The sequence below is a fragment of the Blautia sp. CAG:237 genome (genome assembly GCF_000436615.1).
Taxonomy (GTDB): Bacteria; Bacillota; Clostridia; order Lachnospirales; family Lachnospiraceae; genus Blautia_A; species Blautia_A intestinihominis.
Genome location: NZ_FR886712.1, coordinates 1 through 45,311 on the forward strand (window position 1 = coordinate 1; position 45,311 = coordinate 45,311).

General features: G+C 45.5%; 40 protein-coding genes and 1 riboswitch. Of the genes, 8 read left to right on the top strand and 32 right to left on the bottom strand.

The genetic code is table 11. The annotated features are described in order from the left end of the window. Positions 1-3: 3 nt before the first annotated feature. Positions 4-1,944: a GGDEF domain-containing protein gene (locus tag QZL69_RS04415; RefSeq protein WP_022214016.1), complete on the bottom strand. Its 1,941-nt coding sequence runs from the start codon at positions 1,942-1,944 to the stop codon at positions 4-6. Positions 1,945-2,205: 261 nt separating this feature from the next. Between QZL69_RS04415 and QZL69_RS04420 the strand changes: the two genes are divergently transcribed. Then, positions 2,206-2,727, top strand: a complete 522-nt coding sequence (locus QZL69_RS04420) for a hypothetical protein (RefSeq protein WP_022214017.1) — start codon at positions 2,206-2,208, stop codon at positions 2,725-2,727. 103 nt (positions 2,728-2,830) lie between these two features. Here the strand turns inward: QZL69_RS04420 and QZL69_RS04425 are convergent, their stop codons facing one another. The 14 genes from QZL69_RS04425 to QZL69_RS04490 form a co-directional block, all read right to left on the bottom strand. Then, complete coding sequence (locus QZL69_RS04425) at positions 2,831-3,667, bottom strand: metal ABC transporter permease (protein ID WP_022214018.1); 837 nt, start codon at positions 3,665-3,667, stop codon at positions 2,831-2,833. A 1-nt stretch (position 3,668) separates the two neighbouring features. Next, on the bottom strand, positions 3,669-4,376 hold the full coding sequence (locus QZL69_RS04430; protein ID WP_022214019.1) for a metal ABC transporter ATP-binding protein: 708 nt from the start codon (positions 4,374-4,376) through the stop codon (positions 3,669-3,671). Between the two features lie 71 nt (positions 4,377-4,447). Continuing rightward, positions 4,448-5,443 (bottom strand): metal ABC transporter substrate-binding protein, encoded by a 996-nt coding sequence (locus tag QZL69_RS04435; RefSeq protein WP_022214020.1) that lies wholly within the window; start codon positions 5,441-5,443, stop codon positions 4,448-4,450. A 35-nt stretch (positions 5,444-5,478) separates the two neighbouring features. Beyond that, a complete protein-coding gene (locus QZL69_RS04440; protein WP_022214021.1) occupies positions 5,479-5,922 on the bottom strand; it encodes a Fur family transcriptional regulator in 444 nt (147 codons plus the stop codon). 228 nt (positions 5,923-6,150) lie between these two features. Beyond that, the gene (gene ptsP / locus QZL69_RS04445) at positions 6,151-7,782 is read right to left on the bottom strand and encodes a phosphoenolpyruvate--protein phosphotransferase (protein ID WP_022214022.1); all 1,632 of its coding nucleotides are present in this window, start codon (positions 7,780-7,782) and stop codon (positions 6,151-6,153) included. 60 nt (positions 7,783-7,842) lie between these two features. Further along, complete coding sequence (locus QZL69_RS04450; protein WP_022214023.1) at positions 7,843-8,100, bottom strand: HPr family phosphocarrier protein; 258 nt, start codon at positions 8,098-8,100, stop codon at positions 7,843-7,845. Between the two features lie 45 nt (positions 8,101-8,145). Then, the gene (locus QZL69_RS04455) at positions 8,146-8,982 is read right to left on the bottom strand and encodes a PRD domain-containing protein (protein WP_022214024.1); all 837 of its coding nucleotides are present in this window, start codon (positions 8,980-8,982) and stop codon (positions 8,146-8,148) included. A 27-nt stretch (positions 8,983-9,009) separates the two neighbouring features. Beyond that, the gene (locus QZL69_RS04460; RefSeq protein ID WP_022214025.1) at positions 9,010-11,178 is read right to left on the bottom strand and encodes a PTS transporter subunit IIABC; all 2,169 of its coding nucleotides are present in this window, start codon (positions 11,176-11,178) and stop codon (positions 9,010-9,012) included. A gap of 231 nt (positions 11,179-11,409) precedes the next feature. After that, positions 11,410-12,015, bottom strand: coding sequence for an NUDIX hydrolase (locus QZL69_RS04465; protein ID WP_022214026.1), 606 nt, complete (start codon positions 12,013-12,015; stop codon positions 11,410-11,412). Between the two features lie 73 nt (positions 12,016-12,088). After that, on the bottom strand, positions 12,089-12,724 hold the full coding sequence (locus tag QZL69_RS04470) for an ECF transporter S component (protein ID WP_022214027.1): 636 nt from the start codon (positions 12,722-12,724) through the stop codon (positions 12,089-12,091). 149 nt (positions 12,725-12,873) lie between these two features. Continuing rightward, a riboswitch (FMN riboswitch) is annotated at positions 12,874-13,030 on the bottom strand. Positions 13,031-13,157: 127 nt separating this feature from the next. Then, positions 13,158-14,138: an ABC transporter permease gene (locus QZL69_RS04475; RefSeq protein WP_022214028.1), complete on the bottom strand. Its 981-nt coding sequence runs from the start codon at positions 14,136-14,138 to the stop codon at positions 13,158-13,160. Between the two features lie 12 nt (positions 14,139-14,150). After that, a complete protein-coding gene (locus QZL69_RS04480; RefSeq protein ID WP_022214029.1) occupies positions 14,151-15,230 on the bottom strand; it encodes an ABC transporter permease in 1,080 nt (359 codons plus the stop codon). Continuing rightward, on the bottom strand, positions 15,223-16,761 hold the full coding sequence (locus QZL69_RS04485; RefSeq protein ID WP_022214030.1) for an ABC transporter ATP-binding protein: 1,539 nt from the start codon (positions 16,759-16,761) through the stop codon (positions 15,223-15,225). Before QZL69_RS04485 ends, QZL69_RS04480 begins: the two co-directional genes overlap by 8 nt. Before the next feature lie 78 nt (positions 16,762-16,839). Beyond that, positions 16,840-17,997, bottom strand: coding sequence for a BMP family ABC transporter substrate-binding protein (locus tag QZL69_RS04490; RefSeq protein ID WP_417192302.1), 1,158 nt, complete (start codon positions 17,995-17,997; stop codon positions 16,840-16,842). 361 nt (positions 17,998-18,358) lie between these two features. On the opposite strand from QZL69_RS04490, the gene QZL69_RS04495 reads away from it, so the two are divergent. The 3 genes from QZL69_RS04495 to QZL69_RS04505 all read left to right on the top strand — a co-directional run bounded on the left by QZL69_RS04495 (position 18,359) and on the right by QZL69_RS04505 (position 21,231). After that, the gene (locus QZL69_RS04495) at positions 18,359-19,423 is read left to right on the top strand and encodes an ABC transporter substrate-binding protein (RefSeq protein ID WP_022214032.1); all 1,065 of its coding nucleotides are present in this window, start codon (positions 18,359-18,361) and stop codon (positions 19,421-19,423) included. Positions 19,424-19,516: 93 nt separating this feature from the next. Next, entirely contained in the window at positions 19,517-20,437 is a 921-nt protein-coding gene (locus QZL69_RS04500; RefSeq protein WP_022214033.1) for an ABC transporter permease, read from the top strand. After that, complete coding sequence (locus QZL69_RS04505) at positions 20,437-21,231, top strand: ABC transporter ATP-binding protein (RefSeq protein WP_022214034.1); 795 nt, start codon at positions 20,437-20,439, stop codon at positions 21,229-21,231. Before QZL69_RS04500 ends, QZL69_RS04505 begins: the two co-directional genes overlap by 1 nt. A gap of 181 nt (positions 21,232-21,412) precedes the next feature. Here the strand turns inward: QZL69_RS04505 and QZL69_RS04510 are convergent, their stop codons facing one another. From QZL69_RS04510 to prfB, 6 genes are all read right to left on the bottom strand, one after another. After that, entirely contained in the window at positions 21,413-23,566 is a 2,154-nt protein-coding gene (locus tag QZL69_RS04510; protein WP_022214035.1) for a Tex family protein, read from the bottom strand. 45 nt (positions 23,567-23,611) lie between these two features. Further along, complete coding sequence (locus QZL69_RS04515) at positions 23,612-24,400, bottom strand: DUF975 family protein (protein ID WP_022214036.1); 789 nt, start codon at positions 24,398-24,400, stop codon at positions 23,612-23,614. A 77-nt stretch (positions 24,401-24,477) separates the two neighbouring features. Further along, entirely contained in the window at positions 24,478-25,686 is a 1,209-nt protein-coding gene (locus QZL69_RS04520) for an aspartate kinase (protein ID WP_022214037.1), read from the bottom strand. A gap of 22 nt (positions 25,687-25,708) precedes the next feature. Then, positions 25,709-26,923: a homoserine dehydrogenase gene (locus QZL69_RS04525; RefSeq protein WP_022214038.1), complete on the bottom strand. Its 1,215-nt coding sequence runs from the start codon at positions 26,921-26,923 to the stop codon at positions 25,709-25,711. 32 nt (positions 26,924-26,955) lie between these two features. Further along, entirely contained in the window at positions 26,956-27,408 is a 453-nt protein-coding gene (locus tag QZL69_RS04530) for an ACT domain-containing protein (protein WP_022214039.1), read from the bottom strand. A gap of 168 nt (positions 27,409-27,576) precedes the next feature. Then, positions 27,577-28,702 (bottom strand): peptide chain release factor 2 gene (prfB, locus tag QZL69_RS04535; protein ID WP_118251841.1). Its coding sequence is split into 2 segments (ribosomal slippage): positions 27,577-28,626 and positions 28,628-28,702, totalling 1,125 coding nucleotides; the frame shifts between segments, so codons are not numbered across the junction. Between the two features lie 195 nt (positions 28,703-28,897). Here prfB and QZL69_RS04540 point away from each other — a divergent pair. Beyond that, positions 28,898-29,173, top strand: a complete 276-nt coding sequence (locus QZL69_RS04540; RefSeq protein ID WP_022214041.1) for a type II toxin-antitoxin system RelB/DinJ family antitoxin — start codon at positions 28,898-28,900, stop codon at positions 29,171-29,173. 152 nt (positions 29,174-29,325) lie between these two features. On the opposite strand, the gene QZL69_RS04545 is transcribed toward QZL69_RS04540, so the two are convergent. The 3 genes from QZL69_RS04545 to QZL69_RS04555 form a co-directional block, all read right to left on the bottom strand. Beyond that, entirely contained in the window at positions 29,326-30,126 is an 801-nt protein-coding gene (locus tag QZL69_RS04545; protein ID WP_022214042.1) for an MBL fold metallo-hydrolase, read from the bottom strand. Between the two features lie 480 nt (positions 30,127-30,606). Continuing rightward, positions 30,607-31,455 (bottom strand): diaminopimelate epimerase, encoded by an 849-nt coding sequence (gene dapF / locus QZL69_RS04550; RefSeq protein WP_022214043.1) that lies wholly within the window; start codon positions 31,453-31,455, stop codon positions 30,607-30,609. Positions 31,456-31,633: 178 nt separating this feature from the next. Beyond that, positions 31,634-32,437 carry a transglutaminase-like domain-containing protein gene (locus QZL69_RS04555; protein ID WP_022214044.1) on the bottom strand — a complete coding sequence of 268 codons (804 nt, stop codon included), beginning with the start codon at positions 32,435-32,437 and terminating at the stop codon, positions 31,634-31,636. 101 nt (positions 32,438-32,538) lie between these two features. Between QZL69_RS04555 and QZL69_RS04560 the strand changes: the two genes are divergently transcribed. Beyond that, positions 32,539-33,366 carry a helix-turn-helix domain-containing protein gene (locus QZL69_RS04560; protein ID WP_022214045.1) on the top strand — a complete coding sequence of 276 codons (828 nt, stop codon included), beginning with the start codon at positions 32,539-32,541 and terminating at the stop codon, positions 33,364-33,366. Here the strand turns inward: QZL69_RS04560 and rhaD are convergent, their stop codons facing one another. From rhaD to QZL69_RS04595, 7 genes are all read right to left on the bottom strand, one after another. Next, complete coding sequence (gene rhaD, locus QZL69_RS04565; RefSeq protein ID WP_022214046.1) at positions 33,367-34,200, bottom strand: rhamnulose-1-phosphate aldolase; 834 nt, start codon at positions 34,198-34,200, stop codon at positions 33,367-33,369. 313 nt (positions 34,201-34,513) lie between these two features. Further along, the gene (locus QZL69_RS04570) at positions 34,514-35,596 is read right to left on the bottom strand and encodes a Gfo/Idh/MocA family protein (RefSeq protein WP_022214047.1); all 1,083 of its coding nucleotides are present in this window, start codon (positions 35,594-35,596) and stop codon (positions 34,514-34,516) included. 41 nt (positions 35,597-35,637) lie between these two features. Beyond that, on the bottom strand, positions 35,638-36,534 hold the full coding sequence (locus QZL69_RS04575; RefSeq protein WP_022214048.1) for an aldo/keto reductase: 897 nt from the start codon (positions 36,532-36,534) through the stop codon (positions 35,638-35,640). Positions 36,535-36,590: 56 nt separating this feature from the next. Continuing rightward, positions 36,591-37,427: a carbohydrate ABC transporter permease gene (locus QZL69_RS04580; protein ID WP_022214049.1), complete on the bottom strand. Its 837-nt coding sequence runs from the start codon at positions 37,425-37,427 to the stop codon at positions 36,591-36,593. A gap of 12 nt (positions 37,428-37,439) precedes the next feature. Beyond that, a complete protein-coding gene (locus tag QZL69_RS04585) occupies positions 37,440-38,348 on the bottom strand; it encodes a carbohydrate ABC transporter permease (protein WP_199611789.1) in 909 nt (302 codons plus the stop codon). A 20-nt stretch (positions 38,349-38,368) separates the two neighbouring features. Beyond that, positions 38,369-39,643, bottom strand: coding sequence for an ABC transporter substrate-binding protein (locus QZL69_RS04590; RefSeq protein WP_022214051.1), 1,275 nt, complete (start codon positions 39,641-39,643; stop codon positions 38,369-38,371). 272 nt (positions 39,644-39,915) lie between these two features. Then, positions 39,916-40,932 carry a LacI family DNA-binding transcriptional regulator gene (locus tag QZL69_RS04595; protein WP_022214052.1) on the bottom strand — a complete coding sequence of 339 codons (1,017 nt, stop codon included), beginning with the start codon at positions 40,930-40,932 and terminating at the stop codon, positions 39,916-39,918. 233 nt (positions 40,933-41,165) lie between these two features. Between QZL69_RS04595 and QZL69_RS04600 the strand changes: the two genes are divergently transcribed. Together QZL69_RS04600 and QZL69_RS04605 are read left to right on the top strand one after the other, a co-directional pair. After that, positions 41,166-41,705 (top strand): nitroreductase family protein, encoded by a 540-nt coding sequence (locus QZL69_RS04600; protein ID WP_022214053.1) that lies wholly within the window; start codon positions 41,166-41,168, stop codon positions 41,703-41,705. Between the two features lie 179 nt (positions 41,706-41,884). Further along, the gene (locus QZL69_RS04605) at positions 41,885-43,117 is read left to right on the top strand and encodes a dicarboxylate/amino acid:cation symporter (RefSeq protein WP_022214054.1); all 1,233 of its coding nucleotides are present in this window, start codon (positions 41,885-41,887) and stop codon (positions 43,115-43,117) included. A 99-nt stretch (positions 43,118-43,216) separates the two neighbouring features. On the opposite strand, the gene secA is transcribed toward QZL69_RS04605, so the two are convergent. After that, on the bottom strand, positions 43,217-45,311 hold a 2,095-nt coding region (gene secA, locus QZL69_RS04610; protein ID WP_291518337.1), incomplete at its 5' end, for a preprotein translocase subunit SecA.

Below are 45,311 nucleotides of genomic sequence, written 5' to 3' on the forward strand. Positions count from 1 at the left end.
CTGTCAAAAAGTCGAGTTAATTAAAGGATGAAATACTACTGTACTTTCTTTGTTGGTCTTTGAGTCATATACGGTGTCTCTGGACATCAGAACGGTTTTCTGGAGCCAGACAAGAGCGTTATCATCACTCTTTTCGCGGTATTCCACTGTTACCTGCCTAGAACCCGTCTCAAATCGCTGAAGAAGCTTGGAAGAAGAATCCACGATACGGTAATTTTCCATGGTGTCTTCTGTTATATAGGCTCTGCGCTCGCTGCAATAATCATCGTAAGAACATGGTGTCTGAACCTCAAAAGTAATTTTTTTTGATTTCGTATGATAAAAAGCACTCTCCAGCCTGTCATTCGTCAGGTCTACTGTATAGACAGAATGTGCTGTCTGCAAAAGTGCCTCCGCGTAGTTTCCATTCTCCACGATCGACTGCCGAAGCTGCTCGTAATAACGTGCCAGCCGGTGTTTTTCGTTCGCCTCGTTCTCATTTCGGTTCTGGAAAGTCTCAAATCCCAGGATAAAATGATGCAGTCGTCCATCCTCTGTCCCGTTGAGATACAGAAGCGTCATTCTGCCACGGTACACATTTTCGCCGTACTGATACTGATATGGAAGCTCAAATTTCCCGGAATCTTTTGTCAGATGCTCGCTCAGGTATTCGATCTGAAGCTGAAGACGGAGATCTTTCCTGTTCTCCTCTGTAGAAAGTTCCTGTATGATCTGCTCAACGGCACCGGAGTAACTTCCGTCATCTGCAAGGAAAAATTTCGAACTGGATCTCAGCACATAATACTGATCCAGCAAAGCATCACAGTACATGCAGCTCGAAAATTCATAGCCCTGTGCAGAGATGTTCTCAAGGATCTGAATATTCATCTTCTGCTTCGCTGCCGCTTCTTCCATCTTTGCCCTATTCTTGTCAATGTACATGTTTTTGTCCGCAAAACGGAACAGGTCTCTCATAGTACAGCCGTCGAAATCACTCGACAATGCGTAACCTGCCGCATAACTGATCGGCATTTCCGGATTTTTGCGGGAGTATTCTGCCGCATGATCCCTGATATTCTGAAGACATTCCCGAACACCATTGTGGTCAAGTCCCTTAAGGACAGCTATAAACTCATCACCGCCGTCACGCCCTGCAAAAAATTCCTCCGGGACAGCCTCGCGAAGCTGTATTGCAAAAGAACGGATGTATTCGTCACCTTTGTCATGACCAAGATTATTGTTGATCGTTCGCAGATTATTCAGGTCAAATACGCACATCGCAACCAGTTCATCTGCCGGGATCGGATCTGGAGCATTAAGGATCTCCTCACATTTATTCTTGTTTGGAAGCCCGGTTGCTTCATCGAGGTAGACTTTTTTCTGAAGGATCCTGTTCTGTGCGGCAAAACGGACTGCCTTGACAAGTTCTGTTCCGATGATCAGAACCAGGCCCAGGATATCCGCCAAAACTACTTTTTCCAGTTTATCCAGGGCTGTGGCTTTTTTCTGGGAATAAACTTCCGCGTAGCTGACCGCCTCGTCACAAATCTGGAAAAAATGCTCGCTCTTCGAAATAATATCGGTGTTCTCGTAACCTTTTTCCCTGACAAGGAGAAGTTCACTTCTGAGTTCTTCTTCAAAACACTGTGCAAGCTCGTCCATCTTGTTCTGAAAATTCTTATCCGCAAGACGCACAAAATTCAACTTGTCACTTCCATAGCGCAGTCCTTCAATATAGGACGAGATCGTCTCATACATCTTATCCTGCGGCTCCCCGGAAATCTCCAGCTTGACCATACGCTGCGTGCCGCCGCGCACCAGTCCCGCATAGTTAATGACACGGGCCGTTCCCTGGATCTTGCCCACCATAGACATGATCATAAAAAATAATACGATCAGTATCGTCGTAAGGACCATCATTGCAATACGCAAAAAATGCGTCTGTTTTTTCTCTGTTTCTTTCATTAAATATCCGTCCTGTTAAACATCCAAAACATTTTTTAGTATTTGTTATTATTCTATCCGATTCCCTGCTTTTTGGCAACAAAAATGGGACCTGAGTTTCCCCAGATCCCGTGGTGTGTTGCATTTTGTACAATTCATGATATGTGAGTTTTACATAATTTTCATTCTATTTTAATGGTTTTTCATTGCTTTTTGCACAATATCAATTTATAATAAAAAATATCAATTGGAACGTAAAAACTATGACGGAGGGTGTATTTTATGAACGAAGAACTTTTTAACGAGGCGACGAAATCAAATGTTTTGTCAAAGAAACTGATCGATCAGCTTCAGGAAAGCATGAGCTACAGCAGTATTTCTTTTATCAACTGGACAATCGAGGTCCTGACACTGATCAAGAACCGTTTGGAGCGCGGGGACAGAATTACGGATGAAGTCAGTGGAGAGGTTTATACACTGCATTCTTTCCAGGCATTTGTAAAGAAAAATTTCTCCTCTTACATAACCAGCCAGGTCTTCACCGAGAGTACCAAACCAGAGAAGATCTACTTCTCTCTGAAACCATGTGAAGGCGGTTACAGCCTTCTCGCTGCTGATTCCGGTGATAACAAGACTTATGCGTGGATTTCAAGCCTCAGCAAGAGATTTTCTCTCGTGCAGATGATCGCGACTGGTGTTGTTTATGTCAAAGACACACGTACAGATACCTATCAGCCGTTTATCTCTGAGCATGGCAAATACTGCCGTTATGATAAAGAACACGGAATCCTCGTAGAAATCTGATCGGTTTCTGCAAGCATTCCGCTATCAACAATTCCATATCTGTTCATCCATATCTCAGTTGGAGTTTCGGCTCTGACTGAGATATTTTATTACTATAAACAATTTATCTTCCTGTGATTCTTCCAATACCATAAGAAATCAGAAATACTGCAATATCCACTGCCACGATCGTAGATCCGACCGGCGTTCCTGCCAAAATTGAAATCAGGATTCCGGCAGTTGCACTGATCACAGACATCACCGCCGCACTGATCGTCACAGAGCGGAAAGATTTGAATAATCTCATCGCAGAAAGTGCCGGGAAGATCACCAGTGCTGAGATCAAAAGTGATCCAACCAGATTCATTGCCAGAACAATGATCACTGCGATCACAACCGCGATCAGAAGATTATAGGCATTCGCCCTGGTTCCGGTCGCTTTTGCGAAGTTTTCGTCGAATGTCACTGCAAAGATCTTGTTATAAAATAAGATAAAAATCGCCACAACTACGATAGAGAGGATCGCGCACAGCCATACCTCGCCTTTTGTCAGGGTCAGGATGGAAGTGGAGCCAAACAGCGTACTGCACACATCCCCTGAAATATTCGGACTTGTAGAAAAAAGATTCATCAGAAGATAACCGATCGCCAGCGCACCGACGGAGATCATTGCGATCGCCGCATCTCCCTTGATCCTTGTGTTCTGTCCTGCACGGAGAAGCAGGATCGCACAGATCACAGTCACCGGAAGGATGAACAGCATATTGTTGGTGATGTTCAGTACGGACGCAATTGCCATGGCACCAAATGCCACATGGGAAAGTCCGTCACCGATGAAAGAAAATCTCTTCAATACCAGTGTCACGCCCAGAAGGGAGGAGCACAGTGCGATCAGTACACCTACGATCAGTGCGTAGCGCACGAACGGATACTGAAAATACATATGAAGTGTCTCAAACATCTTATTCCTCCCCTTCCTGTCCGGTGAATGCTTTGCCCAGACTGCTTTCGAGATATTGTTTCTTGGTACCGAAGAAGCAGTGCTCTCCGATATGCAGGATATGTGTTGCATATTTTACTGCCGCCGCAATGTCGTGTGAGATCATAATGATCGTAATTCCATCTTTCTTATTCAGATCCTTGATAAGCTGATACATCTCTGCGGTCACTCGTGGATCCAGACCGGAGACCGGCTCATCGAGAAGAAGGATCTTCTGTGCTGCACAGAGTGCTCTTGCGAGAAGGACTCTCTGCTGCTGCCCGCCGGAAAGCTCTCTGTAGCAATGATCGGCAAGATCCTGGATCATCATTTTTTCCATTGCTTTCTGTGCAACACGCTTTTCTTCTTTGTTATAAAATGGTCGCAGTCCGCAGCGGCTCTGGCATCCGGACAGAACGATCTCCCGCACTGATGCCGGGAAATCCCTCTGCACCAGGGTCTGCTGTGGGAGATATCCGATCTCGTTTTTCTTAAGTCCGTCTCCCAGTTCGATCGTGCCGCTGATCGGCGGCTGCAGATGGAGAAGTGTTTTCATTAATGTAGATTTACCGGAACCGTTTTCTCCTACGATGCAGAGGTAATCACCTGCGTCGATGGAGAAATTCAGATCTTCCTGGATCGCCCGGTTATCGTATCCAAGTGTAAGATTTTTGCATGTAAGCTGCGCCATTGTTGTCCCTCCTGTCATGGACAGTTTGTTATCTCAAGCAGATGGATCTGTTTTCCATCTGCGATCATCCATTAATTCAGTGCCTCTTTCAGCACATTCAGGTTATCTTCCATCACGGAAAGATACGTTACGCCATCTGCGATCTCATCAGAAGTGATCGACTGCATGGAGTTCAGTTCCAGTATCTTCTGATCTTTCGTCTCGGTGTTTTCGATCACGGTCTGCGCGATCCGGTCGTCTGATTTCTCGATGGTCAGCACGGTTTTAAGTCCCAGTTCATCCAGCTTTTCGGCAAGGAATGTCACTGTCTTGAAACTTGCCTCAGACTCCGCGGAACAGCCGGAAAAGGCTGCATAATAATTCAGTCCGTAATCATCCACCAGATAGCGGAATGCAAAGCGGTCTGCAAAGAGAAGTGTGTTCTGTTTCGCGCTGTCCACTGTATTCTGGTATTCTGTATCCAGATCAGAAAGTTTTTCCTGATAAGCCGCTGCGTTGGATGCATAGACATCTTTATTTTCAGGGTCCATCTCTTCAAGTGTCTCCGCGATGATGCCACAGATCACTGACGCATTTCGGAGGGATGTCCAGACATGCTCATCGTATTCCTTCTCATCCTCGTCTTCATGTCCATGGCCACTTTCCTGCATGCCCTCAACTTTTTCTTCTTCCTTGATGGTATCGCCGAGAACTTCCATCAGATTGATTGTCTTCATATCCTTATTCTGAGCCGATTCCAGAGCATCCTCGATCCACTGGTCGGACTCGCCGCCCACATAGATCAGAAGGTCGCAGCTTGATACTTTCATGATATCCTTCACTGCCGGCTGGAAACTGTGAAGGTCTGTTCCATTATCAAGAAGCATGGTCAGGTCGACATCCGCCTCCCGGTCTCCAAGAACTGCCCGTGTCCAGTCGTATTCTGGAAAAATGGTGGTCACGATCTTTAATTTTTTGCCTGAGTCCTCTGTTGTTCCTGCTTCCGCTGTACGCACTCCCGCCAGAGGAATGCTGATACTTAAGATTCCCAGCAGGATCGCCAGCGAACTCATGATCCATTTTTTCATTGGTCTGCTCCTTTTCTTCTATAATTATTATCTGCTTATTTTCCTTTGATATGAACTGCTTCGGATTTCCGGCAGTCCTCGCAGATTCCGTAAAAAACTGTCCTGCACGGGTCCATCTGGAATCCGTGGCTCTCCATCAGATGCTGTTCCAGTTTAACCACATCCTCACAGTGAAGATGGATCAGTTTTCCACATTTCTCACATTTGCAGTGGAAACAGGATGTCTTGTGACAGTGTTCCTCTGCTCCGAGATATTCAAAACAGGCACTGCTCGTCCCGTCCACATTGTATTTGGCGACCAGCCCCTGTTCCACCATCCTCTCCAGATTGCGGTAAACTGTCGTTGTTCCGATCGTAATTCCCTGTTCTTTAAAATGCAGACAGACATCTGCGACCGTCACATGTGTTCCCTCCACGGTCCTGAGATATGATAAAAGCTGTGCCATCTGCTTTGTCTGATAAGGTGCTTTACTTCCCATAATATCTTCCTTCCGCCGGAATGCCCGGCAAACAAATCTATATCTGATATTTTTATACAAATTGAAAACCGTTTTCATATTATAGCACATTCTGATGATGTGTCAATATGAAAACGGTTTTCATTTTCATTTTTTCTTATTTCGCAAACAAAAAACTCCCGCCCGGCACGCGAGGTGTTTTATCCACCTCGCCGTGTCAGACGAGAGTCTGTTTTTCCACACTATTGATCAATCTTCCACTTTTTTCATCTCGCGGACGATCTTACGAAGTTTGAGGATCATGGACGGAGCTACGGAAAGCTCGTCTACGCCCATGCATACAAACTGCTCGGTAAGGGTTGCATCTGCACCAAGTTCGCCGCAGATTCCTGCCCATTTGCCGCATTTGTGTGCGTTGTCTACGACCATCTGGATCATGCGGAGGATTGCTTCGTGATGAGGATTATAGAAGTCATCCAGTTTCGCATTCTGACGGTCAAGAGCAAGGGTGTACTGGGTCAGGTCGTTGGTTCCGATACTGAAGAAGTCAACCATCTCAGCAAGCTTATCGCTGATGATCGCTGCTGCAGGAGTTTCGATCATGATTCCCTGTTCAGGAAGTTTGTACTGGATCTCCTGCTCTTTGAGCTCTGCTTCTACTTCTGCTACGATCTCATAGATTTTCTTTACTTCCTCTGTGGAAGTGATCATCGGATACATGATGGAAAGATTTCCATAAACAGCGGCACGGAGAAGTGCACGGAGCTGTGTCTTAAAGATATCCGGCTGTGTCAGGCAGATACGGATCGCACGATATCCCAGAGCCGGGTTATCTTCGTTTCCGAGGTTGAAATAATCTACCTGTTTGTCAGCACCGATATCAAGGGTACGGATGATAACTTTCTTGCCAGCCATCATCTGTACTGCCTGCTTGTAAGCCTGGAACTGCTCTTCCTCTGTCGGGAAGTCGTTTCTTCCAAGATAAAGGAATTCGCTTCGGAAAAGACCGATTCCGCCGGCATCATTCTCGAGGACATAACCGATGTCACCAACACTTCCGATGTTCGCATAGATGTTGATCTTGTGTCCATCTAAGGTTACGTTTTCTTTGCCTTTTAATTCCTGAAGAAGTTTGAGTTTCTCTGCTTCTTCTTCCATTCTCTTCTCAGTCTGTGCTTTGATCTCCTCGTCCGGATCAAAGGTAACGGTTCCTTCGAAGCCATCTACGACTGCTGTCATACCGGTCTTAAGTTCATCAAGATCCATCGGAACACCGATCAGAGCCGGAATGTTCATCATACGGGCAAGGATCGCTGTATGAGAGTTGGTAGAACCATGAACAGTCACAAATGCAAGAATCTTATCCTTGTCCATCTGAACAGTTTCACTTGGGCTTAAGTCATCAGCTACGATCACAGACGGATCGATAGAGCTTAAATCTGTGTCCTCCTGTCCGCTTAAGTTACGTACAAGACGCTCGGAGATATCCTTGATATCTGCGGAACGCGCTTTCATGTAATCGTCATCCATAGATGCGAACATCTCTGCAAAATTGTCACCGGTTGTTGCTACGGCATACTCTGCATTGACCTGCTCTGTGCAGATGGTATTCTGGATCGCTTCCAGATAATCATCATCTTCAAGCATCATCTGATGTACTTCAAAAATGGCTGCGCTGGCCTCACCAACTTCTTTGACTGCCTTGTCATATAATTTCTGGAGCTGCTCTTTGGATTTCTCCAGTGCAGCATCCACACGCTTCACTTCTGCTTCCGGGTCTTCGATCCTGGTTCTTTTGACCTGATAATCATCTTTCTTGAGAACCACGATCGGTCCCATAGCTATTCCTTTATAAACAGATTTTCCCTGAAAACACTGCATCCTTACTTCCTCCTGCATTACTGTTATGTTATACCCATTCCAGGTTTTGGATCGGACTGATTACAGATTTGCTTCGAAGAATTCTTTGAGGCCTGCAATTGCAGCGTCTTCGTCAGCACCTTCAGCTGTTACAGTTACAGTTTCGCCCTGTTTTACACCGAGGGACATCAGCATCATAAGCTGTGTAAGTTTCTTTGTTTTGCCGTCTTTTGTGATTGTGCACTCGGACTCATACTTCTTTGCTTCTTTTACAAGAAGTCCTGCCGGTCTTGCGTGGATTCCCAGTTCGTCTTTGATTGTGTACTCGAATGTTTTCATGTTGTTTTTCTCCTCTTCTTTATATATTTTTATTAATAAACATTTTTATTCGGTCTCACTGTCCAGCATGCGCTCCAGATGCATTGCCAGGTAGCCGATCTCGATATCCGGCATCGGCAGTCCCAGACGCTTCTCCATCTCATGACAGATCCTCTCGGCTGCATCAAATGCCTCCGGGAACTTCACGGACATATATTCGTTCAGATTCATCTTGAGTTTCTCACCGTGAATCGTTCTTGCCACCATGTAACGTACATGGTTCATCAGACGGTTATATGCCAGTGACATCACATCGATGGAATTGCCTGTTTCTTTCTCAACAAGAGAAATACATTCCCGGACAGTCCGGGCGATCTCCATGGCCTGTGAAACCTTTTCATCTACAATGGCTGAGTGAACATGAAGGGCGATATAACCCGTCTCATGTTCATCAAGCTCTATCTGAAGTTTTTGCTTCAGAAGAGGTGCTATACAGCCAGCCACCTTGTATTCCTTGTAAAACAGGATACGGATGTCTTCCGTGAGAGGATTGCTGATCTGCTCTCCCTTCTGGATACGCCGGATCGCAAAATCAAGATGATCTGCCATCGGAAAAAGGATCGAACGGTCAACCTTGCCGAATTCCTTCTCTGCTTCTCTGAGCACTTCATTCGCAAGTTCCAGACATACCGGAGAAACTGAATTAATGATCTCTCTGGCATCCCCGCGCTCTGTCAGTTCTTTGAGTGAGTAGACTCTGGTATCCTGTGGCACTTCGATCGTCTGTCCCACTTTCTTGCCAAAAGCAACTCCCTTGCCCATGATCAGGCATTCCTGATTTGAATTTCCTTCAAGTCCGATAAAAGAATTGTGATTTAATAATTTTGCTATCCTGTACTTCATCCGTCTCTTCCCCATCCAGGGTCGTTCTTACTGAAGAACCTCGATCTCAAAGAGCGGTTCTCCGGCTTTGATCTGACCCTCCTGCAGCAGATGGATTCTCTGATTATCCTCCAGTTCTGTACAAAGAACCGGTGATGTGATAGAAGGTGCATTCGCTTTCAGGTATTCCAGATCCAGCTTGAGCATCGGATCACCCTTCTTGACTGTCTGACCGCTTTCTACCAGTGCTTCAAATCCCTCGCCGTTCAGTTTTACAGTATCGATTCCCACATGGATCAGCAGACTGATTCCTGAGTCTGTCACGAATCCAATGGCATGTTTTGTGTCAAAAACAAATGCAACTTCGCCGTCTTCCGGAGCTCGTACAAACGGATCTTCCGGTGTTACAACGGCACCATCGCCCATCATTTTCTGAGCAAAAGCTTCGTCCGGTGCAGTAGCAAGATCTGCTGCCAGTCCTGTGATCGGGCTGGAGATCACGATTCTCTCTACGACCTTCTGTTCTTTTGCTTCCTGTGTCTTGTCTGCTGTTTCCTGAACGCTCTCTGTAGTTTCTGCTTCCGCATAAGTATCCGGTGCAGTTTCCAGATAGTCTTCAAGGTTTGACTTAATTACTGTTACGTTTGGCCCATAGATGACCTGAACGCCCTGTCCTTTGTGTACCACGCCTGATGCTCCTGTTGCCTTGAGGATTCCGTCGTTTACTCTGGAAGCATCTTTGACTGTACAACGAAGTCTGGTTGCACAGCAGTCGACATCACTGATATTTTTCTTACCGCCAAGACCTCTTGTGATCGCTTCGCTGACAGCGTCTTCAGAAGCTGCTGCTCCTGCCTGTCCTGCTTCTCTGCGGGCATTTACATCGGCCTTTGTGTAAAGTTTTGTTTCTGTGTCATCATCTTCACGACCAGGAGTCTTGAAGTTGAACTTCTTGATCATGAATTTGAAAATAAAATAATATAAGAAGAAATAAATAATACCAACCGGGATTACTCTCATCCAGCTTGTCTTGGCATTTCCCTGAAGGATACCAAACAGGAAGAAGTCGAGCAGTCCGCCTGAGAATGTAAGTCCTACCGCAATGTTCAGCATATGTGCGATCATATATGCAGTTCCGGCAAGAACTACCTGTACTGCAAACAGTGCCGGAGCAACAAACAGGAAGGAGAATTCCAGAGGCTCGGTGATACTTGTTGCCATACATGCAAGTGCCGCGGAAAGAAGAAGACCGCCGGCAGCTTTTTTCTTCTCAGGTTTTGCACACTGATACATAGCCAGAGCTGCTCCCGGGAGACCAAAAATCATAAAGATAAACTCACCAGAGAAATATCTGGTTGCATCTGCGCTGAAATGTGCAATATTTGCAGAATCAGCAAGCTGTGCAAAGAAAATATTCTGTCCGCCCTGAACCATCTGTCCGGCAACTTCCATCGTACCGCCTACGGCTGTCTGCCAGAAAGGCATGTAGAATACGTGATGCAGACCAAACGGGATCAGAGCTCTCTTAATAAGTCCGAAGATCAGGGTTCCTACATATCCGGAACCTGTTACCAGTCCGCCCAGTGCGTAAATTCCGTTCTGGACAACCGGCCATACAAAGTAAAGAAGAATTCCCACAAACATATATACAATTGTGGAAATGATCGGTACAAATCTCGTGCCTCCGAAGAATGACAGTGCATTCGGAAGCTGGATCCTGTAAAACTTATTGTGGAGTGCCGCCACACCAAGTCCTACGATAATACCGCCAAACACACCCATCTGCAGGGACTGGATACCACATACAGAAGTGATGGTTCCTTCCAGTACAGACTCAGCGATCTCGCCGTTGTCGAGGATCTGTCCTGTAATGGTCAGCATTGCGTTGATCGCTGTGTTCATTACGAAATACGCGATAACTGCTGATAAAGCGGATACTTCTTTTTCTTTTTTTGCCATACCGATCGCAACACCTACAGCAAAGATCAGGGGCAGGTTGTCAAATACTGCACTTCCTACCTTGTTCATGATCATCAGGAGGGCGTTCAGAATCGTTCCCTCACCGAGAATACTTGTCAGGTGATACGTTTCGATCGTGGTTGCATTGGTAAATGAGCTTCCGATTCCGAGAAGAAGACCGGCTACCGGAAGGATTGCGATCGGGAGCATAAAGCTTCGTCCCACTCGCTGCAGAACACTGAAAATCTTGTCCTTCATTTCACATACTCCTTTTTCCTGTGCCTTTGGCACATCCCTAAATTTATTGTTAAGAAGTGAGTATGTGTATTATGTAGGTGTTTTTATACAAAAAAAAGGCACTAATACACATAAACACTCCTTGTTATGTATAGTTAATGCCTCCTAAATCGAGTTACACACTACAACCAATCAAAATATAACATGGTCATAAACGCTTTGTCAAGCTACTCTTTTTATTATTTTTTAATTTTATCTGAGGAAGGCGAAAGGCTCCTCGTCCTTCAGAAAATGCATCAGCATGTAAGCACACATGATGGCAACATTTTCTTCCTTAAGGATCCTTCTGACCTCGTCGCGGTCTGCGAGGACGACTTCGATCTCCTCAGTGTCCTCCTGGGCTGCCTTGCTGATCTCGCCGCTGGCATAGCCATAAACGGTTGCACAGGATTCGTCTGTCATGCCGATCGTGGTAAAGTATGGCTTCTCATAAGCCGGGTCTACTTTGAGCGGTTCGAGTTTCAGTCCGGTCTCCTCGTGCATCTCGCGGACAGCACCCTCGTGAAAGTCCTCGTTCGGCTCTACAAGCCCTGCCGGGAATTCATAGATGTAACCGCCCAGCGCATAGCGGTACTGGCGGATCAGAACAACCTTATCCTTCTTCTCGCCGTAAACACTGTAAATGATCACTCCGTCCGGATCATTGCGTCCGGTCTTCATCTTGAGGGATGGAATGTCCTTTGCTCTGGATGCCACGTAATAAGATACCGGTGTATTATGTACGCTGGTCGCATCTACATGGTAGAGATTGACGAAACGGTTGTCTGTAAGTTTTTGTACATCATGAATTTTTCCCATATTATAGAGAACCTTCTTTCCTGCACAAATCTACCGTGCAATATTATACTGTGTGTTCTCCGGTGTGAATGAATCAGTCACCCTTGAGAACTACGCGGATTCGTTTGTAAATAAAGAACACGATCACTGACATCAGGATATATTTGAATAAGTTAAATGGAACAATGATCAGTGCAACGAAACCAAGAAGACTGTTTACGGAATGATTTACTGCTGCTCCCATTTCGATGAAAGCTTCGATTGGCATACCAAATGCTTTACCATATGCCGGAAGAAGAACAAATGCATTCATCAGGCAGGCTGCTGCTGTTGTCAGTACTGTACCTGCTGCCATTCCCATAACTGCATGCTTACGGCTCTTTACATTATGGAGTCTGTAGATCAGTCCTGCCGGTACTACAAATGTACATCCAAAAAGGAAGTTTGCAAAATCACCAACACCTGCTGTTACAGTTCCCATTGTTACCAGATGCACCAGAATCTTGACAAGCTCGATAAAAATACCTGCTACCGGTCCCATCGCAAAAGCTCCTACCAGTACCGGGATTTCTGAGAAATCCAGCTGATAGAAAGACGGCGCCAGGAACGGAATTGGAAATTCAAAATTCATCAGGATACCTGCAAGGGCTCCCAGCATCGCAACCTGTGTGATCGTCCGAGTACGGCTCCTCTGCATTACATTTCCATTTCTTAAAACCTGTTCACTCATACTTCTCTCTCCTTTGAATTATCTTTTTTTAAAGAAAATTCTACGCTATGCTGTGGCAAACGACTCTTATTTGTAAAAAGAAATCGGTTTTGCAGCATAAAAAATCCCCGGAATCATCTTCCCGGGGTACTGAGCACGTATGAATTATTCGTGTTCTTCTCTCATCCAGACTTTACTGTCGGTTCCGGAATTCTGACTCTCTGTAAGCCAGTCACCAGATCAGCCGCATTACGCGGGTCGCGGACTATACCGCCGGTAGGGAATTCCGATCTTCTGTAAATCAGTCACCCTGCCCCGAAGAATTTTCTTTTATCTGAGAGATATTATACAACTAACTTTCTTACAATGCAATAGAAAATAATAAAGACACTGACAATTTTGAAAAACATTTTCAAAAATATATCAGTGTCTCTATGAATTTAATACTATATTCTTATCGTTCTTCGCGGAAATACGGAAGTCCCAGTGCAGCCGGCGGCTGATGTTCTTTCTTCTTTCGGAAGCTTGTGAATACCAGAACGATGATGGTTACGACATATGGAAGAGCCTTGAATACTTCCTGCATGCTTCTTCCGAGTCCCGGAATATACAGGTACAGGATGTAAAGTGCCCCAAAGAGGAATGCTCCCCAGATCGCATTGAGCGGTTTCCACAGTGCAAAGATAACCAGTGCGACTGCAAGCCATCCACGGTCACCAAAACCGTTATCTGTCCAGGTTCCACCGGAGTATTCCATTACGAAATACAGACCGCCAAGTCCTGCCAGGCCTGCACCGATACAGGTTGACAGATATTTGTATTTGATAACGTTGATACCGGCTGCATCTGCAGTTCCCGGGTTCTCACCGATCGCACGGAGGTTCAGTCCCATTCTCGTTTTAAATAAGAAGAATGACAGTGCGATCGCTGCGATCACACAGAGATAAGTCATAAATCCGTAGTTAAATAAGATCGGTCCGATCACAGGGATCTTGGATAAGCCAGGGATTTTTGCCGTATAGGCACTTCCTGTTACCTTAACAGAAATCTGTCCGACACCACCGGCAAGTTTGGAGATGGAACCACCGAAGAAGTTACCAAATCCAGTACCAAAGATGGTAAGGGCAAGACCTGTTACGTTCTGGTTTACACGAAGTGTGATCGTCAGGATACTGTAGATCAGTCCACCGATCATTGCACATGCAAATGCACATACAAACGATATCAGAACTCCGACAAAAGCATTCGGGTTCGGATTGTCTTTTTCATAAAGGAAGGCTCCCATCAGTCCGGCGATACCTCCCATGTACATGATTCCCGGGATACCAAGGTTCAGGTTACCGGATTTTTCCGTCATGATCTCTCCAAGCGCACCATACAGAATACAGATGCCCTGGACAATTGCTTTTTGAATAAAAATGGTCAGTACACTCATTGCATCTTCCTCCTATTTCTTTGCACGCTTTACTCTGTAATTGATAAAAAATTCTGCTCCGATCAGGAAAAACAGAATGATTCCAAGGATTACATCAGATGCATTCTCGTTCAGTCCATACTGTGTCGCGATCTGAACAGCACCCTGATCCATGAATACGATACCAAAAGAAACAGCTACCATAATAAAGGTATTGAATTTGGAAAGCCACGCAACGATGATCGCTGTAAATCCGCGGCCACCTGCTGTCGCGGTAGAGATCGTATGGCTCGCGCCGCTGACAATTACAAATCCTGCGATACCGCAGATCGCACCGGAAATTGCCATGGTACGGATGATGACTTTCTTTACATGGATACCTGCATATCTGGCGGTATTTTCACTCTCACCGACTACAGCGATCTCATAACCCTGTTTGCAGTATTTCAGGTAGATGAACATACCGACTGTCAGGATCAGGACGATCAGCACATTCCATCCATATTTCTGTCCAAAGAGTTCTGGCAGCCATCCTGCCTGTGTTGCCTGATTGATGATACCGACTGTATTGGATCCTTTTGGATTTTCCCAGAAAACAATGCAGTAGGTAACGACCTGCATCGCAACGTAGTTCAGCATCAGTGTGAACAGTGTCTCATTGGTATTCCAGTATGCCTTGAATACTGCCGGGATCATTCCCCAGATCATGCCGCCAATGGCACTTGCAATAAACATTACGATCAGAAGCAGAATCGGTGACATTTTGTCCCCTGCATAGATCATTACTGCTGCAGAGCATGCTCCACCGATCAGGATCTGGCCTTCTGCACCGATGTTCCAGAATTTCATCTTGAATGCCGGTGCAAGACCGATCGCGATACACAGAAGGATCATCGTATCACGGATCGTCTGCCAGATACGGCGCTCGGAGCCCATGGCTCCATCCCAGATTGCTTTGTATACATCTACCGGATTCATTTTGACAAGTGCCACGATCACTGCACCACACACGATCAGTGCAAGGATCAGTGCGATAAAACGGATCAGAAGTCTTTCCTGCCATCCGGCTTTGTTTCTTCGTTTACTTACCTGTAAGAAAGGTTCTTTATTCATTGACAGCCCCTCCTTTTTCGTGCTTCGTCATGAGAAGACCGATTCCCTCTTTGGTCGCTGTTCTTCCGTCAACCACTCCGCTGATCCTGCCGCCACAGAGAACTGCGATACGGTCACAGAGTTCCAGTACAACGTCCAGATCCTCAATGACGCAGACAACTGCAACGCCTTTTTTCTTCTGTTCGTTCAGAAGCTGATAGATAACATGAGAAGTGTTGATATCCACGCCTCGTGTCGGGAAAGCGACAAGGAGAACTTTCGGGTTCTGTGCGATCTCACGTCCAACCAGAACTTTCTGGACATTTCCACCGGACATCTGGCGGACCGGAGCGGAAATACTCGGTGTCATGACTTCAAGCTGATCTTTGATCTTCTGTGCAAGGGCTCTCGGACCTTTACGGTCGAGGAAAGGACTTTTGCCGTTGCGGTAGCTTCTAAGCATCATATTATCGGTCATATCCATGTCTCCGACGAGTCCCATACCGATACGGTCCTCAGGAACGAAAGCAAGACTGATTCCTGCTTCATTGATAGAAATGGAATCCATTCCGGAAAGTTCCATTCCGCTTCCATTGTCATCCAGAAGTCGGATGGAACCACTTTCTACATCCTGCAGACCGGCGATTGCCTCCAGAAGTTCCTTCTGGCCGCTTCCTGAAATACCGGCAATACCAAGGATCTCACCTGTGTTTACTGTCAGATCTACATCATCCAGAGTTTTGACATCGTCTTTGTCCTTACAGTTTACGCCTTCAATGACCAGGCGCGGCTTTATATTCTCCGGCTTCGGACGCTCGATATTCAGGTCAACTCTTGCGCCAACCATCATTTCAGAAAGGCTCTGCACATTTGCCTGGGCAGTTTCCACAGTGTCAATATACTGGCCTTTACGAAGGATCGCCACGCGGTCAGACAGTGCAAGAACCTCCTGCAGTTTATGCGTGATAATGATGATCGCACATCCGTCATCTCTCATGTTACGAAGGATATCAAATAATCGGTCGGCTTCCTGCGGTGTCAGCACGGCTGTCGGCTCATCCAGTATCAGGATCCTGGCACCACGATAAAGCATCTTTACGATTTCGACGGTCTGTTTCTCGGAAACGGACATTTCGTAGATTTTCTTTGAAAGATCCAGGTCAAATCCGTACTTGTTGACCAGTTTCTGGATATCCTCTGTGATCTTTTTCATATTGAGTCTTGCCTTGCCCGGCAGACCCAGGACGATATTTTCGGCTGCTGTCAGTACATCTACCAGTTTGAAATGCTGATGTACCATACCGATTCCAAGTTCGTAGGAATCCTTCGGCGAACAGATTGTTACCTCCTTGCCATTTACAAAAATATGTCCTTCATCCGGATAATAAATTCCGTAGATCATATTCATGAGAGTTGTCTTGCCGCTTCCGTTTTCACCCAGGATCGCAAGAATCTCTGATTTTCTCAGCGTGAGATTTACATGGTCATTCGCCTGGACGGATCCAAAACGCTTGGAAATATCCTTAAGTTCAAGTGCATAAGTTTCTCCCACTGTCATTCCCTCCTTTTTTCTGTCTATAGACAAGAAAAAAGCAGAGCTGCTGACGAGCAGCCCTGCCTGTTTCAATTCTTATTCTGTAATAGAAGTGATTCCGTCGATCGCTACATCGAATGCCGGTGCAGAACCATATTCGGATTCATGGAAGTATCCGTCAGAAACGTATTCTGTGTCGCTGCCGTCTTTCTTATAGGTAGTAAGTTCTTTGCCATCTACTGTGAATGTAGAGGTATCAAATACATGAAGAGATCCGTCTGCAAGTGCGTCTTCTACTTCTTTTACTTTCTCATCTGTTCCTTCTGCTACAACGTTCTCGTTGAGTGGTGTGATCTTGTCTGCACCATCGGAGAAGCCTTTGCACCAGTCAGTATCGATTGCTGTGCCATCAAGCATGCACTGTACTGCATATGTGTAATATACACCCCAGTCCATGGATGCGGATGTAAGTGCTGTGTTAGGAGCAACGGATGTCATATCAATGTTGTATCCAACGCAAGGAACGCCTGCTGCTTCACATGCTGTAGGAGCACCTGTTGTATCTGCATGCTGGCTGATCAGAACACATCCGTCAGAGATCAGGGCATCTGCACATTCTTTCTCAAGGTCGAAGCTTGCCCAGCTGTTTGTGTATTTAACTTCCATTGTTACGGACGGGCATACGCTCTTAGCTCCAAGGTAGAAGGAAGTGTATCCGGAAATAACCTCTGCGTACGGGAATGCACCTACATAACCCATTTTGCAGTTATCCTCTGTAATAGTGCCGTCCTCGATCATCTGATTCAGTTTCAGACCTGCTACTACACCGGATACATAACGTGCTTCATAAATATTTGTGAAGTAGTTGTGCATGTTGGAAAGTCCGCTTGATGCTGCCTGAGTTCCTGTTGCATGACAGAACTGAACGTCCGGATATTCTCCTGCTGCTTCAAGGATATAAGTTTCATGTCCAAAGCTGTTTGCAAAGATGATCTGACATCCCTGGTCTGCAAGGTCTGCTGCTGCATCGTAGCATCCTTCGTCTTCACCGATCAGAGTTTTCTCGATGACCTGTGAATCATCCAGTCCAAGGTTCTCTACCATTTCGTCGATACCAGCCATATGAGCTGCTGTATAGCCTTCGTTCTCATCTCCGATATAAATCGCACCAATCTTGATGTCTTCCTTTGCGATTCCTGCGCCACTTTCGCTGTCATCACTTGCATATACAGGTGCTGTCATAGAAACTGCCATTGCTGCTGCAAGTCCGATTGCCAATGCTTTTTTCATTCTTCTTTCCTCCATTTTCTCTTTTCTCCTCTACCTACAGTTCACCGAACAAAAGAGGCACAACACTTTCTGTTACGCCTCTTTGCAAGTGCTTTTACTATACATTCCGATCTGCAAATTGTCAATAAATTCGAACAAAAACGCATTATTTATTTGACACCCTAATTTTTTTTGTATTTTATTTCGCATAATCTTAAATAGGAAATCTTTGGCGGTTTTGTCCGAAGTCTCAGCATTTCTCCTTGACTTTTTCGCGTTAAAGCGTTATACTTTAAAAAGTTAATTCGATTCAAGTGTGAATCAACAAAACAGGAGGACTTGAAATATGAAAAAGCAGATTTTAGCAGGTGTTCTTTCTGCAACAATGGTAGTTGGCATGGGCGGTGTCAGCGTATTCGCAGCAGATAATGCAGATGATAAAACTTACAACATCGGTATTTGCCAGCTTGTACAGCATGAGGCACTTGACGCAGCAACACAGGGATTCAAGGATGCCATCACAGAAGAACTTGGCGACAAAGTTACATTTGATGAGCAGAACGCACAGGGTGATTCCAATACCTGTTCTACTATCATCACAGACTTCGTTTCTGACGGTGTAGACCTGATCCTTGCAAACGCAACTCCTGCACTTCAGGCAGCTTCAGCTGGTACAGCAGATATCCCGATCCTTGGTACTGCAGTTACCGAATATGGTGTTGCACTTGACCTTGACGATTTCGACGGAACTGTTGGAACCAACATTTCCGGTACATCTGACCTTGCTCCACTGGATCAGCAGGCAGCAATGCTCAACGAACTGTTCCCGGATGCAAAGAACGTCGGACTTGTTTACTGCTCCGCAGAAGCAAACTCCCAGTACCAGGTAGATACAGTAAAGGATGCCCTTGAAAAATTAGGATACACCTGCACTTACTACGCATTCTCAGATTCCAACGACCTTTCTTCCGTAGCTACTACAGCTGCTACAGAAAGCGATGTGATCTACGTACCAACAGATAACACAGTTGCTTCCAACACAGAGATCATCAACAACATCTGCCTTCCGGAGAAAGTTCCGGTAATCGCCGGTGAAGAAGGTATCTGCCAGGGATGCGGTGTTGCTACTCTTTCCATCAGCTACTATGACCTTGGTGTTGCTACAGGTAAAATGGCACTCAAAGTTCTCGTTGACGGAGAAGACATTTCCACAATGCCAATCGAATATGCTCCACAGTTCACCAAAGAATACAACCCGGAGATCTGTGACGAACTTGGAATCACAGTTCCGGATGACTATGTGGCAATCGGTGCTGACGATGCAGCAGACGAAGAAGAAACATCCGAGGATGCTGATGCAGAAGCAGCAGACGACACAGCAGAGGAAGATACTGCTGAAGAAGCTGAATAATTCTGACAATTAATCTAAAATCACAAATTCACACTGACAGCGGGAGAGGAATAACCTTTCTCGCTTTCTGTGTCATCAGGAGGAACTATAAAAATGAACATTATGAGCTTAATCAATGCACTTCCGGGTGCTTCTGCCCAGGGTCTGATATGGGGGATCATGGCAATCGGTGTCTATCTTACTTTCCGTATTCTGGACGTAGCCGACCTTACTGTTGATGGTACCATGTGTACCGGAGGTGCTGTCTGCGTTATGATGCTTATGAGCGGTCATAACATCTGGGTATCCATGCTTGCTGCAACCGGCGCAGGAATGCTTGCCGGTCTTGCAACAGGAATCTTCCACACTTTCATGGGAATCCCGGCGATCCTTGCCGGAATCCTGACACAGCTTGGTCTTTACTCTGCCAACCTCAAGATCATGGGCAAAGCAAACCAGGCAGTCAACGGAAACAAATACAACCTTCTTGTTTCCCTTCGAAATGTCAAAAATGTTCCATTTTATCAGAATACAATTCTGATCGTTGCAATCTTTATCGTTGTTCTGATCGCGATCCTGTACTGGTTCTTCGGTACTGAACTCGGATGTTCTCTCCGTGCTACCGGATGTAACCCGAATATGTCCCGTGCACAGGGTATCAACACAGATGTATGCAAGGTACTCGGACTTATGATCTCCAACGGACTGGTTGCTCTTTCCAGTGCACTTCTTGCACAGTATCAGGGATTCGCTGATGTCAACATGGGACGTGGCGCGATCGTTATCGGTCTTGCTGCTGTTATCATCGGCGAGGCAATCTTCGGAAAGATCTTCCGCAACTTTGCTCTTCGTCTTCTGAGCGTTGCATTTGGTTCTATCCTCTACTATCTGGTACTCCAGACTGTTATCTGGCTCGGAATCGATACAGACCTTCTGAAGATGCTGTCTGCACTTGTAGTAGCGATCTTCCTTGCTGTACCTTACTGGAAAGCAAAATATTTTTCAAAACCTACGAAACGTGGAGGTAACAACTGATGCTTGAGCTGAAAAACATTTACAAAACTTTTAATCCTGGAACTATCAATGAAAAAGTGGCTCTGAACGGTCTGAACCTCACTCTGAATGAAGGAGATTTTGTTACAGTTATCGGTGGAAATGGTGCCGGTAAATCTACCATGCTGAATGCAGTTGCGGGTACATGGATGATCGATGAAGGACAGATCATCATTGATGGTGTTGATGTTACGAAATTATCAGAACATAAGAGAGCAGCCTACCTGGGACGTGTTTTCCAGGACCCTATGACTGGTACTGCTGCTACAATGGGTATCGAAGAAAATCTTGCACTGGCGAAACGTCGTGGAAAACTTCGTCTGCTGAAACCCGGTATCACAAAGGCAGAACGTGCAGAATATAAAGAATTACTTAAGATCCTTGGTCTGGGACTTGAGGACCGTCTTACTTCCAAGGTCGGACTTCTTTCCGGTGGACAGAGACAGGCGCTGACACTGCTTATGGCTACGCTTCAGAAGCCGAAGCTGCTTCTGCTGGACGAACATACCGCAGCACTCGACCCAAAGACAGCGGCGAAGGTACTTGAGATCACAGAAATGATCGTAAACCGGGATCACTTGACTACAATGATGATCACTCATAATATGCTGGACGCGATCATCCATGGAAATCGTCTGATCATGATGATGGAAGGCAAGATCATCCTGGATATCCAGGGTGAAGAAAAAAAGAAACTGACCGTACGCGACCTCCTCGACCAATTCGAAAAAGCCAGCGGCCAGGAATTCAGTAATGACTCCGCTCTGCTGAGTTAAAAGTTCCTTCCACTGCCTCCATACTCCAAACATCCCAGCGGTACACAACGACCTACGGCCGTTCGCGTACCGCGTCCCCCTTGCTCCCCATTCCGGTATTATGGTGAGTCTTGAGGAGCGGAGGGGCTGGGTGTTTGAGATGGGGAACAGCTTCGTCACACGACCACGCATATACCGTCTCCTACTTCGTTCCCTTCATAGAAAGACTGATTCTTTTTTTCTTGAGGTCTACGCCGATCACGCGCACATCCACAACATCTCCAACAGACACTGCCTCAAGCGGATGTTTGATATATTTCTCACTCATCTCAGAAATATGCACCAGTCCATCCTGATGCACTCCGATATCTACGAAAGCTCCAAAATCAATCACATTTCGCACTGTACCCTTAAGGATCATACCCTCTTTCAGATCCTTCATATCAAGTACATCCGTCCTCAGAACCGGTTTCGGCATCTCATCTCGTGGGTCTCTTGCCGGTTTTTCCAGCTCTTTAACGATGTCACGAAGTGTCGGCTCTCCTACGCCAAGCTCCTCTGCGAGCTTCTTGTAATTTTTGATCTGCTTTGAGATTCCGCTCAGCTTGCCAACCGTGATATCCTCCGGTGCATAGCCAAGTTTTTCCAGAAGCTTCTGCGCTGCCTCATAACTCTCCGGATGCACACTCGTTGCATCCAGTGGATTCTTGCCGCCTGTGATACGCGCGAATCCTGCACACTGCTCAAACGCCTTCGGTCCGAGCTTCGCAACCTTGAGAAGCTCACGACGGCTCTCAAACCTGCCGTTCTCCTCACGATACGCAACGATATTTTTCGCGATCGCCTTGCTGATACCGGAAATATACTCCAGAAGCGATGCAGACGCCGTATTCAGATCCACACCAACCTTATTTACACAGTCCTCAACAACTCCACTCAGTGCCTCACCAAGCTTCTTCTGGTTCATATCATGCTGATACTGTCCGACACCGATCGACTGCGGTGTGATCTTAACGAGCTCTGCAAGCGGATCCTGAAGACGTCTTGCGATGGAAGCCGCACTTCTCTGTCCCACATCAAAATTCGGGAACTCCTCTGTTGCCAGCTTGCTCGCGGAATATACAGAAGCACCAGCCTCATTCGTGATCACATACTGAACTTTCTCCGGGATTTCCTTAAGCAGTTCCACAATGATCTGCTCAGACTCCCTGGACGCTGTTCCATTTCCAAGAGAAATAAGAGAAACATTGTATTTCCTGATCAGTTTCTTAAGTGTATCTTTTGCCGCCTGGATCTTCTTCTCATTAGTCGGTGCTGTCGGATAGATCACAGTCGTATCCAGCACTTTTCCGGTAGGATCTACGACTGCCAGCTTGCATCCTGTACGGAATGCCGGGTCCCAGCCGAGGACAACTTTGCCTACGATCGGAGGCTGCATCAGAAGCTGCTCAAGGTTTTTTCCAAAGACATGGATCGCACCGTCCTCAGCGTTTTCTGTCAGGCTGCTGCGGATCTCCCTCTCGATCGCCGGGGCGATCAGACGCTTGTAGCTGTCCTCCACTACTTCACGGAGAACCGGTGTTGTGATCGGATTATCCTTTGCCAGGACCTGCTTCTGCAGCCAGCCAAGAATTTCTTCCTCCGGTGCATTTACCTTGACTGTGAGGATTTTTTCCTTCTCACCACGGTTCAGGGCGAGCACACGATGTCCGGCAAGCTTCTTGATCGGCTCCTCAAATTCATAGTACATCTCATATACAGAAGACTCTTCCGGTTTCTTCGCTGCAGATGCAACAGAACCTTTTTTCATGGTAAGGTCACGGATATAGATTCGATAATCTGCCTCATCAGAAATCGTCTCTGCCAGAATATCCTTCGCTCCGTTCAGCGCGTCCTCTACGGTCTCCACGCCTTTTTCCTCAGAAAGAAAAGCTTTAGCTTCCTCTTCCAGCGGTTTCTTTGTCATCTGAAGCATGATGATATTCGCCAGCGGCTCAAGTCCTTTTTCCTTCGCAATGATCGCTCTTGTACGTCTCTTTGGACGGTATGGACGATAAAGGTCCTCTACTACTACGAGGGTCTTGGCATCCAGAATCTGCTTCTTCAGTTCCGGTGTCAGTTTGCCCTGCTCTTCAATGCTTGTAAGTACCTGATTTTTCTTATCTTCCAAATTTCTCAGGTAAAGAAGTCTTTCGTGCAGGGTACGGAGCTGCTCATCGTTCAGAGAGCCTGTCGCTTCTTTACGATAACGGGAAATAAACGGGATCGTACATCCCTCATCGATCAGCTTTACAGCAGCCTCTACCTGCCATTTCTGTACTTTAAGTTCGTCGGTTATCACCTGAATAATATCCATAAATAAAAATCTCCTTTTGTGCCCGTAAATAAATCTGCTTAATAACTATGCTTCTGCATTATAATCGTCTGATGCCGTATTTTTGTAAAAAGACTCTTCCTTCTTCTCCGGCTCATCAAACTCTCCCAGAATATCTCTGTAAAAAGCCGTTTCAGACGCTTCCATATACGGAAGTACCCACAGAAGCGGAATCCCCATGAATAGAAGCGACACGATCAGCAGCGGTGCAAAGCTTAGCTGCAGCATAAGATACTGCCAGATATGTCCCTTCATCAAACGCATGCTCTGTTTCAGGGACTCTACTCCTCCCATCTCCGGATTATCTGCCAGAAGATAAAAACTGAGCGCAAGCGGTACTGTGATAAGTACATTCAGTACTACACTCAGGATCATGATTCCCATGATCATCTGCATCCAGTTCATCTGCGCTTCGATCGTGCTTCCTGGATCGGTCAGATATACCGCAAAATAGATCGGAAGCTGTGAAACTGTGTTCAGAAGTGCCATTACAAATGCCGCGATCAGCACTCTGTCCGGCTGATTATGAAACATATACAGAAGATTTCCAAGGCTGAACTCCCTGCCTCTGCTCATATTCAACATCATATAGCTGTATCCTGTACCGAATACCATCGCGATCAGCGACACAACAAATACAAAAATCTGCCCGGCTGCGATCTCCAGCATAGAATTTCCCGGAAAAAGCTCCAGCGAAAGGACATTTCCCAGAAAGTTCACCGCCATATAAGCCAGCATTCCCGCGATCGCGATGATCCAGTTTCCTCTGAGAGCTGCCTTGGCACTTGTTTTCCAGTATTTTCGGTTTCTTTTCATTTTTGACTCCTGTTTTCTGTAAACAACGAAGGAATTCCACCCCTGAAACCACAGAGATGAAATTCCTTCCATTTTATTTAATCTGCCAGGTTAAATGCGTCATGTACTGCGTTCATCGCTCTTACACCGTCTTTTTCGTTGATAAGAACTGTCACGCGGATCTCTGATGTGGAGATCATGTTAATGTTAACGCCCTCATTATAAAGACTCTCAAACATCTTTGCCGCAACACCAGGATTACTCATCATTCCGGCTCCGACAATAGAAAGTTTGGCAATATTTCTCTCAGAATGAAGTTCCTGGTATCCAAGTCTTGCTTTGTTTTCATCAAGGACTGCCATTGCATCATCCAGATCCTTGTCATCTACGGTGAAGGAAATATCCTTGGTTCCCGCACGTCCGATAGACTGAAGGATCACATCTACGTTGATGTTTTTCTTTGCCAGTACATCAAATAATCTGAACGCCACGCCCGGGGTATCCTTCAGACCGATCACGGCGATTCTTACTGCATCTGTATCAAGCGCAACTCCGCTGATCAGCATTCTTTCCACTGTTACTTCCTCCTTTACAACAGTTCCTTCGCTTGTATTCAAACTGGAACGTACCACGAGCGGTACGCCGTATTTCTTTGCCATTTCCACAGAACGATTGTGGAGCACTCCGGCACCAAGTGTTGCCAGATCCAGCATCTCATCATAAGTGATCTCCTTGAGCTTGCGGGCTGTCGGAACTTTACGCGGATCTGCTGTATATACGCCGTCTACGTCAGTGTAGATCTCGCAGGCATCTGCATGAAGTGCCGCTGCCAGAGCAACTGCTGTCGTATCGGAGCCGCCTCTTCCAAGCGTTGTATAATCATCGTATTTATTGACTCCCTGGAAACCTGTCACAACAACGATCTTGTGGTTTTCCAGTTCTCTCTTGATTCTTTCGGTATCAATCCTCTTGAGTCTTGCATTTCCGTGAACGCTTGTAGTATGCATTGCGACCTGGAATGCGTTCAGAGAAACAGACGGAACGCCCAGTTTATCGAATGCCATGGACATCAGTGCCACGGACATCTGCTCTCCGATCGTAAAAAGCATATCCATCTCACGCTTCGGCGGTTTCTCATTGATATCCTTTGCCATAGTGATGAGTTCATCTGTGTATTTACCCATTGCAGAAAGAACTACCACCACATCATTGCCTTTTTTGTATTCTTCTATGCATCTTCCGGCGACATTAAAGATACGCTCTTTGTTTGCAACTGAAGTGCCGCCGAATTTTTTTACTATTAACATAGTTTCTCCCCCGAAAAAAATGTCAGTCTTTGACACGGATCATAGTGACCACACTGCCATTTAATTTCTGAACTTTTTCTTTATATTCTCCCTGTTTCATCTTGGTGGTGATAAATCCAAATTCACCCGGGAGGTTCTTGAGATTTACGATCTCAACGTCGTCAAAAACAGCTTCTACCTGGTCTACGGTTGTGCCTTCGACTCTTACAAAAAATCTTCCCTCAACTTCATCCATCGGAATCAGTTCAAGCGGTTTGCTGGACCAGTTTGTCATAATGTTCTTGTGGAGGTGCTTTGCTTCGTCTACTACGTCAGCAACTACTGCGCTTGCTGTCGGAAGTTTGCCTGCGCCGCTTCCATAGAACATTGCATCACCAAGGACATTGCCATGGACAAATACTGCATTGAATACGTCATTTACGCTGTAAAGCGGGCTGCTCTTACCTACCAGGAACGGTGCTACCATTGCGTAGAAAGAATCGTCTCCGATCTTGCGGCTGGTACCGAGAAGTTTGATCGTCATGTCAAGTTCTTCTGCGTACTGCATATCCTCTGGTGTGATCTTGGTGATTCCTTCGGTATAAATATCCTCGTAATTCAGGAATTTACCGTATGCCAGAGAAGAAAGGATCGCGATCTTACGGCATGCATCATATCCCTCTACATCGGCTGTCGGGTCTGCCTCGGCGTATCCCTTTGCCTGAGCTTCCTTGAGAACTGTATCAAATTCGCAGCCTTCTGTGCTCATCTTGTACATCATGTAGTTGGTGGTTCCGTTGAGGATACCTGTGATCTCATCGATCTCATCTGCTGTCAGAGAAGAGTTCAGTGCACGGATGATCGGGATTCCACCACCGCAGCTTGCTTCAAACAGGAAGTTGATGTTTTTCTCGCGTGCGATCTCCATAAGTTCCGGGCCGTGTTTGGCTACCAGGGCTTTGTTGGAGGTGCAGACGCTTTTGCCGGATTCGAGGGCACGTTTTACAAAGGTGTATGCCGGCTCGATTCCTCCCATAACTTCTACTACGATGTCTACCTCCGGATCGTTTGCGATCACGTCATAGTCGTGAACAAGGACTTTCTCTACCGGATCTCCCGGGAAATCTCTCAGATCCAGTACATATTTGATGTTGATCTCTGCGCCGGCTCTCTTATTGATGCTGTTATGGTTGGTGTTGATAACCTCTACCACACCGCTTCCTACTGTACCGTATCCTAATACTGCAATATTTACCATAGCTTGGTTTCCTCCTGCGTTCTTTCTTATAGTTATTCTCTTCCGAGGATCTTCAGATAATGGATTCCATCTCTCTGTTCGATCTCATCCACCATAGCCTCTGCGTCTCCCTCACCCGGCAGGATATCCACGCTGAGTGTGAGGGTTGCCACTCCATTGATCGGAATACTCTGATGGATCGTCAGGATATTTCCATGGAAACGTGCAATGGTCTGAAGCACAACAGACAAGATTCCCGGTTCATCATCCATCTGAATGATGAAAGTGATCGTCTTTCCTCTGGCTTCTTCGTGAAAAGGAAAAATATCATCCTTATATTTATAAAAGGAGCTTCTGCTGATACCGGTCTGCTCTGCTGCTTCCTGCACAGTGCTCACTTTCTCTGAATCGAGTAATTTCTTTGCCTGTACCACTTTCAACAAAACTTCCGGAACCGCTCGCTCCCTGACTACAAAATACTTCTTTTTTTCTGTTGTTTTTCCCATTATGACCTTCCTGTCTCTGCTGACTTTATCGTTACTGTTCACAGCAACTCTTTATCCATTTGATGAAACACATATCCCTCTCAGGAGATGTCCGTTTTCAAAAGACAACTGTTTTCCCATGAGGGATATGTTATCACACCTCTGCAAAGTCTGCAAGGCTTTTTTGCCTTATGATTCAGCCGGTTTCTTGGCTAATGCGATCCATTTCAGGTAGGCGTTGATGAACGGATCGATGTCTCCGTCAAGAACTGCGTCTACATTTCCGGTTTCTTCGCTTGTTCTGTGATCCTTGACCATGGTGTATGGCTGCATAACATAGGATCTGATCTGATTTCCCCAGCCGATATCGGTTACTTCACCACGGATACCGGAAAGTTTCGCTTCTGCTTCCTGCTGCTTGAGGAGGAAAAGTTTGGCTTTCAGCATCTGCATGGCTTTGTCCTTGTTCATGTGCTGAGAACGTTCATTCTGACACTGTACTACGATTCCTGTCGGGAAATGTGTAATACGGATCGCGGATGATGTCTTGTTGATATGCTGTCCACCGGCACCGCTGCTTCGGTAGGTATCGATACGGATGTCGTCATCGTTGATCTCTACATCCAGGTCTTTCTTGATATCCGGCATAACATCGCAGGATACGAAGGAAGTCTGGCGTTTGCCTGCTGCATTGAACGGAGAAATACGGACAAGACGGTGTACACCTTTCTCGGATTTGAGATAGCCGTAAGCATTCTCTCCGTTGACCTGGAAGGTTACGGATTTGACACCGGCTTCATCGCCGTCGAGGTAATCAAGCACTTCCATACTGAATCCCTTGCGGTCTACCCAGCGGCTGTACATACGATAAAGCATTCCACACCAGTCACAGGCTTCTGTTCCACCTGCTCCGGCATTGAGCTTGATGATCGCATTTTCGCTGTCATATTCTCCTGACAGTAATGTTTTAACACGGATGCTGTCGAAATCCTTCTGGAATTCGTCGAGCATCTCCTGAATCTCCGGAATGATCTCCGGATCATTTTCTTCATAGCCCATCTCGATCATGGTTTCCATATCTTCCAACTGGGTCTCCAGATTGTGGTATGTCTCCATGTCGTCCTTCATGCTCTTGAGCTCTTTCATCTTCTGCTGTGAAACCTCTGCATCATCCCAGAAGTCCGGTGCTTCCATTTCACGCTCTAATTCTTCAACCCTCTGCTCTTTGTTAGCGAGGTCAAAGTGAATCCCTCACTTCCACTAATGGTTCTGTGTATGTTGCAAGAATACTCTTGAACTGATCTAATTCAACCACAGCTTCACCTTCTTTCTATATATTCATATACTGTAATACCATACCATAGATTGGGTGAAACTGCAAGATTTGCAGTGTGAAAAGCCACGAATCCATTTTTTATTTTTGTATTTTTAACTCATCATTTTTATTGACATCGTATATAATATTACATACAATATAAGTATCAAAATTTGTATAAAGGAGGGAATTTCAATGGCTCAGACAAATATAAATATCCGTATGGATGCAGAACTTAAGAAACAGTTTGAAGCCTTTTGTTCTGACATTGGCATGAGTATGACAACAGCATTCTGTGTCTTCGCCAAAAAAGCAGTTCGTGAACGCAGAATCCCATTCGAGATCACCGCTGACAGCGATCCATTCTACAGTCCTGCAAATATTGCACGACTTAAGAAGTCAATAGAACAACTTGAAACAACCGGTGGTACAATACATGAGGTAAATATGGATGATAAAAGCATGGTCTGATGAAGCATGGCAGGATTTTGAATAAATAATCTAATTTTGATTGCTCAGTGTGGTTCGCATTATAGAGATAAATAAAGCAAGTCCCCATCATACATGAAACTTTCCAATGTTTATATGCATGATGGGGATTTATATGTACTATAATTAACAGATTATAATTCTATTCTCTCCAGATCCTCCGGGACGAAGAGATTTCCGTGGAAGTATTTCTTTCCTTCTTCTGTGTAGAGTTCTTTGCGGCGGGCGATGTTCTTGTCCTCGGTGTGGTAGAGGATCAGGTTCTGTACGCCGAGCTGCTCTGCCAGTTCGCTGGCGTCTTTGGCTGTGGAGTGATGTTTCTCGTATGGGTGGAATCTGTCTGCCTGGTCGAAGAGACAGAATGCTTCGTGAAGGAGCCATTTGCTGTTTTCGGCGTATTTTTTCTCGCAATCGTTGTATGGCTCATCGCCACAACAGGTGAATTTGTCGCCATTGCCCATGTCCATGCAGAAGCCAAACTGTTTCGCTTTGGTGGACTGGATGTCGAAGAAAGTCGTCTTATGTCCCATGATGGTTCTTTCTTCTCCGTCTTCTACGACTACCAGATGCAGGCGGTCTCCAATATAGCAGGTCTGTTTCTTAGGATAAAGCATCTCTGCCATTTGCTTGAGGATGCGGATGACCTCTTCGTGTCCGTAAATTGTTGCCTCACCTTCGTACTGTCCCTGTTTCATATGCTGGCAGATCATACGGATCATCCAGACAACACCCATGATGTGATCTACATGTTTGTGTGTCACGAAGATCTCGCGCATGTCCATCCAGTCAAATCCGGCATGTTTGAGCTGTGCCAGCAGTGTATTTCCACCACCGCCGTCAACCAGCAGATGCTTATCCCCATCTCTCAGCACAAAACATGTATTGTAACACTCAGTTACCATTGCATTTCCTGTTCCCAGCATTGTAATATCCATAAAAGCGTGAACCTCTCTTTCGTATCGTTCGTAACTATTCAGTACCCTCACAGTTACGAGTCAAAATGCGTGCAAAACGGACATTCGCATTCCGCCTTGCTACATGCTCATGAACGCAATTGCTTCGCAGATTACGTTCAAATCACCTTCGGTGATAGCATTTTGCTTTGTATGTCTCGGGATTTCGACAAAAACATGTCGAAACACCTCGCAGGATACTACCTACTGAATAGTTACGTATTTTCCATATTTTTCTGATATATTTTATCATAAGTGCAAAAGAAAGGAAACAGCGTTTGCTATCTCCTTCATTGAATCAATTATAAATTTTTCTTATTTATATCATTAACAATTTTCTATTATTCCCCATCAAAGCAATATGGCACTTAAGCATCGAAAAGTAGTTTTAACAGTTCTTAATTATGCACTAATTACATAGATTAAGACACTGAAGCAGAATTTTCTTTTAGAAATTATATCTTATGAGAAAAAGCTCTCCGCCACGCTCATATCCGCAACGTATCCCACACTTCCGGTCATGTAGATGGTGCCGTCTTTGTGGATGTCAATCTGGATCATGCCGCCTGGCTGGTTGATGTTGATGCGGTTTTCGGTGAAACCGAGTTTGTATGCAGCCATTGCTGCGGCGCAGCTTCCTGTACCGGAAGCTTTGGTGTAGCCGGAGCCGCGTTCCCAGATCTCGATGTCGAGATTGCCGGTGTCAATCTTACGGCAGATCTGGAGGTTCATCCTCTCCGGAAATTCATCGGCGTTTTCCACATATGGTCCAAGTTCTCTGGCTGCTTTTTCACTTACCTCATCCATAAAGATGATACAATGTGGATTACCGATCGTCAGACAGGTTGCCTTGTAATCTTTGTTGTTGAAGGTAAAGTCCTCATTGATAACCTCACGCACCTCGCCAGTCACTGGAATCTCTCTGGAAAGGAAGGATGCCTTTCCCATGTTTACACGAAATTCTGTGGCACGGCTGTTCAGGCACTCCACTTCAATAGAACCGGACAAAGTTTCGATCTCAAATTTTTTCTCTTTGACATATTCATGGTCAAGAAGGTATTTTGCAAAAATACAGACACCATTTCCGCTGATCGCCGCTTCGCTTCCGTCAGAGTTGTAGATATGCACGCCCATTTTTCCATTGATGTCCACCGGTCCGTACAGAACGCCGTCTGCACCGAGTCCAAAACCTCTCTGACACATCAGAGCAATCTTTTTGCCCTGAAGCTGTACACGGTTCTTGTTCGGATCCAGTACCAGATAATCATTTCCAAGTCCCTGATATTTTATCATTGTAATGCAGTCTGTCATTGCTATGCCCTCCCGCTTGATTTGCTTATATTATGGATTTATCGTTACCCGCAATTCATTTAACCATTCGATAGTTCCAGTATATAAGCTATTTTTTACAATGTATATAGAATAAACTGCTCTATACCTTGCAAAAAATGCGGTCATGCTATTGTTTGACCCGTTCACAGCCTCCTAATCATGCCCATTTAATTGTTCCATAACTGGATTTCATTGTACACACCCTATCACATCTCAGGCGAAATGGATACTGTTTTCTCGTGACCAGGCATAAATTCTTGTTTGTGTGTGCCCGCTGCATACTACAGTCAAGCATTTTCCATGCATTTCCATATTTTACCTCGCACCATCCATGTGGAGACAATGCGGCATATGGTCCTCTTGCAGTAACTGCACCACACGCCACACGCGCATCATAGCCCAGAACTCTTGCAATATATGCCATTGTAGAGGCATAATAATAGCAGTCACCTCTTCTGTAAGTAAACATGTAACCTGCACAGGAAGCAATCTGATTTGCCCGTGGTGCGTGATCTGTCATATTATAATAAGGATAATTAAGCAGTGTACAGAAACAGGTTCTAAGACGTTTAGAAGGCAGATCTGTTGCCTTTGAGTATCTCATGACAAAAGCAACTGCCTGACGGATTTCTTTCGTTGTAACCCTTACACCCGTTTTGTCCACATAAAAGTATCCAGTCGTTTTTGAGCCGACAATGTGATTCGTGATAAGCCTGCTGTTTCGGTCAAAATAATAATATTTATTCGAAATTTTCTTCCATCCCTTTGCTCTTATTCCTTTTACAGAATAATACTTTCCATTATTCTGGCTGAACCATCCGGTATACACTTTATTATTCTGATATACTTTGCCTTGTCGAATCGTAATCCCGGATGCGGCAGATACATTTATACCTCCCGCCATAAGTGCCAGCGCTATTATCAATACAGCTATTACATTTTTCCATGCTTTCTCCTTCATTGTTCTCTCCCTGTATAAAATGATATTTTTTATTATACACCACTTCTTTTCCAGTGAATACTTCTTTATAATAGAAAGCAAACAAATCAGGAGGGCTTCCCATGGACTATTCGCAGTATTCCCTTGCAAAAACCGGCTATCTCAAGGAGGATTTCCGGCTGTTTCATATCAATGACCGTACAGACCGGGAGTTTGAGTGGCATTATCATGATTTTCACAAGATCATCGTCTTTGTCTCTGGCAAAGTTACTTATCATATAGAAGGAAAAGCTTACCACCTCAAACCTCAGGACATTCTTCTGGTCAGCCAGGGTGCGATCCACAAGCCGGAGATCGACCCGGCGGTGCCATATGAACGCTATATTTTCTGGCTTCGTGAAGATCTGTCACGTCCAGAGCTCAACACCTGTTTCCAGAAAGCCAACGACCGCAGCTTCAACCTTGTCCGTCTGGATTCTGCCCTCCAGGAACGCCTCAAGGATCTGCTGCCCGAGATCGAGCAGTCCCTGCGTGGTGACCAGTTTGGGGATAATTTCTTAAGTGAGGCACTTTTTACACAGTTTATGGTCTACATCAACCGGATTTTCCTCAAAAGCAGTACTGCTCCAGACCGGAAATCCTACTCTTCGGACTCCCAGGTGGAGCAGCTTCTGAAATATATTAATCGAAATCTGGCAGAAGACCTCTCGATCGACAGTCTCGCCGGGAAGTTTTTCTTCAGCAAATATCATATGATGCGGAAATTCAAAGAAGAAACAGGCTACACGATCCACAACTACATCGTCAGCAAACGCCTGCTTCACGCCCGCTCTCTGATCTCCCAGGGAATGCCCATAATGAAAGCCGCCCAGATGAGCGGCTTTCGGGATTACACTACGTTTGTCCGTGCTTACAAAAAGCAGTTCGGAACAGTGCCAACACAGCGATGATCATTTTTCTTTTTCATAGAGGAATTCTTCTGGCAGGCTTACGTGGAAGTCTTTTGCCAGAGCACGGAAGTTATCCGGTGTGATAGTCTGGAGCTTGTTTGGTGACATGGAGAGGATCTTGACCAGGATCTCTGCAGATTTCTCTACTGTGTGGAGCAGACCGAATGTCAGGTCAAAATCTTCTCCGGAACAGAACATTCCGTGATGTGCCCAGATGACAACATCGTATTTTTTCATCAGTTCTGCTGTTTTGATAGCAATTTCTCTTCCGCCCGGAACCATCCAGCCGATCACTCCGACACCATCAGGGAATACAACCGGACACTCTGTTGCGGATTCCCACAGTTCTCTTGTGAATACCTTGTCTTCCAGTGGAAGTACGAAAGTCAGCGCGATCGTATTTGTGGTATGTGCATGGTAGATAACACGATGTCTTCCGTTTGTCAGTTTCTTCTTCACTTCATGGTTCATCAGATGAGTCGGAAGCTCACTGGTCGGTCTGCCGCCCTCGACAAGTCCCCAGCGGATCCTGTACTTCGTTCCTGTCTCATCCAGCTCGATGATCGCAAGACATACTTCCGGGTCCACGATGATGTTTCGGAAATATTTACCGCTTCCTGTCACAAGGAAAAACTCTCCTGCCAGACCCGGAACTTCCACTCCGATCTCTTCCCATTCTCCCGGTGCATTCAGTCGCGGTTTGATCATCTCTACTTCTTCCGGTTTCAGACGATAGCTTAAGTTTCCACCGTTTCTCTCATGCCATCCCTGCTGATAACCGTCATCTGCCATTTTGATAAAGCCTTTTACGAATTTAGATTCAAGAATTTTCATTTTAATACTCTCCTGTCTGTTTTTGTTGTTTTGTATCTTTGTGGTTTTGTGTCTGTTTTATTTTAATTTTATGTGGTTTCTTTTTGTTTATGTCTGCATTATATATTGTTTTATGTGGTTTGTAAAGAGGTTTTTTCAAAAAATAGTCACAAATCACATGTGGTTTTCACAGTTCTTTCTGCAATACTACACAAAACCACAAAAACAAAGCACCAAATTCATCAAGAAACATCACTTCAAAAGAAATGTTTCTTGATAGATTCAGTGCTTTTGTTTACAAGCATTTTATAACGTCAGGATCCTGTTTTTTGGTTTATTTCTGCGCCCATGGCTGTGTCTGAGTCTCTACTACAGTCACCGGATGTTCCAGAGCTTCATCCATCTTGAGGCAGATATACATATCCTGCAGTGCATCTGCCATTCCATAAAATTCTTCACCGCCGTTGATATACTCATGCATTTTTACCATACAGGAAGCAACTGCGATCTCGTCATCGTTGAATCTCGCATTGATAAACGGTGTACGGAACAAAAATTCCTCGCCCAGCATAACCGCATAATGTGACCATTCCTGATTTCCATATACGCCAAGATCAATCCTCCGAAGATCCTGTGTGACCGGAATATTCTGCGCATTCAGATAGCGAATAGTAAGATCATCGATCTCACCTCGTGTTCCCTGCACGGTAAGCTGTCTGGTGCGGATAAAAGAGTGATACTGCGCCGGGTCAGAAAAGTCGAAATATGCCACTTTGCCATTGTCGAATTCCATCGTCAGACGATCTCTGGAGCATTTGACAACCTCTCCATCAAAAACCATGCCCTCTCTTCCATATGTTTCCGTCACATCAAACCAGTAACGTTTTCCGTAAATCCTGCAGTTCTCAAATCCTGTTCTAAGGAACTGCCGGATGATACTCGCACCGTGATAACCGTGGAGTGAAGAAATATTGATATTTTCTACCTCACCAAGCTTTCCATCACAGATTGCCTTGTACCAGGATGCATAGAGCGGCTGCAGGAAATACTGTTCTGCCACCTGCACTTTTGGCTGATATTTCTGATAAGCATCCCAGAGCTGATGCAGTGCTTCCACGTCTTCTCCCGGAGGTGTTTCCGTCAGCACCGGGATCCCTCTCTCAAATAAAGTGATCAGATTTTCTGTGACGATTCCTCTTTTGATTGCCATTACGACAAACTCCGGCTCTTTTTCCACAAGTTCATCCAGTGTATTGACTACTTTTACACTGAATTTTGCAGAAAAAGCCTCACCTTTTTCTTTACTTCTTATCATCACTGCTGCCAGATCAAACATTTCCGGCAGGGCTTTGGCAATGCGAATATAAAATTCTGCTCTCCAGCCGGAACCGATCAGTCCAAAACGAATTTTACTCACGTTTCTGTCCTCCCAAGATCATTTATGTCAACTAATTTTCATCACGGTACAGCGTATCCTCTGGATGCTTCCAGAATCTGATACCACTCATCATAAGAAAGTTCCAGTTCTGTCGCATCCACGGCTTTCTGGATTCTGTCTGCATTCATAGTTCCTGTGATCGCCGCAATTCTTACCGGATGAACAAACAGCCATGCGTAGATCACTGCGTCGATCGTAGTCTTATGCTCTTCTGCGATTGCCGTAAGTACAGTACGCAGACGTACAAATTTTTCATCGGTACTCTTAAATACATCACCACCTCCAAGCGGAGACCATGCCATCAGAGGGATTCTTCTTGTAAATGCATCGTCAACTACTCCATTAAAGAAGTTCTCAGTGTTTTTGACAGAAAGCTCCATCTGGTTCGTCACAAGCGGAATGTTCAGATAACTCTGAAGCATCGTCATCTGGGACGGCAAAAAGTTTGAAACACCAACATTCAGGGCTTTTCCCTGCTTTACAACAGTTTCCAATGCATCTGCAGTTTCTGCCGGATCAGCCAGCGGGTCAGGTCTGTGGATCAGTAGAAGATCTACATGATCTGTTCCCAGTTTTTCCAGAGATTCGTCCATTTCTTTCAGAATCTCTTCTTTTGTACTTTTATAGTAAATGGTCTTGTTTCCATAATGTCCCGGGCATACGATACCAGCTTTTGTGATAAGCTGCATCTTGTCCCTCAGTTCCGGACGTTTCCGAAGTACCGCATCTCCAAAGATTTTTTCACAGGTATAGCCGCCGTATACCGGTGCATGGTCAATGGAGGTCACTCCCATATCCAGACATTTTTCTACAAGATCCAAAAGTTCATTTTCGGTAAGATTGGAATCTGCGATTCTCATGCATCCCATAACTACCTGAGATAATTCCAGATTTTCTGATAATTTGATTTTTTTCATAATGCTCACTCCTGATGTTTATTATTTGTAACTGTTCAGTACCCTCACAGCTACTATTATTCTTTTACACCGCCGGTGGTCAGACCTGCGATGATCTTTTTCTGGAAAATAAGTACCAGAATGATAAGCGGAACGGTTACTACAACAGTCGCTGCCGCAATGTCGCCCCACGGAAGCTCGTAATTGCTCGGGAAAAGTGCAATACCTACCGGTACTGTCCTCATATTGTCATTTGTCATAAAAGTCAGTGCATACAGATACTCATTCCATGCATTGATAAAGACGATCAGTGCCACAGAAAAAGTTGCCGGTTTGATCAGAGGAAGCATGATCGTGAAGAAAATCTTACCTCTGGAACAGCCATCGATCGCTGCAGCCTCCTCAAATCCCTTCGGAAGCTGTGCAAAAAAGTTCGTCAGAAGCCAGATCGACAGGGGCAGGGCAAAGGTGATGTACGGAATGATCAGACCTGCATATGTATTGAGAAGCTTCAGGTTTTTCAGAAGAAGATAGATCGGGCTTAAGGTTGCGATCGTCGGGAACATGGAAATACTTAAGATCGCCATGAGCATGATCTTTTTACCTTTAAAGCGAAGTCTCGCAAGTGCATATGCTGCGGAAGCACCGATTAGAATGCTGAGTACCGTTGTGGAAAGTGCCACGATAAAACTGTTCAGCAGATATCTTCCAAATGGATGTTTCGTAAATACATTTTTGTAAAAGTCCCAGTGGACCTTGCTCGGGATCCACTTCGCCGGAATTGCTGAGATCTCCGACAGAGGTTTGATCGAAGTCATAAACTGCCAGAAGAAAGGAAGGACAATGATTCCGACAAAAACGATCACAAACACTGCGAATAAGATTTTTCCTGCTATGCTCTTTGATTTCTGCACAATGTCCACCTCCTACATCTCTGTCAGACGGTTTCCCATAAATTTCATATAGATCACGCTGATCAGGAATACAACTACAAAGATCAGCACTGCCAGGGAAGAACCATATCCAAAATCAAGGAATTTCATCAGGTTATTGTATGCGTACACAGACACACTCTCCGTTCCGTTCGCGCCTCCTGTCATAACGGAGATCAGGTCAAATACCCGGAAAGCATCCAGGGTACGGAACAGCATTGCCACGAGGACAGTCGTTTTGACGTTTGGAAGCGTGACATAAATGAAACGCTGAATTACATTTGCACCGTCAATCTTTGCCGCTTCATAGAGATCATCCGGAACCATCTGCAGCCCTGCAAGGATCAGAAGTGCCATATACGGCGCTGTTTTCCAGATATCCGTGATGACCAGCGCCATAAAGGAACCACTTGAAGTACTGAGCCATGCTTTGTAACCATCGATCACCCCAAGGCGGCACAATACATCATTAAAAAGTCCATACTGATCGTTGTAGATAAATTTCCACATCATTGCAGAAACAGAGGTCGGAATCGCCCACGGAATCAGGATTGCTGCCCGGACGAAGCCTTTTGCCTTGAATCCCTGATTCATGATCATCGCAGAAATAAAGCCGAGAATCGTCTCAAAAAATACTGTCACAACAGTAAATTTCAGTGTAAATACAAGTGCCGTCAATGCTCTGGAATCCTGAAAAATCTTTATATAATTTCCCAGTCCGACGAACGGATACCCGCTCGTCGGATCAGTCAGGACCATCTCATGGAGACTCAGCCAGAATGTACGAAGTATCGGATAAACCGCCACGATCGTCAGAACAATAAGAGCCGGTGTCATCATAATCCATGCATCCCTGGATTCTGTTTTTTCCAGTGAACCACGTCCCTTTTTCATTGTGCTCATTCCTCTCCCTTAAAATTTTATTATTTTGTAAGCTCTTCCAGTTCGCTCTGGAGTGTATCAAGTGCATCTTTGACTTCCATCTCGCCGGTGAGTGCCTGGTGTACATTTCTCTGGATCGCATCGGAAACTTTTGCATATTTTGGTGTCTGCGGTCTGGATTTTCCTGTTGCGATGATGTCTGCAAAATCAGAGTAGAATGGGATTGCTTCCAGGATATCAGCATCTTCATAAACAGATTTTACAACTGGCGGCTGAGAAGAGATCAGAGTCATTTCTTTCTGTGTATCTGCACTTGCCATGTAGGAAATGAAATCAGCTGCTGCCTCTTTGTGTGCATCGTCAACGTTGTTGTTGATCACAAGATCAAGTCCACCGAGACAGGTGTGAGAATCTTCACCACTTGGTCCGACCGGAAGTGTAGTTGCGCCAATTTTTCCTGTCACCTTGGAACCTTCATCCTGTCCGCTTGACCAGAATCCTGACCAGTCACGTATGAAGAGGCATTTGCCTTCTTTGAATACCTGCTCACTCTCTGTTTCGGAATAAGTTGTGATTCCTTCCGGTGCATAATCATCAACAAGTTTCTTCATGATCTCTGTTGCTTCTACATTATTGTCGGAGTTTGCAACAGGAGTTCCGTTCTCGTCCAGAATATCTCCGCCATTGCCCCATACATATTCCACCCAGTTGCATACAAGAGATTCGGACTGTGCTGCCTGGAAATCAGCTCCATATTCCACGCCATCTACACCTTTTGCCTTGTCTGCCAGCTCCATCCAGCCTTCCCAGGTATCCGGAGCTTCTGCACCCAGATCTTCAAGGACATCCGTACGATAGAAAAGGACACTTGAGTTTGTGAACCATGGCATTGCTACAAGTTTGCCATCAATCGTTGCACCTTCTACCGGACCTGTGAGCATTCCCTCTGTCAGAGAAGGATCTACCAGATCAGAGAGATCTGCCAGCCATCCTGCAGAACCAAACTCGCTGATATAAGTTACATCAAGTCCCATTACATCTACACTGGTATCTCCGGAAGCAAGCTTGTTTACAAAATCATCGTGAACTGTGTTTGCATCCTGCGGGAGAATGACAGTCTGTACTTCCACTTTGTCCTGGCTTTCGTTGTAGGCATCTACCATCTTCTGGGTTGCCTCGCCAACGCCCTGGTCAAAGGAAAATGAAATCGTTACCTTATCGTCTGCCTTTACTGCCAATGGTGCCGCAAAGATAGATGCGGTCATTGCTCCTGCTGACATAAGTGCTGCTGCTTTTTTCCACTGTTTTGTTTTCATGTTGTTTCCTCCTTCATGAATGAAAATATATATTGTGTTTTTTATAGATCTCTTAATTTAAGAATGTCTCTGAACTGTCGGAATGATATTTATACTTTTAGGAAAACGTTTACATTTAGTTGTAAAAAAATAATGTTTCATCGTTTTTCCGTTTGTTATAATCACTAATATTTGTGATTTTCTTTTGTATAATCTGCATAATCTTTAGGGAAATCGCTTTCCTATTCGTTCAAAAGTAAGAGCTGCTCCTATACAGCTCTTCTTTCCTGTATTCAGTTCAGATTCTTTGTCGTGCTCCTTCGGATAATCTTGTGGGGCACATACTCCTTCATTGGTGCTTCTGTGCTGCCATCCATCAGTTCCCTGAGCATCTCCGCCGCCTTGACTCCCTCATCATAGTAAGAGATCCGCACGGTTGACAGCTCCGGCTTGATGTAAGTTGCAAATTCAGAATCATCAAATCCCATGATGGAAATATCATCTGGAATCTTCACTCTCATGTTGTCAAGATACTGGATTGCTCCTACTGCGATCACATCACTTCCGGTGACTACTGCCGTCGGGAGCTTACTGTTCTCCTCATAGAGCTTCTTCATTCCCTGATATCCCGCTTCAAAAGAAAAATCTCCCTGGGCAATGTAGGAATCCTTCACTTCTATTCCTGCTTCTTCCAGTGCTTTCTTATAGCCAATGACACGCTTCTTGCCAGATGAAAAGTCATTCTTCGGTCCGCCGAGATAGGCGATCCGCTCATGGCCATTGTCCAGAAGGAACTTCACCGCATCGTACATCGCCTCCACATTATTGTGGATCACAGTGTGCACTGCTTCCTCATCCTCCGAAGCTTCCTGTGTCACCAGGACTACCGGATAATTTCTCTTGCGCATGCGCTCTACCAGAGTGTGGTTTACATCAACTCCGGCAAAAAGCAGGCCTTCGATCTGCTTCTCCTCCAGAATTCCCAGTAATTTCAGTTCTTTCTCAAGTTCACCCTGTGATTCACAGAGGACAACAGTATAGCCTTCCTGTGCAAAAACACTGTTGATTCCCTTGGTGAGTTTACCAAAAACTGCATTGGAAATGTCCGGTACGATAATACCGATCGTATTGGTCTTCTTTGTGATCAATCCCTGTGCAAGGCTGTTGGGCTTGAAATGATTCTTCTCGATCACTTCGTAGACTCTGTCACGGAGTTCTGCACTTACCGGCTTCGTCTTATTGATCACCCTGGATACAGTCGCAATCGATACACCGGCTTCCCGGGCAATATCTTCTATCGTAACTGCCATTCTGATTCTCCTTGCTGGTTTGTTAGGAAAAGGTTTTCCTTACATGTGTCATAGTAGCACTCTCTTAAGTGAACGTCAATTGCTTTTTGGAAAAAAACACAACTTTGTATAGATTATATAAGTTATTCTTTTGGTTTTTGTGAATTGTGCATACATAAACTTCTCATTGAATCCCCTTTATCGCTATGTTAAAATGACGTTGTATAAAGTTATCACATCAAGGAGGACTCACCATGGAATTTCAGAAATTAATAGAAACCAGAAGAACTGTCCGCAAATATGCGGCTGACAGTAAAGTGACCAGAGAACAGATGGAAGCTCTGATCCGTGCCGCGCAGGAGGCTCCGTCCTGGAAAAACTCTCAGACAGGACGTTACTACTGTGTTCTTTCCAGAGAAATAGTCGACAAGATCCGTGCAACCTGCCTTCCGGGTGCGGGAAATGCGGGTAAATCCGAGAATGCTGCGCTGATCGTAACAACCTTCGTACATGACCGCGCCGGTTTCCAGAAAGATGGTACCGCCGACAATGAACTTGGAAACGGATGGGGATGCTATGATCTTGGTCTGCAGAATGAAAACCTGATCCTCAAAGCGGCAGATCTGGGACTTTCTACTCTGATCATGGGACTCCGTGAATCTGATAAACTCCGCGAACTCCTTGATATTCCAGAGACAGAAACTGTTGTGTCTGTTATTGCAGTCGGCAAGGCAGCCGAATCTCCGGCACGTCCGCCGCGCAAGGAACTGGATGCGATCGCGAAGTTCTTCTAATTCGTTGTCATAGACAACAAATACAAATTTAGCCAATTTTTGACTCTGTATTGTATCTTTTTTGTACATATGATACAATGAATTGTCAGGTGATGGCGATGAAGGCATTGCGTTTATTTGCGATGCCTTTTTTTATACCCGAAACCTGTACAAAAGGGAAAGAAAGAGAGGAACTATTAATGAAAGAAAAGAAAAAAATGTCCCTGGCCATGCAGATTTTTATTGCACTGGTCCTGGCGATCATTGCTGGTCTTCTGATGCAGAGTCATGCCAGCTTCGCCGAATCTTACATCAAACCGTTTGGAACGATTTTCCTGAACCTGATCAAGTTTATCGTCGTTCCGATCGTACTGTTTTCCATCATGTGCGGTATCATTTCCATGAGTGATATCAAGAAAGTTGGATCTATCGGTCTCAAAACAGTTGTTTTTTATCTGTGCACAACTGCTTTTGCTGTTACGATCGGTCTAACCGGTGGAAACCTGTTCAAAGGACTGTTTCCTGTAGTTGCTACCACAGACCTGACCTATGAGGCTGCTGAGGCAACTTCCTTCATGGATACACTGGTAAATATTTTTCCATCCAACTTCGTTTCACCGATGGTAGAAACAAACATGCTGCAGGTTATCGTAATGGCGATCATCCTTGGTTTCGCGATCATCCTCGTCGGTGAGAAAAACGTCCGCGTTGTAAACGCATTCAATGATCTGAATGAGATCTTTATGAAATGTATGGAAATGATCCTGAAGCTGTCCCCGATCGGTGTCTTCTGCCTGCTGTGTCCGGTTATCGCAGCCAACGGTCCGGCAATCATCGGTTCCCTGGCTATGGTACTTCTCGCAGCTTATATCTGCTATGTTGTACATGCTGTAGTTGTTTATTCACTGACTGTCGGAACACTCGGTGGAATGAGCCCGCTGAAATTCTTCAAGGGCATGCTTCCGGCGATCATGTTTGCATTCTCCAGTGCTTCTTCCGTAGGAACCCTGCCGATCAACCTGGAATGTACTGAGAAACTTGGTGCCAAACGTGAGATCGCATCCTTCGTACTTCCACTCGGTGCTACCATCAATATGGACGGTACTGCGATCTATCAGGGCGTCTGTGCGATCTTTATCGCATCCTGCTACGGAATCCATTTGACACTTTCTCAGATGCTGACTATCGTGCTCACAGCAACTCTCGCTTCTATCGGAACTGCTGGTGTGCCTGGTGCCGGTATGGTCATGCTTGCGATGGTGCTTACTTCTGTAGGTCTTCCGGTCGACGGTATCGCACTTGTTGCCGGTGTTGACCGTATCTTTGATATGGGACGTACCACTGTCAACATCACCGGTGATGCTGCCTGCACTATGGTCGTTTCCAACCTGGAATCAAAGAAAGATGCCCGCAGAGCAAAAGCTGGGAAATAAACTCTCTGATATTAAAAAATCAAATATCACCTATGCAAAAAGCTGCATCCTCATCGGAATCACTCCAACGGGGATGCAGCTTCTTTATTATCTGCTCTATTATGCTTTCATTAATTTACGTCCGCAGCACTGTTTGTATTTCTTGCCGCTTCCGCACGGGCATGGATCGTTCGGATAAATCTTGTCTTCTTTACGCTGAACAGGAGCTTTTGCGGAGGAATCATCCTTGTTGGTTCCTGTAACTTTGGCAACCTGCTCACGCTCTGCCTTCTGCTCTACATTTACATGATACAGCATACGGACAGTATCTTCCTGGATCGCACTGATCATGTTGTTGAACATCTCGTAAGCGCTCATCTTGTACTCAACAACCGGATCTCTCTGGCCATATCCTACAAGGCCGATTCCCTGACGGAGACTCTCCATGTCGTCGATGTGATCCATCCACTTGCTGTCGATGCATTTCAGGAGAACGACACGTTCCAGTTCACGAAGCTGCTCTGCTTCCGGGAACTCTGCTTCTTTGGCTTCGTAGAGTTTGACAGCTTTTTCTTTGATCTCGTGCTTGATCTCGTCTTTCTTCTTGCCTTTGACATCTTCCTTAGTTAAAGCCTTGATCGGGATGATCGGGAGCAGTGCTGTGTTGAACTCATCCAGATCCCACTCTTCGGAATCTACATCATCGGAGAAGCACATATCTACAGTACTGTCTACGATATCTGTGATCATCTTGTAGATGGCATCGCGCATGTTCTCTCCATCCAGTACCTGACGGCGCTCTGCATAAATGATCTCACGCTGCTCGTTATTTACCTGGTCGTAATCGAGAAGGTTTTTACGGATACCGAAGTTGTTGAACTCGATCTTCTCCTGTGCCTTCTGGATCGCGTTGGAAAGCATCTTGTGTTCGATCTGCTCATTCTCTGCAACACCGAGGGATGTAAATACTTTCATCAGTCGCTCAGAACCGAACAGACGCATCAGGTCATCCTCAAGAGAGATATAGAAACGAGATTCACCCGGATCTCCCTGACGACCGGAACGTCCACGGAGCTGGTTATCAATACGTCTGGATTCATGACGCTCTGTACCGATGATCTTGAGACCGCCGGCTTCTCTTGCAACGTCATCGAGCTTGATATCGGTACCACGACCTGCCATGTTGGTCGCGATGGTAACAGCACCGGACTGACCTGCCTGTGCAACGATCTCTGCCTCAAGTTCATGGAACTTCGCATTCAGGACTTTATGCGGGATTCCCTCGCGGCGGAGCATCTTGCTGATGAGCTCGGAAGTCTCGATGGTGATCGTACCAACCAGTACCGGCTGTTTCTTTGCATATGCTTCCTTAACAGCCTCTACGACTGCGTTGAATTTCTCTTTCTTGGTCATGTATACGGCATCTTCGAGGTCTTTACGCTGTACCGGTCTGTTGGTCGGGATCTCTACAACGTCCATTCCGTAGATATCACGGAATTCTTTCTCCTCGGTAAGTGCTGTACCGGTCATACCGCCCTTCTTGTCATATTTGTTGAAGAAGTTCTGGAATGTGATAGTAGCAAGAGTCTTGCTCTCTCTCTTGACCTTGACATGCTCTTTTGCTTCGATCGCCTGATGAAGTCCGTCAGAATAACGGCGACCCGGCATGATACGTCCGGTAAACTCATCTACGATCAGGATCTCGTCATCCTTAACTACGTAATCCTGGTCCTTATGCATCAGGTTGTGTGCACGGAGTGCAAGGATGATATTGTGCTGGATCTCCAGGTTCTCCGGATCTGCCAGGTTCTCGATATTGAAGAATTTCTCAACCTTCTTGACACCCTGCTCGGTGAGGTTGACGATCTTGTCCTTCTCATTGACAACGAAATCACCAGTCTCGACAACTTCCTCGCCCATGATAGCTGCCATCTTGGTCATCTCATGGCTGGCTTCACCACGCTCAAGCTGCTGTGCCAGGATATCGCATACTTCGTAAAGTTTGGTGGATTTGCCGCTCTGTCCGGAAATGATAAGAGGTGTACGTGCCTCGTCGATCAGGACGGAGTCGATCTCATCGATGATGCAATAGTGCAGATCTCTCTGTACAAGCTGCTCTTTGTAGATAACCATGTTGTCACGAAGATAATCGAATCCAAGTTCGTTGTTTGTTACATAAGTAATGTCGCATCCGTATGCTGCACGGCGCTCTTCC

Bases quoted from the DNA above. Each gene is read 5' to 3' on its own strand.
- QZL69_RS04415 (WP_022214016.1), bottom strand. From the start codon at position 1,944: ATGAAAGAAACAGAGAAAAAACAGACGCATTTTTTGCGTATTGCAATG.
- QZL69_RS04420 (WP_022214017.1), top strand. From the start codon at position 2,206: ATGAACGAAGAACTTTTTAACGAGGCGACGAAATCAAATGTTTTGTCA.
- QZL69_RS04425 (WP_022214018.1), bottom strand. From the start codon at position 3,667: ATGTTTGAGACACTTCATATGTATTTTCAGTATCCGTTCGTGCGCTAC.
- QZL69_RS04430 (WP_022214019.1), bottom strand. From the start codon at position 4,376: ATGGCGCAGCTTACATGCAAAAATCTTACACTTGGATACGATAACCGG.
- QZL69_RS04435 (WP_022214020.1), bottom strand. From the start codon at position 5,443: ATGAAAAAATGGATCATGAGTTCGCTGGCGATCCTGCTGGGAATCTTA.
- QZL69_RS04440 (WP_022214021.1), bottom strand. From the start codon at position 5,922: ATGGGAAGTAAAGCACCTTATCAGACAAAGCAGATGGCACAGCTTTTA.
- ptsP (WP_022214022.1), bottom strand. From the start codon at position 7,782: ATGCAGTGTTTTCAGGGAAAATCTGTTTATAAAGGAATAGCTATGGGA.
- QZL69_RS04450 (WP_022214023.1), bottom strand. From the start codon at position 8,100: ATGAAAACATTCGAGTACACAATCAAAGACGAACTGGGAATCCACGCA.
- QZL69_RS04455 (WP_022214024.1), bottom strand. From the start codon at position 8,982: ATGAAGTACAGGATAGCAAAATTATTAAATCACAATTCTTTTATCGGA.
- QZL69_RS04460 (WP_022214025.1), bottom strand. From the start codon at position 11,178: ATGAAGGACAAGATTTTCAGTGTTCTGCAGCGAGTGGGACGAAGCTTT.
- QZL69_RS04465 (WP_022214026.1), bottom strand. From the start codon at position 12,015: ATGGGAAAAATTCATGATGTACAAAAACTTACAGACAACCGTTTCGTC.
- QZL69_RS04470 (WP_022214027.1), bottom strand. From the start codon at position 12,724: ATGAGTGAACAGGTTTTAAGAAATGGAAATGTAATGCAGAGGAGCCGT.
- QZL69_RS04475 (WP_022214028.1), bottom strand. From the start codon at position 14,138: ATGAGTGTACTGACCATTTTTATTCAAAAAGCAATTGTCCAGGGCATC.
- QZL69_RS04480 (WP_022214029.1), bottom strand. From the start codon at position 15,230: ATGAATAAAGAACCTTTCTTACAGGTAAGTAAACGAAGAAACAAAGCC.
- QZL69_RS04490 (WP_417192302.1), bottom strand. From the start codon at position 17,997: ATGGCAGTTTCTATGACAGCACCTGTATATGCAAGTGATGACAGCGAA.
- QZL69_RS04495 (WP_022214032.1), top strand. From the start codon at position 18,359: ATGAAAAAGCAGATTTTAGCAGGTGTTCTTTCTGCAACAATGGTAGTT.
- QZL69_RS04500 (WP_022214033.1), top strand. From the start codon at position 19,517: ATGAACATTATGAGCTTAATCAATGCACTTCCGGGTGCTTCTGCCCAG.
- QZL69_RS04505 (WP_022214034.1), top strand. From the start codon at position 20,437: ATGCTTGAGCTGAAAAACATTTACAAAACTTTTAATCCTGGAACTATC.
- QZL69_RS04510 (WP_022214035.1), bottom strand. From the start codon at position 23,566: ATGGATATTATTCAGGTGATAACCGACGAACTTAAAGTACAGAAATGG.
- QZL69_RS04515 (WP_022214036.1), bottom strand. From the start codon at position 24,400: ATGAAAAGAAACCGAAAATACTGGAAAACAAGTGCCAAGGCAGCTCTC.
- QZL69_RS04520 (WP_022214037.1), bottom strand. From the start codon at position 25,686: ATGTTAATAGTAAAAAAATTCGGCGGCACTTCAGTTGCAAACAAAGAG.
- QZL69_RS04525 (WP_022214038.1), bottom strand. From the start codon at position 26,923: ATGGTAAATATTGCAGTATTAGGATACGGTACAGTAGGAAGCGGTGTG.
- QZL69_RS04530 (WP_022214039.1), bottom strand. From the start codon at position 27,408: ATGGGAAAAACAACAGAAAAAAAGAAGTATTTTGTAGTCAGGGAGCGA.
- QZL69_RS04540 (WP_022214041.1), top strand. From the start codon at position 28,898: ATGGCTCAGACAAATATAAATATCCGTATGGATGCAGAACTTAAGAAA.
- QZL69_RS04545 (WP_022214042.1), bottom strand. From the start codon at position 30,126: ATGGATATTACAATGCTGGGAACAGGAAATGCAATGGTAACTGAGTGT.
- dapF (WP_022214043.1), bottom strand. From the start codon at position 31,455: ATGACAGACTGCATTACAATGATAAAATATCAGGGACTTGGAAATGAT.
- QZL69_RS04555 (WP_022214044.1), bottom strand. From the start codon at position 32,437: ATGAAGGAGAAAGCATGGAAAAATGTAATAGCTGTATTGATAATAGCG.
- QZL69_RS04560 (WP_022214045.1), top strand. From the start codon at position 32,539: ATGGACTATTCGCAGTATTCCCTTGCAAAAACCGGCTATCTCAAGGAG.
- rhaD (WP_022214046.1), bottom strand. From the start codon at position 34,200: ATGAAAATTCTTGAATCTAAATTCGTAAAAGGCTTTATCAAAATGGCA.
- QZL69_RS04575 (WP_022214048.1), bottom strand. From the start codon at position 36,534: ATGAAAAAAATCAAATTATCAGAAAATCTGGAATTATCTCAGGTAGTT.
- QZL69_RS04585 (WP_199611789.1), bottom strand. From the start codon at position 38,348: ATGAGCACAATGAAAAAGGGACGTGGTTCACTGGAAAAAACAGAATCC.
- QZL69_RS04590 (WP_022214051.1), bottom strand. From the start codon at position 39,643: ATGAAAACAAAACAGTGGAAAAAAGCAGCAGCACTTATGTCAGCAGGA.
- QZL69_RS04595 (WP_022214052.1), bottom strand. From the start codon at position 40,932: ATGGCAGTTACGATAGAAGATATTGCCCGGGAAGCCGGTGTATCGATT.
- QZL69_RS04600 (WP_022214053.1), top strand. From the start codon at position 41,166: ATGGAATTTCAGAAATTAATAGAAACCAGAAGAACTGTCCGCAAATAT.
- QZL69_RS04605 (WP_022214054.1), top strand. From the start codon at position 41,885: ATGAAAGAAAAGAAAAAAATGTCCCTGGCCATGCAGATTTTTATTGCA.